The sequence below is a fragment of the Hydrogenobaculum sp. Y04AAS1 genome, from assembly GCF_000020785.1.
Classification (GTDB): Bacteria; Aquificota; Aquificia; order Aquificales; family Aquificaceae; genus Hydrogenobaculum.
Genome location: NC_011126.1, coordinates 564407 through 622077, shown reverse-complemented (window position 1 = coordinate 622077; position 57671 = coordinate 564407). Strand labels below are relative to the sequence as shown.

Genomic DNA, 57671 nt, shown 5'->3' with positions numbered 1-57671 from the left:
TGTAGCTATAATAACAATTTCTATTACAACTGCTTTTTATATTATGGGTGCTTTTATAATTATAAACACTTTTGATTACGATTTCACAAATAATAAAATAATTACAATAAGATATATTTTATCAGGTATACTATGGGCTTTGAGTTCTTTGATTAAGTTTAACGTTATCCCACTTGCAGTAATGTTTCTCTTGTTGTATCCGTTTTTAATAGGATATAGCTTTAAAAGCAAAAAATTATTTGTTAAAAGCTTTATAGGTTTAATTTCTTTTGTTGTAGCTTTTCTGCTTATCCTTAAACTTACTGGACAAGATCTAATAAATATACCATCTATGCTTGTAGGAGTGTATGAAATTATAAAAGGATACGCTCAAGCAATGTACTTGAACGGTAACCATGTTCAAACATTTGTAGCGATAATTACAATCTTATATTTTCTATATTTAATTTTAATCTCTTACAAGAAAAAACAAAAAGTCCTATTCTCCCAGCTTATTTTACTTTTTTTAATATTGTTTCTTTCTTTTAAAGAAGGGTTCATTAGACATGATCCTGGTTTAATAGGTGGCCATGCTTTATATTTTTTCACAGTTTCTTTGACTGTGATAGCTTTTACTATATTGATTTACTCAAAACTAGAATTTTCAAGCAATTTTCTCAATCTGATTTTTATTTTAATATTCTGTTTCAATATTATTGGTGGTGCAATCAATATTTTGCCGCCTTATAATTTTATACAGTTCTTAGAACTTATTTCTTCCAAACATGCAAGAACGCAATATCAGCAATTTACCGATAATGCAATACGTAGTCAGTCTCAGCTTCCACCATCAATTGTTCAAGCTGTGGCTAATAATCCAGTTACGATTATTGCATGGAACCTTATGATGGCACAGGGTTATCACTTTAAATTCATTCCCGAGGTCATTCCACAGACATATTCTGCATATACCCCATATCTTGATGAGCAGAACGCTAAACAGATTTTAAATAACAATAATTTACAAAATATAATTTATTCATTTCAGGACATAGATGGTAGATATCCACTATTCTCTGAACCATATACTTTTGATGCAATTTTATCATGCTATAAACTAAAAATCCCAGGGAACCCGTATAGTCTGTTTACAAGAAAAAACTCGTGCAATAATTTAAATTTGTTTCCGATATCAACTATAAGAGCTGAGTTTAATCAATGGGTTAAAGTACCTCAAAACGCTGAGTTTATGGATATTGAATTTAAAAATACTCTTTTATCACATATTATAGATACTCTATACAAACCCCTTTGCCATATATATATATATTCAAGCTTCGAACAATGCGGTAGCTGGACCTCTTCGCGTAGTCCCTATGGTTTATAGAGATCATTTGTTTATAAAATATCTTATTACAAATCAAAATGATTTAAATAATCTAATGAACGGAGAAACAAATAATTTACTAAAAATAAAAGCTTTAAAGATTGTAGTAAAAGGCATAAACTTAGAATATGATAAACATTATCATGTAAAATTTTATGTCTCTTCTGATTGAAAATTGCATGCTTTTATAATTTTACTTACTAACACAGATATATTCTTCACGATGTAGTGAACTTATACAATTTGACTATCAATCTTGGTTTATAATATATCTTCATGAAAGCTATAAAACTACATTCAAGAACAAACATAGATTATAAAGAAGAGTTTATCGAAATACCAGATTATCCGGTATTGGTGCCTGATTTTCTTGCAAAGGTTTTATTTGAGATTGTAGAAGAAAAAGAGCTTTTGTCTATAAGAAAAAGCTATCTTAAGCATCTTAATCTGTCTTACTTGGATAAAAAGCCCAAAAAGGTTTTGGTGCTTGCTGATTTGGATGCTTTTAGCAGTGTATGTTTAATGCCAATACTAAAAGCTATAGAAAAAGAATCTCAGGTGGATGTTTATCCGTTTTCAAACAAAGATATATATGTGGGTTTTGGTATAAATACTTTAAAAGATATACCTTCTTTAGATGATATACTCTCTTACGATGTTTTTTATGTGCTTTTTGAAGAAGACTTGACCTCTTATGAGTTTGATACTTCAAATAGGATATCTTATTTTGAACGGTTTTTTGATGTGGAGGCTATCACTTTAGAGCCATTTTTAGAGCATAAACCAAGTGTTTTTAGCACTTTTATAAACTCTCAAGGTTTTTACAAAGCCAATATAAAAAATACTTCGAATATAGAAAAATCTATCACCATACCTCAAAATATATTTACCAAATCCAGTTTAAATAAAATCTTTGATGCTCTTAAAAGCTCAAAAGTTATCATTACCACGCATCCAGCAGTGGCTTATATATGCCATGTAAACAAAACCCCTTGTGTTTTTATGGTGGGTGGGTTTGATAAAAAAGTTTTTGGTGAAATCTCTTATGTGAAGTGTATGGAGATACCCTTTGTAGGGGCTTTGTGTTCAAGTCCTTGCATGAGGATATCAGAAGGGGTTTGTGTTGAAGCAAAAGTTAGAGGTTCTAATCTAAACCCTTGCATGGATATAGAATCTATACCAGATCAAATTATACAAGATGCCATAGAAAAATCAAACAAAGAACTTGTAAAAGAAGACACTTGTAAATACTGCCTTGAAAAAGCACCTATGTACCTTTTGGATGTATTAAATGCTGATGAATATAGAGAGTGTAGTGCTTGTAAAAGCATCATCTTTTCTAAAAAAGAACCTTTTTTTGTAGAAAAAGGTTTATCGGATTGGGGTATATTGGGGTTTTTTAGCTTTTACAAAGATCCTATTGCTCTTAGTATGCTTGATAAAATGCACAATATTGATATTGCTTATATACTAAAAGCCTCAAAACTAAAGGGGAGTGTCCTTGTTTACAGGGCTTTTAACGGAGAGATATCCCATCTTTTAAACTATCTTGGTTATGAGACTGTAAATGTTGAAGAAGATGAAGAACTGAAGAAAATAGGTTTTGTGCTCTTTGGAACAAAATATTACGATGGGGCTATAGAAGATGTACTTAGTGATATAGATATTGTGCTTATACCAGATATAAGAACTATCGATACAGGATTGCTAAAAATCTTCAAAGACAAACACATACTAATAGGAGCTCCAAACAAAGAAAGCATCCTAAATACGCTTGGAAGATACAAATCATCTTTTAAATCTTCTCTTACACCAAAAGCTTTTATAAACTTGTTCAAACACCTTGGAAAGGATTTGTTTTTATATAGTTCCAATGAGCTTTCTCAAAATAGCGAGTACTTTGGGGAGTTTTTCTCAAATATACTTACTTTATCAACCGGCATAAGCTTATCTCTTTTTGAGCATGAGAATTTTTATAAGCTAAAAGCCAAATACGGTACATACATATATGGAAGCTCTTTTCCCATACACCAAAACTCCCAAAGGTCAATAGACTACTCAAAGTGGAATATGTATGAAAAATCTGTGTTTAAGTTTCATATGACAAATAGGCTTTCAGAAAATGAGCCTTACATAGAGATCTACGCCAAAGGTCCAAAAGGCAAGGTGCTTATCACAGATCACTGGGAGCTTATATCAAACTATCCGGAGCTTTTTGCATCAAAAGGCTATACGGTGGGGGTTTTAAGAAAAGATATACCTCTAAACCTTGATAGGCTTAAAAATGAAGTAAAGGCTTTTAATCCAGATTTTATGTTTTTTGGATTTTACGGCGATCTATTTTTCATGAGAAATGAAACCTCTTGGGATTATAGGACAAGAGATTTTTGGTTTAAAAACTTTGATGTTCCGATAATAGCTTTAAAAGTGGATCATCCTTTTTTGGGACGTGCTCATCTAACAAGAGAAGGGCTTGAGATACTAAGAAAATACAAGCATAAGTTTGCCATAATCCATCACGATAAATTTTTAACAGAGTGCTTTAGAACCCTTGGTATAAAAGCCTATTGGTGGAACTCAAACGGCTTTATTATGAGCAATCTAAACTTATCCACCCAGGATGATGATATACCAAAAGAAGAAAAAATATTTGATGTTATTTTCCCCGGAAGTCTTCATAAACCAAACGAAGATTTTTACAAAAAATACGCTTCTTATATAGAGTGTTATAAAAAGGATGTATCTGATATAAGAAAATGTCTTGATATACCTTGTATAGAAGACGGATTTTTTAACCAAGAATTTTTTGATATATCAACGAGTGTTATGTCTTATGTAAGGGCTTATGCTACAAACGCATTGAAAGATTATTACAAGGATAGATTTTTCACAACAGATATTGTAAAAATACCCTATTCAAGGCTAAAATATCTAATATCTTCTTCAAAGATCACATTTTATATACACTCCCAAGGTTTTAGTGCTGTACATGATATGATATACGAACCACCAATATATCATAGCTTGCCTATTGTGGATTACAAAGAAGAAGCGATGATACTATTCAAAGAGCATTACAAAGAAATCACTTATACAAATATCGAAGATGCCATTAAAAAGATAGATTATTATCTTTCCCATGAAGAAGAAAGAGAATCTTTGATAAAAGAACTAAGAAATATAGTATTAAACTACTACAGACAAGATTTTAGAATAGATATGATAGAGTATGTTTTAACTCAGTTAAAAGTTTAAATGTTGTGATATAATATAATTAGTCGCGGGGATGTGGCGAAATGGCAGACGCAGCGGACTTAAAATCCGCAGGGAGCAATCCCGTGAGGGTTCAAGTCCCTCCATCCCCATATAAATATAAAATATCTTCTTGATATAGCTTTTAATATATAATAAATAGAATGAGATGGAGTAGATATTTTTTATACACCACAAAAGAAGAACCCTCTGAAACAGAGGCAGCTTCTCATAGATTTCTTACAAAAGCAGGTTTTATAAAGCAAGTGGCTTCTGGTATATACGAGCTTACACCCATAGCCTTTAGAGTGCTTAAGAAAATAGAAAATATAGTAAGAGATGAGATGGATAAAGCTGGGGCTCAGGAGCTACTACTTACTATATTAAATCCAGCGGAGCTTTGGAAAGAAACCGGAAGATGGGATTATTACGGCAACGAACTTTTTAAGCTAAAAGATAGATCCGATAGAGATTACTGTCTTGGTCCTACCCATGAAGAGGAGATTACAGATTTGGTAAGAAAAACCGTAAGATCTTACAAACAACTTCCTTTAAACCTATATCAGATACATACAAAGTTTAGAGATGAGAAAAGACCTCGTTATGGGCTTATAAGAGGAAGAGAATTTATTATGAAAGATGCATATTCTTTTGATACAGACGAAGAAAGTGCCAAGAACTCTTACGATATCATGGTAAAAGCATACAAAAACATCTTTAAAAGACTAAATTTAAATATATTGATGGTAAAAGCTGATGTTGGTCAAATAGGTGGAAAAAGCTCTCATGAGTTTGTGGCTATTACAAAATATGGCGAAGCGCTGATAGCTTATTGTGAAAACTGTGGCTATGCGGCCAACACCGAGATAGTGGAATTAAAAAAACCAAACGTAGAAAAAGAACCACCGTTAGTTTTAGAAGAGGTATATACTCCAAACATTAAAACCATCGAAGAACTCTCTTCATTTTTAAATGTAGCTAAAAGCAAAATTATAAAATCTGTGCTTTATATAAAAGAAGATAAACCTATTATGGTGCTTATAAGAGGGGATAAGAAGATAGATGAGAAAAAACTTGAAAGACTTTTTGGTACAGATGAGTTTAGATTAGCAGAAGATGATGAGGTTTTGAGGCTTTTAAATACCGAAAAAGGTTTTATAGGTCCTTTTGTGGAAGGTAAAGATATAGAGATAATAGTGGATAACTCTTTATACAACGCTTCAAATATGGTAGTGGCCTTCAACAAGCCTCATTATCATTATAAAAATGCAAATATTGATTTTGAAAACTTTGTAGATGTAGCCCAAGTAGAAGAAAATGACCCTTGCCCAGAATGTGGCAGTCCTTTGAAGGTGGCTCAAGGATTGGAGCTTGGACATACATTTTTACTTGGTACCAGATACTCTTTGCCTATGAAGGCGTTTTTTACAGATAAAGACGGTGTAGAAAAACCTGTTGTAATGGGATGTTATGGTATAGGTATATCAAGGCTTATAGCAGCTTTGGTAGAACAGTATCACGATGAAAAGGGTATAAAGTGGCCGTTGCCTGTGGCTCCATTTCAAGTGCTTATTAGTTGTGTAAATACTTCAGACGATATTCAATATAGCACATCAGAGCATCTTTATAAAAGCCTAACACAAGAGGGTATAGAAGTGCTTTTTGACGATAGGGATGTATCACCTGGAGTTAAGTTTAACGATGCAGATTTAATAGGTATACCTTATAGGATAGTAGTGGGTAAAAAGGCAAAAGATGGTCTTGTGGAAGTGGTAGATAGGCATACTTTAAAAGCCGTTGATGTTCCAATAGATAAGGTATTAGATTACATAAAGGATATTTTGAATGTAAATGGCAGGTGATATATATGCTGTAGGACTTAACTATAAAACAGCTGCCGTAGAACTTAGGGAAAAATTAAGTTGCGACACTTCAGAGCTAGATTCTATTTTACACATATTAAAGGCTTCTACCAACGTTAAAGAGTTTATGCTTTTGTCTACTTGCAATAGACTTGAGCTATATGCTTATGCTTCCAACGAAAAATTTGTTTTAGATGCTTTTAGAAGATACGCCGAAATAAAAAACCAGTCTGTTGATAACTCTCATCTTTTCTTAAAAGCTGGAAAAGAGGCTGTAGCTCATATATTTAAAGTTGCCTCTGGTCTTGATTCTATGGTTATAGGAGAGCCTCAAATAGTAGCGCAGTTCAAAGAGGCGTTTTTTAAGGCAAAAGCTTCAGGAACCACTGGCAAAGTTATGAATAGGCTATGCCAAAACGCTCTACATGCTTCTAAAAGGGTAAGATACGAAACCGGTATAAGCAAAAGTGCGGTATCTGTTAGTTATGCTGCGGTAGAGCTGGCAAAACGTATTTTTGGTGAGCTTAAAAACCACAAGGTACTTTTGATAGGTGCTGGAGAGATGGGGGAGCTTGCAGCTATATACCTTCAACGCTCTGGAGCTAGCATATATATATCAAATAGGACTTATGAAAGGGCGGTAAGTTTGGCAGAGAAGATCAAGGCTAATGTAATAAGATTTGATGAGATAGAACAGTTTTTATACGAGTTTGATGTAGTTTTAGTTTCTACCGGTGCCCAAGGATATGTTATTACAAAAGACGTTGTATCAAAGGCTATGAAAAAAAGGTACTATAAGCCTATATTTTTAATAGATATATCTGTGCCAAGAAATATAGAACCATCTTGTGCTGATTTGGATAGCGTTTTTTTATACAATGTAGATGATTTAAAAGAAGTAGTAGAAAACAACTTATCAAATAGGATTCAAGAGGCTAAAAAAGGTGAATTTATAATATTGGACGAAGCTGATAAATTTTATAAATGGCTTGAAAATCTTGAGTTAGAGCCTATAATTATAAATATGTTAGATTATACTAAAAATGGCTCAAAAGATTGTAAAAAAATAGTGTATAGAGCAATAAAACTAATTAGGGAAAACAAAGAGTATACACCTTTAGTTTTTGAGCTTTTAGGTATAAAATTTAAGGCAAAGGAGATAGATTATGGATTTGTTGAACGATAAGGCGTTTCCAGTATCCATCACAGAATTGATGGAGTTAGAGTCGGAAAGCTCTATAAAAGCCTATATTATGATAAAAGCGGAGCCAAAAGAGATACCTTCTATTATGATAGCACTTTCTACTTTTGACGGCATAAGAACGGCAGACGTGGTAACAGGCCCTTACGACATAATCGTATTTGCAGAGCTTAAAAATCAGGATGAGCTTGGAAGACTTGTGATTACAAAGATTCATACGTTAGAGGGAGTGAAAGAAGCCATTACCTGTGTAGTGGTTAGAATATAACATTGAATGGAAATACATTCTTTTGATGTAAAAGACATAGACGAAGTAGCAAAACTATATCTTAAAAGTTACAAAAATTTAGAAGAATATTCATATACTCACGAAGAGGACGTAAAAGTCTATATAAACTGGCTTTTAAGAAGAGACGTAGCTGGGCTTTTCGTAGTAAAAGACGGTGATAAAATTGTGGGTTTTATGGCTATAGATGGTAATTGGTATAGTAAAAAATACAACAAGGTGGTGGGAGCAATACACGAAATATTTGTAGACTCAGATTATTTTAATAAAGGTGTAGGATCAATGTTGATGGAAAAGGCTATAGAGTATTTTAAGCAAAGAAATCTAGACCTTATAGAGCTTTGGGTAGGAGATAAAAACGAAAAAGCTATGAAGTTCTACGAAAAATTTGGTTTTAGAAAAGACGGCCAATACAACTTTTGGGTAAGGATGGTAAAAGATATTTGATAGTATTTGTAGTACCATATTTAAAAGCTACTACGTCCGTGGCTTTGTTTCATGCATTAGCAAAAAAACAAATAGAATGTATTGTTATAACAGAACCATCTGATACTTGTGTTAGTCTTGGATATTTTGACAACGCGAATCGTTTTTTAGATTTTAATTGCTGCAAAACCCACAACATACCAATCATAAGAAGATATACCGGTGGGGGAACTGTGCTTCTTCATCCAGGCCAAGTTTTTTATCAATTTATTTTTTCTAAAAGCAACAAAACAATCCCTTTTAAAATGGAGGATGTTTACAAGTATTTTTCAAATATCATAATAGAAGTTTATAAGTCTTTGGGTATAAACGCTTTTTATAGAGCTATAGCAGATATAGTTGTAAACGATAAAAAAATATCTGGTCAAGGGGCTGGGGATATTGAAAATATGCTTGTGTTTGTAGGAAACATACTTATGGATTTTGATTTTGATACGATGGCAAATATAATATCCTATGTAAAAGATAAACATCGTTTTAAAACAATTTTAAAAGAGCATATTACCACGATTAAAGATGAAAATATAAATATTGCTAAAGAAGATGTTGTAAATGTTTTTATAGATGTTTTGAGATCCAAGTTTTCAAATTTAGAAATACTTTCTTTGCCTCAAGATATCTTGGATTTTGCGAAAAGCTTAGAAATAGAGCTTACATCTTACGATGTTATAACAGAAGATACCGGTAAAGAACATAAGGTATTTAAAATAAAAGAAAATTATTTTATAGACCCAAACACTCTTGAAAGAGTTATATTATGATATGTAATCATATCAGTAATTTAATATTTATTTTTTAATATGAAGATTTTATATAGAAAAAATTAAATTTATAAGTATATTAGAATAAACACCTTGAAGGAGGTAATGGTATGAAAACTATGGTAGAATTTACATTGACAGATAGAGCTATAAAGGCCATTAAGAAACTGGCCGCTAAAAAACAGCTTACAAACCCGGTTTTTAGAGTAAGCCTTATAGAAGAAGGATGCGCAGGGTATAAATATTATACCGAATTTGATAACGCTGTAAAAGACAGCGATATAGTAATAGATTACGGCGATTTTAAGCTTGCTATAGACAAATACTCTTACGATTATCTAAAGGGCACGGAACTAGACTATATAGAAAATCTTATGAAAACCAACAATTTTATATTCAACAACCCAAACATAAAGCAGTCCTGTAAATGTGGTTCTTCTTTTAATTTTAGATAATCCTTGATTTTCCAAATAAATTTTGCTATAATAAATATTCTCATGGGGTGTAGCTCAACTGGCAGAGCATCGGATTTTGGATCCGAGGGTTCCTGGTTCGAATCCAGGCACCCCAGTTTTTGAAACTCTCTTTAGGAGGATGTAGCTCAACTGGCAGAGCGAGGGATTGTGGATCCCTATGTCGCGGGTTCGACCCCCGTCATCCTCCCTTTAGGTTTTTATGAATAATACTATTGTAGCTCCGGCAACTCCTGTTTTAAAATCGGCTATTTCTATATTGAGGTTATCTGGCTTCAACTGCATAGATATAGCTAATAGATTTTTGCACATTGAAAATCCAAAGCCAAGGTATGCCTATCGTACATCTTTTTATGTAAACAATAAAGAACTTGACGATGTTATAGCTATATACTACAAGGCTCCTCGTTCTTATACCGGAGAGGATATGCTTGAAATCTTCTTTCACGGAAATCCTATTATTATAGAAAAAGCTATAGAAACGCTTGTAGATTACGGGTGCTCCTTTGCTTCACCTGGAGAGTTTACAAAAAGAGCATTTTTAAATGGCAAAATGACCTTGGATGAAGCTTCAAGTGTTGAGCTTTTAATAAGTGCCAATACTGAAAAGGCTTTAGAAAATGCTTTAAACATGTTAAAAGGTAAATTCTCTTCTTTTATTGAAGGACTAAGAAAAGAGTTTATAAGGATCATTGCTAACATAGAAGCAGATATAGAGTTTGGTTATGAGGATATACAACCCCTTGATGTAAATGAGATAAAAAAAGAAATCAATGATCTAATTTGTAGGTTGGAAGAGTTTCATAAAAAGCTAAAAGAACAATCTTATTTATACGATGGTATAAAAGTAGCTATAGTAGGTAAACCAAACGTTGGTAAGTCTTCATTGTTTAATACGCTTTTACAAAAAAGAAGGGCTATAGTGTCTGATATACCTGGGACTACGAGAGATTATATAGAGGATAGGCTTGAAATAAATGGTTTCCCTGTCAAACTTGTTGATACAGCTGGTATTAGGAAAACTGACAATCCAATAGAAAGAGAAGGTATAAACATAGCGATTGAACATATGAAAGAAGCTCATGTTGTGCTGTTTGTGGTGGATGGTTCTAAAGATCTTGAAGAAGAAGATTACTTTATTTATGATATTGTTAAAAACCTAAATACTCTGGTTGCTTTAAATAAAAGTGATTTGGGGATAAATAGCAAAACTCTTGATTTTTTCAAAAATAATGCTATAATTATTTCTATAAGAAACCAAGAAAATGTTGAATACTTGAAAAATAAAGTTTTACATATGTTGGATTTAGCCGATGATGGTATTTATGTTTCAAAAAGGAATAAGTTTTTGGTAGCTAAAGCTTTAGAGTCATTGAAAGAAGCTGTTTTGCAAAATAAAACAGAAGTTATGATGCTTTATATAAGGGAGGCTCTAGATTATCTTGAGGAAATTCTTGGACTTATTAAAGATGAAGACGTTTTGGATGAGATATTTTCTACATTTTGTATTGGAAAATGATATTTCAATAGGCCATAAGCGGGAGCTGGATGGCCATAAACCCGCTATAAAAATACCAGCGTTTAATTAGGTGGGATTGATTATGGAACAAGACATTACAACCAAAGAAACTAACAAAGAGCTATCGCTAGAGGAACTTAAAAAAATGACAATATCCGAGTTACAAAAACTCGGTAAAGAGTTTGATTTGAAAAGGATCACCGGTATAAGAAAAGAAGAGCTCATAGAGAATATTCTTGAAGCTTACGGTAAAACAAAGGGTTTAAGGTTTGTAAGAGGAGTACTAGAAGTTTTGCAAGATGGATATGGATTTTTAAGAAGCTCAAACAATAACTACATGCCAAACCCAGATGATATATATGTATCTCCGTCTCAGATAAAAAAACTATATTTAAGGACTGGTGATACTATAATAGGCTTTTCAAGACCACCAAAAGACAATGAAAAATATTACGCTCTTATAAAGATAGAGTCTGTAAACGGATTGCCTATAGGTTCTTTGGAGCTAAGAAGTAGATCGTCTTTTGATAAGTTGGTGCCGTACCATCCTACGGAGCGCCTTAATATAGAATACAATCCATCAGACTATGCCACAAGGGTGCTTAGTTTGGTTAGTCCTATAGGTAAAGGTCAAAGAGGGCTTATTGTAGCACCGCCAAAAGCTGGTAAAACCGTTATTCTTCAACGTTTGTCAAAGGCTATTCTTACCAACCACCCAGAAGTATACTTAATTATTTTACTGATAGATGAAAGACCGGAAGAAGTTACTGAGATGAGGCGTATAGTGATGTCAAATGCAGACAATGCCGATCATGAACCAGAGGTTATAGCCTCTACCTTTGACGAGCCACCAGAAAGACATATGCAGGTGGCTGAGCTTGTTATAGAAAAAGCCAAAAGACTTGTGGAGCTTGGAAACGACGTGGTAATACTTCTTGATTCTATGACAAGGTTTGCAAGAGCTTCCAATGCCGTAACACCACCAACAGGCAGGGTGCTTTCAGGTGGTATAGAAGCTACAGCTTTACAAAGACCCAAGAAATTCTTTGGAGCCGCTAGAAATATAGAAGATGGTGGAAGTCTAACCATCATAGCTACAGCGCTAATAGAAACTGGTTCTCGTATGGATGATGTTATATATGAAGAGTTTAAAGGTACAGGTAATATGGAAGTGCACCTTGATAGAAGGCTGACAGAGAAACGTATATTCCCAGCTATAAATATAAGCAAATCCGGCACAAGAAAAGAAGAGCTACTTTTATCGGATTGGGAGTTGCAGCGTATCTGGGTTCTTAGAAAATTCTTCTCTTCTATGGATGACGTAGAAGCGATGGAGTTTTTACTTGATAAGCTCAAAAAGTTTAAAACGAATCAAGAATTTTTAAAAGCGATGAACGCTTGAAGGATGATAGATGAAGATTAGAGAAGATATTAGGAATGTAGCAATTATTGCTCACGTAGACCATGGTAAAACCACATTGGTGGATGCACTTCTAAAACAAAGTGGCACTTTTAGACAAAATGAGGAGGTGCAAGAGCGTATTTTAGATAGCAATGCGCTTGAGAGAGAAAGAGGTATTACGATTTTAGCAAAAAACACCTCTGTGAACTATAAAGATATAAAGATAAATATAGTGGACACTCCTGGGCACGCCGATTTTGGTGGTGAAGTAGAGCGCATCCTAAATATGGTAGATGGTGTTATATTGCTTGTGGATGCTGCAGAAGGACCTCTTCCTCAAACTAGGTTTGTGTTGAGAAAAGCTCTTGAAGCAAAGCTAACACCGATAGTGGTAATAAATAAAATAGACAGGCAGGATGCAAGACCGCAAGAGGTTTTAAACGAAATATACGATCTTTTCATAGACCTTGATGCTACGGAAGATCAGCTTGATTTTCCAGTTTTATACGCCATAGCCAAAAAAGGTATAGCTAAACTTTCTTTAGAAGAAGAATCATCTTCTTTAGAGCCTTTGTTTGAAGCCATTATAAATACTATTCCAGCTCCAAAATACGATGAAAATCAAGTTTTACAGCTTTTAGTGGCATCTTTAGATTACGATAATTTCTTAGGAAGATTGGCCATAGGGCGTATACAAAACGGTTCACTAAGACAAAATCAACAAGTATCCATAGTCTCACCAGAAGAAGGTGTTGTTAGGAGCGGTTTTGTAAAAGCCATATATACGATAGAAGGTCTGAAGAGAATGGAAACAAAAGAGGTCTTTGCTGGTGATATAGTGGCTGTAGCTGGTTTTGATGATATCAACATAGGTCAAACTATTTCAGATGTGGAAAATCCTGTACCCTTACCTTCTATAAAAGTTGAAGAACCCACTATATTCATGACATTTTCTGTAAACGATTCTCCTTTTGCGGGAAGATCTGGAAAATACGTTACATCAAGGCATCTAAGAGATAGACTTTACAAAGAAACTTTGATGAATGTGGCTATAAAGGTAAAAGATACAGATTCTACAGATTCTTTTTTGGTTATAGGAAGAGGTGAGCTTCAAATGGCTATTTTAGTAGAAACTATGAGAAGGGAAGGTTATGAATTCCAAGTGTCAAAACCAGATGTTGTAACGTTAGAAGAAAACGGTAAAACGTTAGAACCTATAGAAAGGGTTATTTTAGACATACCAGAAGAACATATAGGAATAGTATCTCAAAAGCTTGGTTCTAGAAAAGGGCGTATGGTGAATATGGTAAACCACGGTTTTGGTAGAGTGAGGTTAGAATTTATAGTGCCTTCTAGAGGTTTAATAGGATATAGATCTGAGTTTAAAACTGATACAAGAGGGGAAGGTCTTATAAATACGGTTTTAGAAGGCTATGAACCTTGGCAGGGTGATATTAAAAGCCGTATAAACGGGGCAATAGTAGCAGATAGAAAAGGTGTGGCTACTCCTTATGCTTTGCTTGGACTTGAAGATAGAGGGATATTTTTTATAGAGCCAGGCACAGAAGTTTACGAAGGTATGGTTATAGGAGAGCACAACAAAGATAACGATCTTTATGTAAATATAACCAAAGAAAAAAAACTAACCAACAACAGAGCTGCTGCTGCAGAAGAGTATGTAAGACTCACCCCTCCTAAAAAAATGAACTTTGAGCAAGCGATGGAGTGGATTACTCAAGATGAGCTTATAGAAGTTACACCAGATGCAATAAGGATAAGAAAGAAGAAAAAGTGATAAAAATAGCTATTACTGGAAATTTTGGTGTGGGCAAATCTTTTATATCGTCTTTATTTAAAAGCTTAGGGGTTTGTGTTTACGATGCGGATGCCATAATCCATGAACTTTACAAAAACGATGAAAAGTTAAAGCACGATGTTGTAAAGCTTTTGGGAGAAGGCATATTAAAGGATGGAAATATAGACAGAAAAAAAGTTGCAGATATTGTTTTTGATGATAAACAAAAGTTGTTGTCTTTAGAAAAGATAGTGCATAAAGCCCTTTATGAATATTTAGATAATTTAATAAAAAATTTAGATTGTGATATGTTTGCATTAGAGGCTTCTCTTGTTGTAGAAAATGGTACTTACAAAGATTACGATATTGTGATAGTGGTTTATGCTGACAAGGAAATCTCAAAAAAAAGGCTTATCGAAAAAGGTTATACGGAAGAACAGATAGAAAAAAGATTATCAAGGCAAATGCCAATAGAAGAAAAAATAAAATATGCAGATTTTGTTATCGACAATTCAGATAGTAAAGAGTTTACTATGAAACAGATAAAAGATATATACAACAAAATTAGGTATGCTAAAATATTAGGTATGAAAAAATGGAAAGAGCACTTAGATAAGCTTAAGAGGCTAGAGGAGTTTTTGAGTAGCAGCTTTGACCAGGTAGAAACGATAGTGGAACTTTGTATGCCTGGGAATGATTGCTGTCCCGACTGTGAAAGACCCTTGGTTTTGGTAAAATTTTGCTTAGAAGATAATAAATGTCACGAGAGAAGAATAGAGCTTTTTGATTATTATTTTGATCTTCCAGACCAAGAGTTGTTTGATCAAATCACTCATTACGTGGAAGATTTCATGATGGAAATAGAACAATCAGAATACGGCGGTGGTTGACCATGATAAAGCTTGCTGTAGTTGGAGTGGGAAATTGTGCTAGTGCTCTTATACAAGGCATATTTTACTACAAGAAAAATAATTTAAAAGACGTAAGCGGGCTTATGTACGATGATATTGGGGGATACAAGCCTTACGATATACAGGTTGTAGCTGCTTGGGATATAGACAAAAGGAAAGTTGGCAAGGATGTTTCGGAAGCCATTTACGAAAAACCAAATTGCACTGCAATTTTTGAGCCAAATGTGCCAAATCTAGGCTGTAAAGTTAGAATGGGCAAAGTCTTAGATGGTTTAGCAGAACACATGTCAAATTATCCGGAAGATCTTACTTTTATAAAAGCCGATGAAAAAGAAGACGATATGGATACAATAGTAAGTGTGTTAAAAGAAACCAAAGCAGATGTGTTAATAAACTATGTGCCTGTTGGTTCAGAACAAGCTGCTAGATTTTATGCTGAATGTGCTCTTAAAGCTGGTGTTGCTTTTATAAATGCTATGCCTACCTTTATAGTTTCTGATAACGAATGGGCCAAGCGTTTTAGAGATGCAGGTATACCGGCAGTAGGGGATGATATAAAATCTCAACTTGGAGCTACTATATTCCATAGAACAATAGTTCAACTTTTTAAAGATAGGGGTGTAAAGATAGATAAAACATATCAATTAAACGTCGGTGGTAATACAGACTTTTTAAATATGTTAGAAAGGAAAAGGCTTGATACCAAAAAAGAATCTAAAACAAAAGCTGTTAGCTCTATTATAGATTACGATTTAGGATATGGCAACATACATATAGGACCTTCTGATTGGGTACCTTGGTTAAAAGATAGGAAAGTTGCTTATATAAGAATGGAGGGTAGGCTTTTTGGGGATGTGCCCATGCATGTAGAAGCAAGGCTTGATGTAGAAGACTCACCAAATAGTGCTGGCTCTGCCGTAGACGCTATAAGATGCGCAAAACTTGCAAGAGATAGAGGTATAGCCGGTCCACTTCATTCTATTAGTGCTTATACTATGAAGCACCCACCTATACAATACCCAGACTATAAAGCTAAAGAACTTGTTAACAAATTTATAGCTGGAGAAATAGATAGCTAATTGACATTAGAGCTTTCGAAAAGGCTTTTAATAGAAGATGTAAACTTACCCAGGAATGCCGTTTGGTTTCATACCGCAAGCGTTGGTGAGTTCAACAGCGTTAAGTTTATAATAGAGCATATTAGCTCTAAATTTCCTGTATTTATAACATACTTTTCTCCAAGAGCTAAACGCTTCTTTTTAAATTTGAATTATCCTACGCTACCATTGCCTTTGGATTTGCCGATAATATGGAATAAATTTATAGCCAACGCAAAACCTTGCTGTCTTATCACTGTGGAAAAAGAGTTTTGGCCGTTTCTAATAAAATCAGATATACCAAAAATGCTTTTAAATGCAAGGGCTCCTAAAAATATGCTTGAAAGGTTTTTGATAAGATTTTTTGACAAAATTTTGCCAAAAGATGAAAATAGTTTTGAGCTTTTAAATACTATAAACAAAAATATACTTTTATGTGGTAATCTAAAACTCTGTATCGATGTAAAGTGTGAGCATATAAAAAAAGATAGCATAGTAATAGGAAGTACCCACGAAAAAGAAGAAGAGATTTTACTAGATGCCGTAAAGTGGATAATAAAATCTACAGATTACAACGTTATCTTGGCTCCAAGGCATGTAGATAGAGCTTCTGAAGTGTTAAAGTTTTTAAAACAAAATAGTATAGATGCCTATCTTAAAACTCAAAAAAAACACTCAAGGGTAGTGGTTTTGGATACGCTTGGTGAGTTGAAAGAATATTATAAAAGAGCCATCGTTAGTATAGTGGGCGGATCTTTTGTAAAAGGTTATGGTGGGCATAATATAGTGGAGCCAATTGGTTTTTGTTCTTATTCTCTTTACGGAGAGTATATAGATAAAATAAAAGATGTAGCTGCCATCTTAGGAAAAATGGATATTGGCTTTAGGGTGGATAAGAAAAATGTATTGGATGTTATAAAACTATGTTTGCAAAACCCGTTGAGCATAGACAAGCTAACAAAATTTATATATTATACAAATTCTATCAAAGCTTGCTATTTGAAAAACGTAGAAGCTTTTGTTTTACAACATCAAAATCCTAAAAACTAAATTAATCTATTTGAAGCTTTTCCTTTAGTTCCTTTGGTATGCCTACATTTTCTCTTAGTTGCCCGTTTCCAAAGATTATAAATTTTTCTATGGTAAGCTCTCTTAAAGCCATCGGTCCTCTTGCATGGATTTTGTCTGTAGAAATACCCATCTCAGCCCCTAAGCCAAACTCGTTGCCATCTGTAAACCTTGTAGAAGCGTTTACGTAAACTGCTGCCGAATCCACTTCTTGCAAAAACCTCATAGCTTTTGTATGGTTCTCGGTGATAATGGCATCAGAATGCTTAGAACCATATTTTTCTATAAACTGCATTGCCTCTTCCAAAGAATTTACCGTTTTAACAGCCAATATGAGATCTAAAAATTCTTCGTAGTAATCTTTTTCAGTTGCTTTTTTTATTTTGCTTTTAAAAGAATCAAAATCCTTATTTTGCAATATTTCATAGCTATCTTCATCGCATCTTAGTTCAACATCGCTTTCTAAAAGCACCATAGCCATTTTTGGCCAAAAATCTTGTAAGAGATCTTTATGTATAACAAGGTTTTCTATGGCGTTGCAAACTGATGGCCTTTGTACCTTTGCATTGTATACGATATTGTAAGCTTTTTTAAGATCTGCTTCGTTGTCTACATATATACTGCAAACACCTTTGTAATGTTTTATAACAGATATTTTGGCAGTTTCTGATACAGCCTTTATAAGACTTTCCCCTCCTCTTGGTATAGCTACGTCTACTAAACCCTCTAGCTGTAAAAGCTCTGTAACTATCTCTCTTTCCCTTTTATCTACAAAGCAAACGGCATCTTCTAAACCCTCTACATGCTCTCTTATAGCTTGTCTAAACAGATCTGAAAGTATTTTGTTTGTGTGAATAGCTTCTTTACCACCTCTTAGGATAACGGCATTGGAAGATTTAAAGCACAAACTAGCTGCTTCTATGGTAACGTTTGGCCTTGATTCGTATATTATAAAAATAACTCCAAGGGGAACTCTCATTCTACCTATTTTAAGGCCGTTATCTACCGTCCACATAGAGGTTATTTCGCCCACTGGATCTTTTAGCTTTGCCACATCCTCCAATATCTTTATCATACCGTTTATTTGTTTTTCTCCCACTTTAAGCCTATCTATCATTGCCTTTGAAAGATTTATGGACTTTGCAAACTCTATGTCTTTTTCGTTTTCTTTTTGGATTAGCTCTTTGTTTTCTTTTAAAAGCTGAGATACTCTTATAAGAATAGAATTTTTCACAGCCGGGTTTAAACTTGAAAGTTTGGGTAATACAGCTTTTGCTTTTGTTGCTATTTCTAAAGCGTACTCTTTCATAAAAAATATTATACTATTTTTCTTTTACAATATAAACTTTATCTTTTTCTCTTACTTTTTCGTTCACTTTTAAACCTATAGCTGTGCCTTTTTCTGCTTGATCTATGCGTTGATTTTCTATCTCCATTGATTCTACTTTCTGTCTTACAAGGCCTGTGGTTTCTCCTATTATATGTATGGTATCGCCTACTTTTAAAGGATGTGCTACTACTTTTACCTCTGCCACAGAAGCCTTGGGATAAAATTTTACAACATCCCCTACGTATATCTTTTCTTCTTTTGCTATAGATGAGTTTATACCAAAGGAAGCCTCACCAAAGTAAAAACCACCGTCCCATTCCCTATGGTATACTCTTTCTAACATATCTATAAGGTCTTGATAGCCTTTTTGGGTCCACTCGTTGTTTAATATACGTTCTCTGGCTTCTCTGTAAGCTTTTGTGGTCATATAAACATAATCTGGGTTTTTGTTTCTTCCTTCTATCTTCCAAGCGTCTGCCCACATAAGCTTATCCGCAAAGTTTATAGTAAGAAGATCTTTGGCTGACATAACATAGTCGCTACCAAGGTAATACTCTGTGCCGGAGTTTTTCGATATTACCTTTATGTCAAACTCGTGTCTACAGACTTGATAGCACTCTCCTCTGTTTCCGGATTTTTGAAAAACCTCATGGCTCAAAAAACATCTACCGGATACAGCCATACACATAGATCCATGTACGAAAACCTCTACTTCTAATCCGGTATTTTGTTTTAAGCTTTTAATGGAGTTTAAATCTAACTCCTTTGCCGGGACTATTCGTTTTACGCCAAGTTCTTTATAGAATTTACCAGATATGTGGTTTGATACCGATGCCATTGTGGAGATATGTGTTTCTAAACCTCTTTTTATACTTCCAAGTACTACCGAGAAATCCCAAGCTATAACCGCATCAACTTCTATTTCTTTTAAAAAATCAAGTACATCTTCCAAATAAGGTAAATCTTCATCAAACACTATAGAATTTAGCGTTATATATTGCCTTATACCATGGTCTTTGGTTATAAGTCTAATTTCTTTTATATCTTCTTTTGAAAAACCACCTTTTCCAGCTCTTTGATTTAGTTTTTCAAGTCCCATGTATACAGCATCAGCACCGGCTTTTATTGCGGACATCAATCCTTCAAAATGACCTACTGGAGATAGTATCTCTGGCTTTTTCATTGGAGTATTATAGCAAAAAATGGCGGGTTATTCTCCCGCCGTTATCAGAAATATTTGTTAGGTAGTTTCAAACACAAACTCTCCGTCTTTTATATCTACTTTTACAGTAGAGTTTTCTTTTATCTCATCTTTTATCATCTTGTTGGCTAAAGGTGTTTCTAACAGTTTTTGTACTGTACGTTTTAAAGGTCTTGCACCGAAAGCTGGCTCATACCCTCTTCTGGCAAGCTCTTTTTTGGCTTCTAAAGTGAGCTCTAATTTTATGCCTTTGTCCTTTAGACGTTTGTTTAGATCTTCTAACAACAAGTCTACTATTTGTATGAGTTGCTCCATGGTAAGAGGTTTGAATACGATTATATCGTCTATTCTATTTAGAAACTCAGGTCTAAAGAAATGCTTTAGCTCTCCTAACACCTTTTCTTTAGCTTTTTCAAACTCTTTCTTTATCTCTTCAGAATCCCCTTCCAAAGGCAACGTTAGAAGATATGTGCTACCTATATTAGAAGTCATAATAATAACGGTGTTTCTAAAATCTACAGTTCTCCCATGAGAATCAGTCAACCTTCCGTCATCAAGCACTTGCAAGAATAAGTCAAATACTCTTGGGTGGGCTTTTTCTATTTCGTCTAGAAGTATTACGCTGTAGGGTTTTCTTCTAACTGCTTCTGTCAATTTGCCCCCTTCTTCGTATCCTACGTATCCAGGAGGTGCACCTATAAGCTTTGATACAGTATGCTCTTCTTTAAATTCTGACATGTCAAGCCTTATAAGCGCGTCTTCTTCTCCAAATAAAAGTTCAGCCAAAGCTTTTGATAGCTCAGTTTTACCTACACCCGTGGGCCCTAAGAACAAGAAAGAAGCTATTGGGCGTTTTGGATCTTTCAAGCCTGCTCTTGCTCTTCTTATGGCTTCTGCTACAGCTACCACGGCGTCATCTTGTCCTATAACTCTCTTGTGTAGCTCTTCTTCTAAGTGTAGTAGCTTTTCCATTTCTTCTTCTTTTAATTTGTTAAGAGGTATACCAGTCCAGTCTGAGACCACCTGGGCTATATCGTCTGATGTTACACTTAAAGTTTTTGCTCTTTTGGACTCTAAAGCTTTTATCTCTTTTTCTGTGTTTACCATTTCTATCTTAAGCTCTGCCTCTTTCTCATAGTCTCCTTTTTCAGCAAATTTTATAATCTGTTGTTCTAATTCTTCTAGCTTTTTCTTTAGCTGGTTTATCTTCATATCTACCATATCTAGCTTGTTTATAATATCTTGTTTTTGCTTTTCTAGGTTAATCTTTTGAATCTTGAGCTCTGCTTCTTTTTCATAATCCCCAGACAAGTTTGCATTTATAATCTGCTCTTCTAAAGCTCTTAACTTTCTTTCTATTTCTTGAAGTTCTGGGGGTACGCTTACAGATGCTAGTTTTTTACGAGCACAAGCTTGATCTAGGGCATCTATTGCTTTATCTGGGAGTTTTCTAAAAGTTACATACCTGTGTGTGAGTTTTACAGCACCGTCTATTGCATCATCTTCTATTTTTACTTTGTGAAAGTCTTCTAGCTTTGGTCTTAAGCCGTTTAGTATCTCTATAGCTTCTTCTATAGTAGGTTCGTCTACATAAACTGGCTGAAATCTTCTTTCTAAGGCTAAGTCTTTTTCTATATATTTTCTATATTCATCAACGGTGGTAGCTCCTATTAGTCTTATTTCACCCCTGGCCAACGCTGGTTTTAGCATGTTGCCGGCATCCAGCGATCCTTCACCTTTTCCAGCTCCTATTACAGTGTGGATTTCATCTATAAAAAGTATTGCCTCTGGTTTTTCTTTTAGTTCTTCTAAAAGCTTTTTTACCCTTTCTTCAAATTCTCCTCTATACTTAGAGCCAGCTACCAATGAACCCATGTCTATACTTATGATGCTTTTATCTTGAAGTTCTGGGGGTACTTCTTTGTTTATTATCCTTTGGGCTAGACCCTCTACTATAGCCGTTTTACCAACGCCAGGGTCTCCTACTAAAACAGGATTGTTTTTGCTACGTCTTAACAATATTTCTATGGTTTGGTTTATTTCTTTCTCTCTCCCTATAACTGGATCTAATTTTCCGTCCCTTGCCTTTTGGGTAAGGTCTACACCATAGCGTTCTAGTATAGACTTCTCTTCTTCTTGAATTTCTTTTTCTGTGTCCATGCTTTTACCTCCTATAATTTGATCTAAAAGTTTTGCTGCTATAAAATCTTTTGCTTCCAAAAGCGCTGAAACAAGGTGAGCCGGTGATACTTCCGCTACACCATCTCTTACGGCTTTTTCTTGGGCTATTTCAAATACCTTTTCAAGGTTTTTAGCATATCCAAACTCTGGGGTTTTTCCAATAAATCTTTTTAATACCTTGTCTTGATATCTATCGAAAGATATTCCTATGTCTTTAAGTTGGTCTTTGTAGTGGCTTTCCTTTAGAGCGGTTTTTACCAAAGCATCTATTGATATTTTATTTTCTAAGAAATCTATTACAGCGCTCTTATCAAAAACCGTTGATAGGTTTTGTTCTACCCTTGAAAGTTCCTTTTTTAAGTGTTCTTCTTCAGCGTTTAACTGTCTTAGCTCTAACTCTAACTGTCTTGCACTCCAAGGATCATATCTTCTTGCTCTTTCTAACTCGGCTTCTATGCGTCTTTTTGCTTCTTTTATTTCAGATAACTCTGTTTGGATGTTTGATATATCAGATTTTAATTGAATTATTTTGCTTCTTAAGCCTATAAGGTGACTGGCTTCTGATTCTGCCGCTTTGTTAAGCTGATTGTCTATACTGTTTATGTGTTCTCTTAGTTTTTGATACAACTCTTTTGAGTCTATACCCTTCTTAGATATGTATTTTGACAAAGAAGAGTCTGGGTCTTTTAACAAAGCCAGCAGAAGGTGGTCTGTATCTACCTTCGTATCTCCTAAAGACCTTGCGATAGAAGAAGCTTGTTCTACATAGTCCTTTAATTTTTTACTCCACATGTTTTCACTATACATATTAACCTCCTAACTCATTATATTATTAATATAATATTTAGTGAATTTCTGTCAAGTTTTTTGATAATATCTTACTAAACTTATTTACTACAATTACCTCCAAATACACTATTCAGCTGACATCCACTTCCTATGTTAAAGCTGTTATTCTCTGAAGTATGTGAGTTGGCTGTTTGGTTTTGTAGGCTTTTTGTAGGATTTTTAAAAAACGACTCTATGCTATCTGAACCAACAAGCACTTTATAACCGTAAGGTTCTCTTACAAAAAGCACCGGTACTTCATCTATACCCATAGACATGATAAGTCCTTTGTGATGAGAAGCGTTTATCTTATCGTATTTTAGGTGTATGCTATTAAGAAACCCCTCTGTACGCTCACAGTGAGGACACCCTGGAAGATATAAGAGCGTGTATTGGTGTTTTATCTCTAAAGTAGGGTTGTTGACTAAAAAAACCGTTGCAAATACAAATAAAAAAGCGCTAAGTCCTTTCAAAAGTATATCTTTATTTTCTTTCACTCTTATTATAAAAAGAGTGAGTATTATCAAAAACGTTACTGTGCAAAATATGCAAAATGCATGAGCTACAAATATTTCAAAGCTTTGTAAATAGCCTTCTGACCCTAAAGCCCCTATCAATATGATATCTAATAATTTTTCTTTCTTTTTTTCCTTTAAAATCCCCAAAACTATAAAGAGTAAAAGTCCTATTGTTAGCATTACAAATTCTGGATATCTGTTGTAAGAAGCTGCTATTGTACATCCTGAGCTTGTGCATACGCTTTTACGGAAAACACCCATTACGAGTTCTAACGCCACCCATAAAGCACCCAAGGTTGATATTTTTGTAAATATGCTCATATTGATAATTATAACGTTAAGCGGTTGTTTTTGCTTTATAATAATGATATGGTTAGAACAAGGTTTGCTCCAAGCCCTACAGGATACATGCATCTTGGCAACGCAAGAACTGGTATATTTAGCTATCTTTTTGCAAGACACCACAATGGAACATTTGTGTTGAGAATTGAAGATACAGATAGGGAAAGGTCTACTAAAGAGTTTGAGGATTCTATAATAGAGGATTTGAAATGGCTAGGCATAGAATGGGATGAATTTTATAGGCAATCAGAAAGATTTGATATATATAAAGAATACGCCAAAAAGCTTATAGATTCAGGCCATGCGTATTATTGCTTTTGCAAAGAAGAAGACATAGAAAAGCAAAGAGAAGAAGCTTACGCTCAGGGAAAAGCATATAGGTATCCTGGTACCTGTAGGCATCTCTCGAAAGAAGATGTTGAGGATAGACTAAAAAGCGGCGAGTCTTACGTTATAAGGTTTAAAGTGCCAGATGGACAAATAGTTAGTTTTGAAGATATGATAAGGGGCAATATAAGTATAAATGTTGATGATTTTGGGGATTTTGTAATAGTAAGAAGCGATGGTAGTTCAGTTTATAACTTTGTAGCGGTTATAGATGACGCCCTTATGAAGATAACGCACGTTATAAGAGGAGAAGACCATATATCAAATACCCCAAAGCAGATACTAATATATGAGGCTCTTGGATTTAAACCTCCAGAATTTGCTCATTTACCAGTGATACTTGGTGAGGATAGGACAAAACTTTCAAAAAGGCACGGCGGGGTTTCGGTTAGATTTTACAAAGAAAATGGATACTGCCCTGAGGCTCTTTTTAACTATCTATGTCTTTTAGGATGGTCTAGTGAAAAAGTAGGTAAAGAAGTTATATCAAAGGAAGAAGCTGTAAAATATTTTGATATAAAAGATATAAATTTGTCTCCGGCTGTATTTAGCCATGATAAGTTATATTGGTTAAATGGTGTTTATATAAGAGAGATTTTGCCAGAGGATAGACTGTTGGAGGATTTGTTGTCTTTCTTAGAAAAAGCTTATGGAACAGTTGATATAGAGTATCTTAAAAAGATAGTAAAAGCCACTAGAAAAGAATACAACACATATTTAGAAGCTGTGGAAAAGCTAAGACCGTTTTTTAAAGAAAAAGAACTAGATGAAGTTGCAAAAGAAGAGCTTTCAAAAATAGATAGAAAAGTTTTTGAGCTTTTAAAACAAGAGATAGAATCTTTAGAGGAGATTACGCCAGAAAATCTTAAAGGAGTTGTAAAAAATATCCAGAAATCAACTAGCTTAAAACCAAAGGATGTATGGCATGCTCTTAGAATAGCTCTAACAGGCTCTTTGGAGGGTATAGCTATAGATGTAATAGCTTCTATTTTACCTAAGGAAGAAGTGTTGAAAAGGCTGTCCAGATACACATGAAGATATTTTATTTTTCAATATTAAAGGAAAAGATTGGTGCTTTTGAAGAGTTTGAATTTGATGGTACCGAAGAAGAGCTTAAGGCATATTTATGTAACAAATATCCACACTTATGCAACATTATAAAATCTTCTAGGTTTGCCAAAGAAAACGAATACGTGGAAGAGTTTAAAAACTCTGATACCGTATTTGCCATCCCTCCGGTCAGCGGTGGCTAAGGTTCTTGTCCTTAGATTTTCTTCCCTTGGAGATGTAATACTTACAAGCTCTATTCTTAAACCTCTTTACGATGCTGGTTTTGATGTATATCTTATGACTTATAAAGAGTTTGCTTCTATATTTGAAGATTCTTCTTTTGTAAATGTTTTATCTGTTGATAAATCAAATATGTTTGATGTGGCTAAAAGCCTAACACCGGATATAGTAATAGACCTTCATAAGAACATCAAGACTTTTATATTGAAAAATATCTTAAAGGCAAAATGGTTTTCTTACGATAAAAAATCTATTCCAAGAAGATTTTGCGTTTGGTTTAAGGCTTTTAAAAACAATATATTTTATATAACAGATGAATATGCTAACGCTGTAAAACCTATTATCGATATAAAAAACCCAAAACCTTATTTGGAAGTAATAGATGAGAGGCTTGAAAGGTTTGTGTCTTCAAAGCCTGTGATAAGTCTAGGAGTAGGGGCAAGATACGATAAGAAAAAATATAAGTATTTCAAAGAATTGTCAGAGTTGTTTTTAAATAGTGGTTTTGAAGTTAGGCTTTTAGGAGATAAAAACGATAATACCGATGCCAAAGGCGTTAGTTATATAGGAAAACTTTCTCTTATAGATACGTTAGCTTGTATAAAAAGCTCAAAACTTGTAATCGCAAACGATTCTTCTATAACTCACATGGCAAGGGCCGTCGGTGTTAGGGTAATTACGATATTTGGTGGTACACATCCGTGTTTTGGCTTTGCTCCAAAACCAGACGAGGGTATTACAATATCAAAAGATATGCCCTGTAAGCCTTGTGATTTACATGGAAAAGGAATTTGTAAGTATGGGGACTACCCTTGTCTTGACATAAAGCCTAAGTTTATATTTGACAAAGCGATGATGCTATTAGGCTAATATTTTTCATAGTAAAAGCATATGTATAGAATTACTTTATATAATGCTATGAAATATTTTGATTTAGTAGAGGCCAATAAAGTTTTAGAATCTATAAAACCCCTTATATATGATTTTATAGAAAAAAGGGATGAGATAGTAGATATTATAGAGCGTATATCCACCATAGAAGATGAGCTAGAAAAGCTATATATGGAAAGCATTTTAGAAGAGAAAAAGCAAGAGGTGAATGAACTCATATATGAAATATCTTCTAGCGGTGCCGTTGTTAAGGGTTTAAACCCGTTGCTTCTTGACTTTCTATCTAAAAAGGGAAATCAGGATATATGGCTCTGTTGGTTAGAAGGAGAAGAGGAGATAAGCCACTGGCACGGTATTGAAGAAGGATTTATGGGCCGCAAACCGGTGGAACTTTTAGAAGAGGACAAGAAGAATAGAGATATATAATTTTTCTAAAATTATACAAAGCTTTTATGTCTTATGCTATACTATTTTTATATGTTAGTAAGATATGATTAACTTTTTAGGATAGGAGGTTGCTATGGCGCTTTTAGAACTTTTAGGGGAGTATCCCTACACTACTAAATATACCAAAGTAAGGTTTGCCTTCAACGTTATATCTGCAATTACTCTTGTTATATTTCCGGTTTTTCATCTTATAAAGATGGACTTTGCCAACGGAAACTATTATCTTTGGGGGCATTATACCACAAATTGGACAAAACCAGCCATATGGGCTTTTTCGTTGTGGATTGCTCTTTATACTGTTACATTTGTAATAAACTATTTTTATGGAAGATTTTTTTGTAGTTTTATATGTACCGAAGGGTGGCTTATAAGAGGTGTAAAAGTTTTATACGATAGGCTTTATAGACATGGCAAAAAATTGCAGTTTAATATCATAGTTTTCGTTTTAAACGCTACACTAACCCTAATATTGTTAAATTGGATAGTGGATTTGTCTGTTTTGTTTAAGCCATACCATCCTGCGTTTTGGTGGGTATCGTTTCTTACATATGGCCTTATTGCTCTTAATTATCTTGCTATAGGATGGTTAAGGCAAAAGTGGTGTAGATATTTTTGTCCTATAGGTCTTTATTTGGAAGTTTTCAATCAAAAGATGAGATGGCGCATTACCTATGATAAAAATACATGTACAGAATGTTTGGAGTGCGTAAGAGCTTGTCCCATAGCTTTAGACCCAAGAAAATTGAAGGATGAGCTTGATACCACAAGCGGATTAAAAGCTTGCTATATGTGCGGAAAGTGTGTAGACGCTTGTATGACGGATTTTAGAAACCATGGAGAAGAAAAGCAAGCTCTACATATATCCAAGGTAGATGATGAAGGAAATGTAAAAGACTTATTTTAAATTTTAAGGAGAGGAAAAAATGGACAAAAAAATTATATATTTAGGAATGGTGGTTGGCGTAGTGGCCCTGTCTAGTTGCGAAAGAGTTTATCAAAAGAAAGATTTTCAAGATTATTCAAACTTTGTAGAATACTCTGAGAGCGTTGTTCCTTTTTATCTTGATATGATACAAAAGCCTATGTATTTTAACTTTCATCTTACAAACCCTCAAAAACGCAAAGAGTACGAACATTTGGCTTCTTTATACTGTAAGGCAAAAGGTGGTGATTTTATAAAGAACGGTCCATGGCTATATTGCAACTCTTCAAAAGACGAATACATGATACATGAGACAGATTACGGATTTGAGGTTTATGCAAAACCCACCAAGCAGATTGAAGAGATTATAAGTAAAGGCATAAACTTAATGAAGTCAGAAAGATATCAAAAAGCAAATGAAGTGTTAAAAAAAGCTTTTGAGTTTGCAAACGTAGTAGGTAAAAAGTATCTTATTGGAGAAGCAGCTTATTATATAGCTTACAACGACTTTTTATCATCTAGATACTACGACATAGACAAGGTATTTAAATATATAAGGATAGCTCAAGAAAATGGTATTGATGTATCTAGTTTTATAAGTGATATCAAAATATATACTCAGAAGATTCTTAATAGCGTGTTAAACAAGGCCAAGTCTGGTCAAAAACAACTCGCTTTAAGAGATTTGTCTAGAGCTTTTAAAATAGCAAAACTTCTAAACGACAACAACCTTTTATATACGACATATTATTATTCTGGCAATTTCTACCTTGAAACTGGAGATTACGACAAGGCTATAGAATATTTACAACAAGCCATAGCTCTTGGTCAGGATAAGCCAAATACGCTTGGGCTTTTATACAACCTTTTAGGGCAAGCCTATGAAAAGAAAGGTGATTTGCCAGATGCTGAAAAGTATTACGTAGAATCTTCTCAGATAGCTCTTAAAAACGGTGATACGGAAGGAGCCGCTATACCACTAAGGCATCTTGGCGATATATATTATCAAAAAGGCAATTACCAAAAAGCTTATCAGTATCACTTGCAAGCCCTTATGATAAGAGGGTATAAAACCAGAAAGGGTGGTGCCAGATATGGACTTGATTTGGACCTATACAACGTAGGCAACGACTTGTATAAAATGAATCAATGCAAAAATGCAGTGGCATATCTTGATGAAGCCGTACCTTATTTAGAAAAGTTTGGTATATACGATACGATGGCAAAAGCCCTTTATGAAGATATATCTTGTTATCAAAAGCTTGGAAACAATGAAAAAGCGAAAGAGCTTTTCAACCAATACAAAAGTATCTTAGCCCAACAGAATATGCTGCCAAAATTTAAGAGTCTTGGATTTTAAGTTTTTATAATTTTTACATAATTAAGTGATATAATACGTTAAGAGGGCTTTTATGATTTTTAGAATTATAGTTATAGGTGTTGTTGGTTTCGTCTTGCTTCTTATGTTTAGTATATTTATGTATAGTATTTTTTCTAGCAAAAAAGGGCAAAAGAGTAGAGAATAATGGGACACCACATGTATGTGCCGTTTGTCTTTAGGATATGGGACGTTATTTTCATGACCATTGTTATGATAATGATGATAATATCTTTTGGTCTTGTGCTTTATCTTTATGTTATGAGAGGAGATAGGAAAAATGGAAGAAGCAATAAGGGTAATGAATGAAGTGATGGCAAAAGCAGTTACGCCAGCAGATAGAGAATGGTTTGCTTTTTTAGCTTTTGGAGTGCTGGCTATCATGGTAGTATCTTTTGTGCTACCGATATGGAAAGGTGGCAACAAAAAAGGAGAAACTTAATATGGGTGGAATGTGGAAGTATATGGATTTTTTAGCTATCACCGCCCTTGTGGTAGTAGCTACTATGTCTTACATTATAGCTTATGTAGTTGATATCACAGAACAAGAAAGAGGAGAATCACCACTTAAAGAACAAGACGAAGACTAATACCTAATGCGCATTGGCTTTAGGATTTTAATATTGGATAAGAATAAAGTCAAAGTATGTGAAAACCTTGATATAGACAAAAACCTTGCAAGAGCTATAAAGTACATACATAAATCTCAATACATAGAGGCTTCCAAATGGTTACTTTTAGCCAATGACTCAAAAGAGAAATATTTACTTTTATCGCTTATAAACTATGCTCTAAAACAAGAAGATCAAGCTTTACATTATTTTGAAAACGTAAAAGATTTTCCCTATCTTTACAAAGAACATTTTGATATATATATACAAAAACCAGGGGAGCCTGTAGAATACGCTGAAGCTTTCATGAGGTCTCTTTTATTACCTTCATAGCCTCTTCTTTTGCTATTTTATCACATAAATTGTTTGTGTCATGATCATCTCCTTTGTTCTTTTGATGCCCTCTTAACCACACTACTTCTATATTTTGATTTTTTAAAAGCTCGTAAAGCTCTTTCCATAAATCTTCGTTTTTTATGCCTTTAAAATCCTTTTTAATCCAATTATTTAGCCATAGCTTTATGCCGTTTGCCACGTATTGGCTATCTGTATATATGGTTATTTTTTGGTCTTTTTTACTTAAAGCTTTTAAAGCCTCTATTACAGCTTTTAGTTCCATTCGGTTGTTGGTGGTGTTTGCCTCAGTACCCTTTATTATCTTTTCTTTTACTACTTTGCCATTTTTTATGGCTTTTAATATGGCACAGTAACCACCTGCTCCTGGGTTTCCCAAACAACTTCCGTCCGTGTATATCTTTATTTCCATTATTTTAAACCTAAAAGTTTGTGCATTTGTGGTATTATTCTAGTGTTGAATTTTTCTGCTAGCTTTATTGCTTTATCAAGAAACTTCACGTTTCCATTTTCCCACAGAGGCTGTAGTATCAACAACCCTTTTTCTATAAAGGGCTTCATGTACTCTCTTTCTAAAATGCCTTCATTCAAATGCTCATCTACCACTATCTTTAACTCTATGTTTTTATCAAAAGCCAAAAACTTCGGATGTATGATATAGTTTGATATGTATTTTGGCGATAACGTAATGTAAGTTCTTGCATAGGTTTTAAAGAGTGTTTCTATATCGTCTTTTAAGATTGTGGCGTTTGTTTCTATTTGTATTGTTTTATCTAGGCTTTTAAAATAAGAAAAAATATTTATAAAATCTTCGTTTAAAAGAGGTTCACCGCCCGTTAGTACTATTAAAGATGGATTATGGGCAGCTAGTATATCTTCTATTTCTTCTATCGCTTTGGTGTAGGATTTTGTGGTTTTGTCAAAATCTAAAGCATTTTTTTCATCACACCAAACGCATCTTAAATTGCACCCTTGAAATCTCACAAACAAAGCGGGAGTACCTATCAAAAATCCTTCTCCTTGTATAGAATAAAAAACCTCATTTATCATAAGAGACCACGCTGTTTTCTTTTTACTATATAAGCTATTATTTCGGCTACAGCTTTGTAGAACTCCGGTGGTATTTCTTCTTCTATATCTACCGCTTTGTAAAGTGCCCTTGCTAACTCTGGCTTTCTTACTACTGGAACATCGTTTAGTTCTGCTATTTCTATGATTTTTTTAGCCATATAATCTTGACCTTTTGCTACTACAATAGGTGCTCTATCTTGTTTTGGTATATATCTTAAAGCCACTGCAAAGTGTGTTGGGTTTGTGATTACTACGCTTGCTTTTGGGACTTCTTGCATCATTCTAGATCTTGATAGCTCCATCATTCTCCTTCTTATCTTTGCTTTTACCTCAATATTTCCTTCAAACTGTTTAAACTCATCTTTTACCTCCTGCTTTGACATTTTTATACGCTTTTCATAGTCAAATTTTTTGTAAGCGAAATCCAACCCCGCAAGCATCAGACCTATTATACCTATAGATATTAAAAGCTTAAAAATTAACCTTGCTATTTCACTAAGGCCCTTAGATGGTGACATGTAGGAAGAAAATACAAGGGTATGAAAACTAAAATATAATATAAAAAACGACGCTATTAAAAGAAGCATAACTTTTAAAGAGTTTTTAACTAGTTCAAAAAGTGCGTTGAGGCTAAAGAGGTTTTTGAGGCCATCTACAGGATTCAGTTTAGAAAAATTAGGCTCTAAAGGTTTAAATGTAAATATAAAACCAAACTGCAAAATATATCCAAATACAACTATCAAAACAGCTAATATAAAAAGAGGTGTAATGTCTGATAGCAGCTTTTTGAAAGATAAACCTAAAAACTTTGTAGCATCAGAAGGTGTAAACGAAGGGTCATCTATTCGTAAACTCCCATCCAATATTAAATCCGAAAATAGTATAAAGATTTTATAACCTATAAAAAACAATGCCCCTGTTGAAACTAGCATCAAAAGGGCAGATACAACTTCTTGGCTTTTTGCTACGTTACCTTCCGATTTCAGCTTGCCTCTTCGATATGGTGTAGCTTTTTCTGTTTTATTTTCCGAGGCCATGATAACCCCTTGTAAACTCTAGCATAAATTTAAAATAATGTTCAAATATTTGGTGCATAAGTATCCCTAATAGAGGGAAAATAAGCAACAAAAATATCATACCTATAAGTGTTTGAAGTGGCATGCCTACCATGAAAACGTTTATCTGAGGTATAAGCCTATTGATAGCTGCTAGAATTATATTCATCACAAGACCTATAGCTATCATAGGAAGAGCTAATTGAAAAGCAGTATAAAAGCTTTTATAAAAGATATTTAATATAAACTCAGGTCTCATGTTGTATAGATCAAAGACTCCAAGCGGTATACTCTTAAGGCTTTCCGATAGAATAAAGTAAATATATTCAAAACCAGATGATGCTGCGAAAAGCCCCATGAAAAAATAACTAAAGTATGTGCCCAAAATTGTAGAATTTCCCATAAGCGGATTTAAGATAGTGGCGTTTGACAATCCAAGAGAACTAGACACGAATTCTCCAAAAACAAAGAAAATATCTACTAAGAATCTTAGTATCAAGCTTATAATAAAACCCAAGCTAAATTCTTTCAAAGCCATCAGTGTTAATATTATAAAACTATCTGTATAGACTGGTTTTACAGGGTTGTAATAATAAAGCGATACACTAAAAGCTATCACAAAAAATATCTTAAAGCTGTTTGGCAAATCCCCAAAAATCGGTGCTAAAAATACTATAGAAGATATTCTAAGCGTTATAAGTAAGAACGTTATGAGATATGGTATAGATATACTTAACGTCATATTATCTTATATAGTTTGGTATATTGATGATGATTTCTTTTGTATAATCTACCATATGTTTCATCATCCAACTACCAAGCAAGAATATTACGAAAAACGCCGCAAGTATTTTGGGAATATAGCTAAGCGTCATTTCTTGGATTTGAGTGGCAGATTGAAGTATACTGATTAAAAGTCCTACTATGAATGTAGTTAAAAGTATAGGAGCGGACAAGAGCACTGTCATCTTCAGCATATTTTCGGTGATGGTAAGCACTTGATCTTGACTCAATGGTAACTCCTCACCAACGATAAGATAACTAATTCCCAACCGTTTACAAGTACAAAAAGCATAATCTTAAATGGTAAGGATATGACGGTTGGCGGTATCATGATGATGCCCATTGCAAGCAGTATGGCGGATACCACCATATCTATTATTAGAAACGGTAAGTAAAGCAAAAATATAATTTGAAAGGCTATTGATAGCTCACTAACCATAAAAGCTGGAATTACTACGCTTAAAGGTAGGTCGTTTATGTTTTTTATATTATCTTTGTTTGGTATGTTTGAAGCTAATAAAAACGTTCTTTCGGTGCTTACTTTTGTGTTTCTTACCATAAAATCTTTGATAGGTTCTATCGTATTTTGTATAAATTGTTTATCTGTAATTTTGTGCTGAAGATATGGCTGTAAAGCGTTCTGATTTATTTGATTTATTACAGGATACATGACATAGAACGTAAGGAAAAGCGCTAAAGACGTTATCACCTGGTTTGGAGGGACATTTGGGAGACCAATAGCTTGTCTTAACACTGATAAAACGGTGACTATTCTGATAAAAGATGTCGTCATTATTATTATGGATGGCGCTAAGCTCAGTACTGTTAATATCAGGATAAGCCTTATAGCTTCGGTGAAGTTACCGTTGTTAAACTTTACCTGTATGCCTGGTATGACATTGATAGGATTTTCGTTTTGAGCCATTGCTAAATGTATAAATATTAAAAGCAATAGGCCTATGTTAACTAACGTCTTTAGCCTCATAATCCATCTCATATATAAGTTTAGCATAATCTTTTGATACAAATACTAAGATTAGTTTGTTTTTAGCTTTTAGTATTATAAACTTAGAATGTTTGTCAATGGGTATTATTTTGTATATGCTAACTATATCGCTAGGGTTGTAGGTTGTTTGAATTATCTTTTTCCAATCAAAAGCTGTATATAAAAATGCTATAAGCGATAGGACCATGCCGAGAGCGCTCAACGTTTTTAGAAATAAAACTATTTCCACAAATCTACATAGATTGTACTATAAATTGTGTAAAGTAAATGTTTTGTACTCCACCTGTAACCAATATTGCATTTATTCTTTTAATAAGTTCTAGTCTTAGTTCTTCTTTTCCTTCGGGAGTCCTTATTTCATCGTAAGTTTTTGAGCTAAGCAAATTTATAATGGCATCTTTTATGATTGGTAATCGTTTTACAACTTCTTGTTGAACCTTTTCGTTTGATAGTTCTAATGTAATAGATACTTTTGCATAAGTATTTGCATTTTTATCGGCTAAGTTTACTAGAAAAGAACCTAGGTTATACATCACACCAAGCTTTTGTGATGCTACAACCATCTGTTTTGTTGATTCCCTTTTTTTATGTATTAGGAAAAAATAGGCGCCGGCACCTCCTCCTATTAAAAGAAGGATAACCGGTATCAATATAAATATAAGTTTCTTTTTGCCACCCGTTTTACCAATCTCTTCTTTTTTTACCTGTTCCTCTGCCATACTATACTATTTTAACCTGTAACCATGTTTAGAGTAGCCTGTAGTACGTTGTCGGAAGATGTTACAACTTTTGCGTTTGCTTGGTAAGATCTTTCCGCAGTCACAAGTTGTATATAAGCTTGCGCTATATCTACATTTGATTGCTCTAACATACCTGATTGTATAATGTCAGCACTTCCTGGTAACAGTATCGTTGGTGTATATATGGACGTATATAGATTGGAACCTTTCTCTATTAGCTCGTTAGGGTCTTGAAACTGAGCAAGGGCAACTCTATAAAGAGGTGTAGATTGGCCGTTGGAATAAACTCCAACAACTGTACCATCGCTTGATAGCACGTAGACATTGACAAGGTTTCCAAGGCTATAACCGTCTTGAGAAGCGGTAATGGTAAAATCAGATGCATCCTGAGTTATATATGAGTTGTCTATTATACCAGCGCTTGTGCTTGTTGTAGGTTTGGCTCCTATTAGTTGTCCGAAAGCTAATCCTCCTGTTGATTGAGAGCTAGCCGAGTTTAAGTTTCCTACTATGTTTCCATCTCCTAGTACAAGTGGATTTTGAGCGCCTATAAAATATTCGTAGCTTGAAGAAGTAGGATAAGTATATACGCCTATTGTTGAACTTGTTGTAATGTTGCCGGTGTTTGGATCAAAGTTTAACAACGCTGTGGCTGCATATATTGTGCTGCTTCCAGTATATATAGGTACTCCTATGCCACTAGATAGATTGTAAGGTACGAAACCGTTGGCGGCTCCAGAGCCTATAGTGTCCCATTCTTGTGTGCCACCAGCTGGTTTTGTTGGATTCACCACGTAGCTTATAGTAGTAGAAGATGTGGTAACATCCACTACCCAATCTGTTACCATAGAGCCAGATGAGTTTGTGCCAGATATCATATAGTATGGGGACACTGTAGTAGATATAATACTTGAGCTTGCTGTATTTGGTGGGGTTGTGATGTTATACCATGTCAAAGACCCACCGCTTATAGTTGTGCTTTGCCAAGTACCAGCTACATTTCTATATAAAACGTTACCAGAAGTATTGCTGTAATATGCTGCTTTTTCATTTTCTGCGTATATATAGTTCCATGTATTTGGTCCTGTTTTCTGGAAGTATGTGTCACCTTCTATAGCGTTTCCCAAAGTATCAAAGGTCGTTAATGTGTTTTGATAGTTAAAAGTAGCAGTATTTAGAGGATTAAAAGCTTGTGTTATGCTTGGGGCTGTGGAGTTTAGATTTGTGGGTTGTTGATAAGTTATTAAGTCCGTGGCTTTTGGTGGTTGCTGAGGTATTATATATATCGGTTGCAAAGAGGTGCCTACTACAGACCCGGATTGATCAACTTTATATCCTAAAAGCTTTAAACCATCGGGATTTACCATATAACCTTGTTGGCTTATGGTAAACTGTCCGTTCCTTGTATAAAAAACATTTCCAGCATTGGCTGGATCTTGTAAAATAAATAGTCCATTACCTTGTATGGCTAAATCGGTATTGTTGCCAGTTTGCTCAAAGTTGCCGAGTTGCCAATTTAGTTGTGTAGAATCAACTATAACACCAGCGCCGTATATTGTAGATTTCAACGTATCAGTGAGTGTGTTGATACCTACGTTTACATTGGCTACAACGTTTTCAAATATTGGATTTACCGCTTTATAGCCTATTGTGTCGGCATTCGACATATTGTTAGATATGATGCTTAGGTAGTTGTTAAAAGCATCAAGACCAGAAATCGCGTTGTAAAAACTTGGTAACATGTTTCACCTCCTTAAATTGTGCTGGATGTAGTGGATGTATTGGAGTTTGGTATGGCCCCAGCGTATATTATGTTTGACGCTAGTTCCGACAAACCGGACTGAAGAGTGAGCTCCAAATTTGTACCACTTAGATTAACAGATTGAACTATATCGGCTAAGCCAAGTCTTACATTTTGATTTGGAATGCCGTTTGATAGTATTTGAACACCATATTGGCCAGGTTGCAACCCAGATAGACTTAAAGGGTTTAAACCGGCTGTCAAGCTCATTGTAATTGTTTTTACAGGTGTATTGCCATTCATTATTTCAACACTTACATTAGACATGCTTGTGGGAGCGTCAAGATAATAACTGACATTTTTTGTAGTATCTATGCCGCTTGTGCTAAACACAAACTCTTTTCCTATCATGTTTATTGAATTTAGTGTAGTCATCTGCGACAAAAGTGCCTCTAAGGCCTGGGTTTGTTGCTGGGCTATACTGTAATAACCTATTTGCTGAAGTTGCACTGTGGCGTTTATCATAGATGTTACATCGTTGCCGCTTGAAGATGCTGGGTCTTGATACTTTAGTTCAGTGGTGTAAATTTCCATGTAAGCACTTGCACTAAGATTCATGAGACTTTGCTGAGTACCTGGCGGCACAACGTTTACTTTTGGAAGCCAAGATGGTGATGAGACGCTCTGTCCAGTGTTTAATCCACCTACCAAGTTTGAGCTATTTACCGTACTCATTATGTACCTCCTAACTTATTTTGCTTACAAGCTCTTTTAACTCTTGTAAGCTATTATTATAATTTATGCCAGTTTTTGGATTTTGCATAAAAAAATTATCTATATCGGATTTACGCTCTAAAACTTTATCTATGGTGGGGTTAGATCCTTTCCTATAAAGTCCTACTTTTATGATGTCTTCCATCGAATAATATTCAGATAGAATTTGTTTAAACTTAAGCACGTAGTCCCAGTGCTCATCTGAGACTATATTCGGCATTATACGGCTTATACTTTTAAGTGGATCTATAGCTGGATAGATGCCAGAATCTGCTATTTTGCGGGATAAAAGTATGTGTCCATCCAAAAAACTCATGGCGCTGTCGGCTATAGGATCTAGTGAAGTATCGTCACCTTCTACCAGTACACTAAATATTCCAGTGATACCATAGTCTCCAACGAGCCCACATCCTTCTATTATTTTAGACATCGTTAGAAATACAGATGGTGTATATCCTTTTAACGTTGGTGGTTCTCCTACCGAGAGCCCTATTTCTCTTTGGGCCATTGCAAGTCTTGTTAGAGAATCCATTACAAGCAAAACATTGTAACCTTTGCTAGCAAAAAATCTAGCATGTACCAAAGCGCTTATAGCTCCTTTTACTTTCATTATAGGTGTTTGGTCCGATGTAGATACGATAACTACCGATTTTTCAAAAGCCTCTCCTAGTATATCCTCTACATATTCTCTAACTTCTCTTCCACGCTCTCCTATAAGCGCTAGCACTACTACATCGGAATAACTATGCTTCATTATCATTCCAAGCGTGGTAGTTTTTCCAACACCTGCTCCAGCAAATACACCGATTCTTTGTCCTATACCAATGGTTGTTAACGCGTTTATGGTCCTTACACCAGAATCAAATATTTTTGATATTTTTTTTCTTTCCATAGGAGAGTGGTTTTCTAAGCTTAAAGGTAATTTTTTTAACGATTTTACGCTTTTAGTGTTGTCGCTATGTATTATGTTTCCAAAAGGATCTAACACTTTGCCTAAAAATTCTTCTGATACATATGTAGATACAGGTTCTTCGGTATATAGCACTTTAGTGCCTGGTTTTACGCTAACGTTACTGTCAAAACACATTATAATTGCATTTTCCTTGTCAAAGCCTATAATCTCACCTTTGAAATCACCGTCTATCGTTACTTCATCCCCGACACCAGAACTATAGTTGGAAGCTTCTATGTAAACCCCGCTTACTTTAGTTATTTTACCGTATATTTTGTAGGGCCTTTTCAACAACATCTTTTAATAAATCCTTGTTAAATCTTTCCAAAATAAAGTCCTCTGTTTCTATCTGAAATTCGCCGTTTTCTAGGTTTTCCTCTATAAATTTAATTTCTACATTGTTTAGATTTTTTATATATTTTTGAAAAGTTTCTATAAATGTTTTGTTGGCTTTTACCACAATGAAATGTTTAAATATATTACTATCCTCTAAAATTTTTTTTATTATAGAGTCTAAATCTATACTACATTTTGCGTATAAGCTACTTAGTATAGTTGATATCAATGTGCTTATCTCTTCTATGGTTAGTTGCTCCCTTTGAATTATGGTATTTTTGATAGTTTCTAAACTTTGTAAAACGGCATTTTTATAGGCTTCTTCCTTAGCTTCGTTTTCCTTTATTTGTTCTATGGTAGCTTTCAATTGTTCTTTTTCGGCTATTAAAGCATTTTTTTCTTGTTCAATGTTTTCTAGTTCTTTTTTAATAGTCTCGATTTCTTCTTCAGTCTTTTTGTGTTTTTCCAAAAGACGTTTAATCTCTTGATCTTTTAACGTTATTTGTTGTTCTAATTGCTCTACAGTTTTTCTGTATTGTAGTATTTTAGCTTGTGTTTCTTTTTTTATAAGCTCTAAAACTTTGTTAACAGATGTTTCTGACGTTTTGTTTGGTGAAGACTCTTTGTTTTGAATTTCAAACGTAATGTTTTGTATTGCTTCAAAGTGATCATTCATAAGAAGCACCACCAGTCAAATCTATCTTGCCTTCATCTGCCAACTTTTTGATAACGGCTATAATCTCTTTTTGAGCTTTTTCTACTTCAGAGACTCTTACCGGACCCATGGCTTCCATATCTTCCTTCATTATAGTAGCCGCTTTATTAGACATATTTGAGAAGAATTTTCCTTTTATTGCATCAGAAGCTCCTTTTAAGGCAACCATAAGTGTATTTTTATTTACTGCTTTTAATATCTCCACTATGTCTCTATTGCCTAATTTTTCTATGTCTTCAAATACAAACATTTTATCTTTTATGCGTTCTGCTAAATACTTATCCTCTTGTTCTATTTTGTTTAAAATCTTATCGGTGATTTTTTTATCAAGCAAGTTTAGTACTTCTGCAGCTAATACAAGCCCATTTGTTTTTTGAGAGAATCCGCTTAAACCTATTCCCCTTATCTCTTCGGCCAGGTTTTCTATAAGCTCTCCTAAAAACTCTGGAGATATATTTTCCAATGTTGCAAGTCTCTTTGTTACTTCCACAGCTATATTCTCTGGTAAATACTGCAACACATCGGCCGCTCTCATTGGACTTAATTGGGATAATACAACGGCTATAGTTTGAGGATGCTCTTTTGCCAACAAAGAAGCTAAAACTTTAATATCTACTTTTTCTAATTCTTGGAAACTCTTTATAATAGTAGAGCTACTTACAAATTCATATATCTTGGCAAATTTTTCTGGCGGTAAAACTCTTCTTGCAAACTCTAAGAGCTGCTCAGTATCTGGTGATACTATTGTTGTTTCTTGATAATCTTGTAAAAATTCTTTAGCTATCTCCTCTACATCCTGAAGAGTAATGCCTTGAATAGTATTCATATTTAAAAATATATCTTGGAGCTCCGATTCGTCTAATTCTTTCATTATTTCTACAGATACCTCTGGAGGTAAAGCCATCATAAGTACCGCAGCTTTTTGAGCTTTTGTCAATTTATCTATCGGCATAATTATTATAATAAATCATTTTTATTTATATAGCAACATATTAATCTGATTTAAAAAACAACCAAGCATTATCACCACCTTTGGGAAATTTTATAAGATGATACTTACCTTTTAATTTGTTGCCATTTAGTATAAAATCGTATTTTTTATCTGTTCGTTCTAAAAGCTCAAAGGTACCTTTATCCCAAATTTTTACTACACCAGCTCCATACTGGCCTTCTGGTATCACACCTTCAAAGTTCGCATATTCCAAAGGATGATCTTCTGTTTGTATGGCAAGTCTTTTGACACCGCTTTCTATAGGTGGTTCTTTTGGTATTGCCCAAGATTTTAATACACCATCTAAAGCCAACCTAAAATCCCAATGTAGATGAGAAGCATGATGTTCTTGTATTACAAATATAGATTCGTGGCTTTCTATTACACTCCATCGAGGTTCTGGTGTTTTTGAAAAATCCCTCTTTTTAGAATAATCGCTCATGATATTATACCAAGCATTTTTGTGATCGCTTTCTCCAAGCCAAACAGCACCGCATTTGATATTATAGAATGTCCTATGTTAAGCTCTTCTATAAGCCCTTTTAAATCCAATATAAGATGTATATTTTGATAAGTGATGCCGTGCCCTGCGTAAACATTCAAACCTAGTTCTCTTGCTAAGGTTGCAGCTTTTCTTAGCCTATTTTTTTCTTCTTCTAAAAGCCTAAAATCTCTCTTATGAAAACTCTCTGCAAATCTTCCAGTATGCAGTTCTATTGCATCTGCGCCCGTAAATTTCGATGCTTCTACTTGCCCAAGGTCTGGGTCTATAAAAAAAGACACCTCTATCTGATTTTCTTTAAAATCCTTTATATAGTTCTTTAAATAATCTGCGTTTGATAATATGTCTAGCCCTCCTTCGGTGGTTACTTCTTGTCTTTTTTCTGGTACAAGCGTAACTCTTTGAGGCTTTATTTCTAATGCGATAGTTTTTATTTCTTGCGTAGGTGCCATTTCAAGGTTCAGTGGAATTTCCACCGAAGTCCTCACCAGTCTTACATCTTCATCTTTTATGTGTCTTCTATCTTCTCTTAAATGCATTGTGATTTGGTGAGCGCCAGCTCTTTTTGCTATAAAAGCAGCTTCTAATACAGATGGTTCGAAGGTTTTTCTCGCTTCTCTGATGGTAGCAACATGATCTATATTTACGCCCAGTCTCATAACACTATTCCCACTCTATTGTGGCTGGTGGTTTTGAAGATATATCGTAAACCACTCTATTAATACCTTTTACTTCTTGTATTATTCTCCTCATCACATGCTCTAAAAATTCATAAGGAAGCTTCGATGGTTCTGCGGTCATTCCATCTTGACTGTCTACCGCTCTTAAAGCTAAAACCTTGCCGTATGTTCTATTGTCTCCCATTACACCCACAGATTTTATTGGTAAAAGCACAGCAGAAGCTTGCCATGTCTTATCGTATAAATTCCATTTTTTCAACTCTTCTATAAAAATGGCATCGGCTTCTCTTAGTATATTTAAATCTTCTTCTTTTACATCTCCTATTATTCTTATCGCGAGTCCTGGGCCAGGAAACGGATGTCTATATACCATGTCTTTTGGAAGATCAAGCTCTAAGCCTAAGGCTCTTACTTCGTCTTTGAAAAGCTCTCTTAACGGTTCCAAAAGTTTTAGATTCATTTTTTCTGGGAGCCCTCCAACGTTGTGATGAGACTTTATCTTGGCTGACCCATGAATGCCGGCGCTTTCAACAAGATCTGGATAAAGTGTGCCCTGAAGCAAAAACTCTGCGTTGTATTTTTTGGCTTCTTCTTCAAAAATCTCTATAAAAGTGTTTCCTATGATTTTTCTTTTTTGTTCTGGATCTTCAACATTTTTAAGCTTTTCTAAAAATAAATTGCTTCTATCAAGCGCCACTATATTAAGACCAAGTTTGGTAAGATTTGATATTACTTCCTTTGACTCGTTTTTTCTAAGAAGCCCATGATCTACAAAAATACACGTTAGTTTATCACCTATAGCTTTGTGGGTTAAAACAGCAGCTACGGCAGAATCTACACCACCAGAAATAGCGCATATTACCTTTTTATTCCCAACTGTCACTCTTATCTCTTCTATTTTATGCTCTTTGAAGCTTTTCATATTCCAGTTTTGGTGGCATTTTGCTATATCGAACAAGAAATTTGACAACATCTCTTTACCGTATTCGGTATGATAAACCTCCAAATGAAACTGTACACCGTATATTGGAAAATGATTATGTTTTATAACTGCATTTTCCGAGTTATCCGAAAAGCCTATAGACTCAAAATCCTTTGGCAATGTGGATACCTTATCCGCATGACTCATCCAAACTACGGTATGCTGTGGTATATTTTTGAAAAAAATGTTAGGTTTAAAGTCTAAGTATGCCTTACCGTACTCATGTTTATCTGATTTTTCCACTATTCCACCAAACTCATAGGCTATTAGCTGATGCCCGTAGCATATTCCCAATACGGGTATTCCAAGCTCATAAATCTTCTTGTCAAGCTTTGGTGCATTTTTCTCGTATACCGAGTATGGACCTCCAGAAAATATCAATGCGCATGGTTTTTTTGTAATTATCTCCTCAATGTCTATATCTGGTAAAACTATCTCGCTATAAACTCCTAATTCTCTTACTTTTCTAGCTATAAGCTGTACATATTGAGACCCAAAACTAACTATTAGTACGTGACCTTCCAATGTTTTACCCTTATAATATTTAGCTTATATCATGAGCCTTTCTAATTCTCTTTTCTTAAGTATCTCTATATAGCCTCTTTCCGTATGTATTATGCCTTCTTTTTTCCATTTACTCATAATACGTATGGCTGTTTCTACGGTAGTACCTGTCATTTCTGCTATATCTTGACGGGTTATAGGTATTTCTATTGATATTTTACCACCTTCTTTTTCTTCACCTACGGACTTTGCCAGATCTAATATCACTCTTGCTATGCGCTCTTCTACTCTGCCAGAAGCTATGGATTTTAATATATCGTAAGCGTATAAAAGATTATGGGTAGCGTCACAAGTTACTTTTACAGCAAAAGCTGGATACTTGATAGCTAAATTTATAAAGTCTTGGTTTGAAAGGTATAAAACAGATGATTCTGTCATAGATTGAGCTGTGTATGTAGTTTTTATTTTTGACTTTATATTTGACCCACCCCACTCAATCCATCCAAAGGTATCTTTTGGAAATACGAGCCTTACTATAATTGTACGGCCGTCCTGGGTTTCTTTTATGAGCTTAACTATACCATCCATCAATATAAAAAGTCCAGGTTCAGATTCCTCTTCAAAGAATATATATTCGTTTTTTCTATATTCTCTCATATTTAGAAGACTTGCTACTTCTTTTATTTCGTCGTTAGACATATTCTCAAACATGCTAACGCTTTTCAGAAACTTTATTTTCTGATCTATGGTGCTCTTAGGCTTTTCCATTGTTTCCATACATACCTCCAAAAATAATATAAATTAGTGATATAACCATATGATTATACCATCATATATTAAATTTATGCAAAGAAAATATTTTTTCAAGATATTCTTTTATGGTAATATCTCCCCCTCGTGGTTCATCGAGTATGCTGGTATATATTTGTGGTTCCATGATCTCGTCAAAATCTTCATAATCTATAGATTCTAAAAGCATTTTTGCTTCTTTTGTAACTTTTATAGATTTTACATCGATACCTTCTAAATGAAGCCATATTAAAGACCATGCTCTGGCAAGGCTTATTGGATTGTATCCACCGCCTCCAAGCAATATAAATTTTTTTGTGTATTGTTTTATAATATCTATTGCTTTTATATAAATGTTGTTTGATAGATTGAATTTCGATAGATAATCTTCTTTTACAGCATCAACACCCATTTGCACTACAAAAACATCCGGGGTAAATTTTTTTGTGGCTATTTCAATGGCTTTTTCTAAAGCATGCAAGAAATCGTTATCGTTAATCTCCTTTGGAAGAGGTATATTCATATTAAAACCAAAACCTTCACCTTCTCCTAGTTCATCTGCATATCCAACATGGAAAGGAAAAGCATACTCTGGAGATTGATGCAAGCTTATTAAAAACACATCGGCGCTGTTATAAAAAGCTTCTTGAACACCATCTGGATGATGAGCATCTAAATCTATATACATTATCTTCTTAAAACCATGTTTTTGTAGATGCAATATGCTTATAACTGGATCGTTTAAAAAACAAAAACCGTTTGCCCGTGATTTCATTGCGTGATGCATTCCACCTGCTGGATTAAATGCTACAATTTCATTCTCTGTTTTATAGTTTTTAATATAAAATTCTACGGCTTGGACGCTAGAGCCAGTTGCCAATAAAGATCCTTTCCACATGCCCGCTGATACAGGATTTTCTATAGTTCCTATGGCATATTTTTCTCTTATATAATTGGTTGCTTTCATCATTCTATCTGCTTCTATAAGAGCGTCTATATAATCTTTTGTGTGGAAAATAAGCAACTCTTCTATAGACGCATCCCTTCCTTCTAGATAATCAACATCAAAACCAAGTGCCTTAAGGTAATTTATCATAAGGGAAACCCTAGGCACCCTCAAGGGATGGTTTTTAGGATATCTTAGTTCTTTATACTTTTCACTAGCTATTAAAATATTCACACTGTAAAAAGCCTAAAAATAAAATGATTTATTTACCTAACCATTGGTCTAACTGTTTTTCACTACTTGGGGCTCCTGGGTGCATTTTACCATCCATGCCTATAATAGTGGGTGTGCCTTGCACTCCAAGTTTCATAGCTTCTTGCATAGAGTTTTTGATAAAAGCATCTCCTTCTGGACATTGAGATAGCGGTGCTTTTGCGTTGTAAGCAGCGTGTAGGCTGTTCCATCCTTTTTTGTTGCACCAAAGCCCTACAGCGGATTGGAAAGCCCCTGGATGTATTGGTAGCGGGAAAAGTATAACTCTTACTTCTACGCCATTTTTATCTGCCCATTTTTGTATGAGAGGTTCCGCCTCATGGCAGAATGGGCACTTAGGATCAGTGATTAGATATATGTATTTGTCTGCTGGTGGTGGATTTGTGCCGAAATAAGATTTCCCTTTGTAATAACTAAAAGCTACATACTGATTTAGTCCTGATTCTTCATTTTTGCTTACTTTTAAAAACTGGTTCATAGTTTCTTGTGTAAGATTTTGCTTTGTAATAGCGTTTAGAAGCTGACCAGCTATAAAATAGTTTCCTTTTGGATCCGTATATATTACATTTGGTGGTCCATCGTTTATTTTTATAACTACTTCACAAAGACCTTTTATTTGTTTTAAAGGTTTTTCTGCTACTACTTGGACTTTTGCTCCAGGCGGTGTAAAATGCTCTACGTTTGCAACTATAGTGTTGTTAGATGGGCATTTTGTAGTTTGAAGTTTACTACAAGCACCTAAACCGATGCCAAAGATAGCTACTGCAAGCAACAAACTTGGCTTAAAAAGTTTAGCTTTTTTAAATTCAATATTCATAATTACCTCCACGCAATATTATATTAGTATATCATGAAATTTATGTGATTATCTAAAAGTGTTTTATGAAGCTGTTTTTGTTGTTTCTAATAGATGTTCAGATACTTTTATATGTTTTATGGCTTCTTTTACAAATTCAATGTTTAATCTATGTCCACCCATGTAAGAATATATGTTTGCTGAAAATCTTACACCAGTTAAATATAAATCTCCTATTAAGTCTAGGACTTTATGGCTTACAGGCTCATGAGAGTGCCTTAGCCCCTCTTTATTTAACACACCTGTATCTGTAAGGACTATGTTATTTTCTAAAGAGCCACCTTTCCCAAGGCCTAACTTTCTAAGTTTTTCTATGTCTTCTATATGACAAAACGTTCTAGCGCTTATGAGCTTTCTATCTATGTGTGGTTTTTCCAATTCGGAGTTGTAATTATAAATTTGATGCTTCAGAAAATTTCCAAAAAATCCTTCAAATATAATAGATAAACTTTTTTGTGGTTTTGCCATTATATATTTGTCGCCATCTGAAACTCTTACAATATTTGAAAGATGGCCAAAATATTTAGGAGTATCTTGAGCCACTTTGTATTTTTCTAAAAGCTTAAAAAATTCACAAGCGCTACCATCCATAATAGGGGATTCTTCAGAATTTACAAACTCCACTATTATATTGTCTATATCTGCTAAATATAAGGCTGCCATTATATGTTCTATGGTTCTAAAAGTTGCTATGCCGTTTCCTATAGATGTTGAATTTGAAGTATCTACTACATTTTCTACATGAGCTTTTACTTTATAAGCATTCCTCATAAAGATTATGCCTGTATTTTCTTCTGCTGGGTGGAACTTTACCTTCGATATTGCACCTGAGTGTATGCCTATGCCCTCTATTGTAAAAGAATCAGATATGGTATTTTGCAAAAAGCATTCGTTTCTCATATAAAATTATATGAGCAAATTATGTGCCAATAGATGATATATATTTTGCTATAGATTCTACGCTTGGTTTCTGGGGGACGTAAGTCACTTGAAATCCTTCATTTTTTATAGCATCTGCCGTAGTGTTTCCTATAGCAAATATGTCTTTTTCGTTTAAAATATATTTGTAATTTTGCAAATTTTTTAAAAGCCCTAAAAAAGCTGAAGGACTAGCAAAAAATACTCCATTTACTGCCTTAAGAGTCTCTAGTACTTTTCTTAATTCGTAAATCTTATGCTTAGTTTTGTAGGCTTCTAATATGAAAATATCTTTGTTTTTTACCATATTTTTTATATCTTCTGGAAGCTCGAAGTCTGTCCTTATCCAAAGAGTTTTACAGTTTACTATAGGTAGTATTTCTTTTATTGAATCTCTAGCAATTAAGTTTTTTGTGTTGTAAAATCCCAAGAAATACTCTTTAGTTTTTTCTCCTACAATATATACATTAATTTTTGCATTTTTGCAAATATGTAAATTTTTAAAAAATATTTCTACAGCTTTTCTGCTGCTAAAGATTATACAATCAAAGTCAAAGTCTTTTAACTCAAACTCTTTGGGTATTGTTTCTATCATAGGTAAGCTGATAGTATTTATATTGTAAGAAGAGAATATTTTTTTAGATTCTAAGTTTTTCTCTTCTTCTCTTGTGAGAAGCAGCTTATACATTGTAGATATCTTTTGATAGCTTGGAGAGAATACCATTTATAAAAGAAGGCGTTTTTTTATTACCGTAGTTGCTTGCAATTTCTATATAATCTATTATGGCTTGTATGTTTTTTTTAGGTTTTATGTAAAGAAGTTCTGTAAAAGCAGTTCTTAAAATAGCCTTTTCTATGCTACCTAAATCATCAAGATTCCAGTTTTCAAGATAAGAGGCTATTTTCTTGTCTATATTTTCTATATTCTCTCCAAACTTTTTCGTTATTAGTAGCGTGTATTTTTGGCTATCTTTTTTAAGTGGCGGTTTGCTCATGTTTATAATTTCTTGAGATATAATAGATATTTCTCCTCCACTTATATCCCAAGCGTAAAGGCTTCTAAATGCTATTTCTCGTGCTCTTGCTCTTATGTCTTTCATTATAAGCTCCAATAAAGAAAGCCATTTTTTAAGAAAACATCTTTGTTGTATAAGTTTTTTATGTCTATCAAAATTTTTGGGCTTTTAGTAATATTTTCGTAAAATCTTATATCGTATTCCCCAAAAGCGTTGTGTTTTACCGCTACAATTACAGCATCGTAAGGTGCCTCTTCGTAAGGGTCTTGTAAAAGTTCTATACCATATTCTTTAAAAACTTCATCCCTGTATACGTACGGGTCGTATATGTATGTATTTATACCAAAATCTTTAAGTTCGTTGTATATATCTACTACTTTTGAGTTTCTTATGTCTGGAATGTTTTCTTTAAAAGAGAGCCCAAATATGATTATTTTTGAGGATTCTATCTGTTTTTTTGCTTTTATTAAAAGCTTTAAAACGTTTTGCACTACAAAGTTTGGCATGTCGTCGTTTACTCTTCTACCAGAAAGAATTACCTCTGGATGGTGGCCTAACTCTTGAGCCTTGAATGTTAGATAGTAAGGGTCTACGCTGATACAGTGTCCTCCTACTAAACCTGGTTCAAATTTGAGAAAGTTCCATTTGGTAGCAGCGGCTTCTAACACATCCTTTGTATCTATACCCATTTTATGAAAGATCATCGATAGTTCGTTCATAAGTGCAATGTTTATATCTCGTTGAGTATTTTCTATAACTTTAGCGGCTTCTGCAACTTTTATAGATTTTGCTTTAAATATTCCAGCTTTTACAACCTTAGAGTATATTCCACTTATTATGTTAAGGCTATATTCGCTGTCTCCAGAAACTACTTTTACTATATTTTCAAACCTATGTATTTTATCACCAGGATTTATGCGTTCTGGTGAATAGCCCACAAAGAAATCTTTTTTCCATTTAAGCCCTGATTCTTTTTCTAAAATAGGTACACATTCTTCTTCCGTTAGACCAGGATATACTGTAGATTCATACACCACTATACTGTCTTTTTGTAAATTTCTACCAACTATAACAGATGCACTAAATATAGGTTTTAGGTCTGGTACTTTGTGTTTATCTATAGGCGTTGGTACTGTGATGATAATAAATTTACATTTTTTTATATACTCTTCGTTGTCCGTAAAAAGTATGTTGCTATTTAGAAGTTCTTCAGAAGTGGTTTCCTTTGTTCTGTCTATACCTAATTTTAGTTCGTTTATCCTTATTTGGTTTATATCAAAACCTATTACGTTAAAGTGTTTTGCAAACGTTACAGCCAATGGAAGCCCTACATATCCAAGCCCTACTACGCATATTGACTCTTGTTTGTTTATAAAATCTTCTATGTTTATCATGCTTTTTTGATTATTGCAAAATGTTTTTTACCTACTTGTACTCTTAGCTCATTTTCAACAACTATTTCTTTGTTTGGATCTGTTATCTTTTCTCCGTTTATTCTCAATCCTCCACCAGATATTATCCTTCTTGCTTCGTTGTTTGATGTTGCAAAACCTATCTTTACTATAAGTTCGTAAGCTTTTAAAGAATCTTTATCAGAAAAGCTAAATACTGGTGCGTCCTTCGGAAACTCTTTTTGAGAAAAAGTAGATTCAAAAAATTCCTTTGCTTCTTTGGCCTTTTCCTCTGAATGAAATCTTGATACAATGATGTATGCAAGCTGCTTTTTAGCTTCCATAGGATGCATCGCTTTTATCTTTTCTATCTCATCTGGGGTCTTATCGGTGAGTAAAGTATAATAGTCGTACATAAGTTCATCAGATATACTCATAATTTTTCCAAACATATCCTTAGGATCATCCTTTAGTGCTATATAGTTTCCATAGCTTTTTGACATCTTCTTTACACCGTCTATTCCCACTAAAAGCGGCATAGTAATACAAACTTGTTTTTCTAAGCCGTAATCCTTTTGAAGTTCCCTTCCTACAAGCAAATTAAACTTTTGATCAGACCCTCCTATTTCTATATCTGCTTTTAGTATTACAGAGTCGTATCCTTGAAAAAGTGGATATAAAAACTCATGAATGTGTATAGGAGAGCCTTCTTTATAGCGCTTTTGAAAATCATCACGCTCTAACATTCTTGCTACTGTATATTTTGAAGCAAGGTTGACTATATCTTTTGTTGTCATAGTGGATAGCCACTCGCTGTTGTATAAAATTTTTGTTTTATCTTTATCTAAAATCTTAAAAACTTGCTCTTGATATGTTTTTGCATTTTCTAAAACTTCTTCTTTAGAAAGAGGGGGTCTTGTTTCGTTTCTGCCGGTTGGGTCTCCTATCATTGCTGTAAAATCACCTATTAAAAATATTATTTCATGCCCTAAATTTTGAAAGTCTCTTAATTTTTGAAGCAAAACCGTGTGCCCTAAATGCAAATCTTTTGCTGTAGGGTCAAAACCTGCTTTTACTACAAGCGGCTTCCCCTTTTTTAACTTTTCTATAAGCTCTTCTTTCTCTATAATTTCTACAGTCCCTTTTTGTATAATCTCCAATTGTTTCTGTATATCCATGGTTATATATTATACCTGTTTTTGGCTTTTAATATGCTATAATATGTTATTAGCCCTGGTAGCTCAATTGGATAGAGCATGGGACTACGGATCCCAAGGTTGCGGGTTCGACTCCTGCCCAGGGCGTATAATATCTTAGAAAAACGATCCAAGCACAAAAGATATTTTTTCTCTTGCGGTATCTCCTGGAACCGGCTTTGTTTTAAAAGCAAGGTCGAGTCTCACTGGCGCATAAGAGGTTATAAATCTTATACCTACACCATAGCTTCCAAGCCATTTGCTTGGTCTTAGACCAGACCAAGAATCTGCACCTCTACCAGTATCGTAAAAGGCATCTACGTAAAAAATATTTTTGTATAAAGGATAATCTGCTTCAAAGTTTAGTACAATTTCCCTTGTAGCACCTATTGGTTCATCTGCTGAGTCAAGAGGACCAGCGTAACCATAGCTATAACCTCTTATCGTATAGTCACCACCTACAAAGAACTCATCGTCTAAAGGTACAACCGAATTGGAATATGCTTGAGCCCAACCAATAGTCTCTCTTGCCGAGAATATTGTACCAGTATAGAATATATGGTCTTTTATAAAGTTTGCGTTTGAAAGCACTATTTTTTGGAATTTTTCACTACCACCAAGCACCGGTAAAGCGATTGTGTATGTTAAAGATTGAATAGATCCCTTTGAAGGGAATAAATAGTAGTTTGTGGTGTTGTGAGAAACCGAAAATATTAACTTTCTTGCTTGCCAAGTGCCTGCTTGTGATTGGATTACCGGCGGAGTCGAAGATGATATATCAGAATATGTTACTTTTTGTATGCTCGAGCCTAAGCTTGCATACCAATATTCACCAAACTCTTTTGTAAAGGTTAAGTCAAAGCCAACTCTTTGAACGGTGTAGTCTATATAGTAGATCTTTGTATCGTATAGTGATCCAGTTACATCTATTGGTTTGTTAAACAACCATTTATGGGTATAACTTATTGAATCGTTTTCGTAGTTTGCACCGTAAGATAAGGATATGCCGGCTATATCGCCAGTACCTAGGAAATTACCTTTTCTAATGGACGCAAATCCGGCTAGACCAGTTACCTGGTTGTAGCCAAGACCCACTGAGAACTGGCCTGTATACCTTTCTTGGATTTTTGTATATATATCGTCAAAATTATCTGGTTTTGGTACAGGCACTATTTGTACGTTGTCATAGTAGCCTAAGTTCATTATACGGTCCTTTGATCTACTTAGTTCGTGTCTTGTGATAAGGTCGTACTCTTGGACCCTCATTTCTCTTCTTATAACATAGTCTCTCGTTTCATAATTTCCTCGTATATGGATTTTACCAGCGTATACTGGACCACCTTCATAAACATGAAAAAATAAGTTAACAGTTTTATTTTTAAAATTTGTTTCCTTTTTTACGCTGGTGTATTCGTTGATGAAACCTGTCTTGCCATATTTGTCAAATATTCTTTTTTCTATAAGCTTTATTATAGATTTTTTATAATATCTCTTGCTATCTCTGTGTTGTATTATCTTATCCAATAGCTCACTTTCAGAATACATTTTGTTTCCTTTGAAAACTATTTTGCCTATTTTATATCTCGAACCTTCGTGTATTTTTATTGTTATATTTACCCAGTGTCCATGCTTTTTAATAATAGGTTTGTCTATTTGAACTTCAAAAAAACCTTCATTTTCATAAAATTTTTTCAGTCTTTTTATATCATCCATGAGTATATGTTTGTTGAAGGGGGGGTGCCATCTAAAAGCTAATAGACTAAAGGGTTGCGTTTTCATATGATCTAAAAGTCTACCGTCGCTAAAAGTCTTGTTACCTATAAAATGAATATCATCTACATAGGTAGGCTTTGTTTCCTTTATGTAAAATACTAATCTTGATGCCCCTTTAACGGGTATTATCTTATAGGTTACACCCACATGAGAGTATCCGGCTTCTTCATAGGCTTTTTTGATACGGTTTATAAGCTCGTGGATTTGTTCTTCGCTTAGGACTTTTCCTAATTGGAATTGTTTTATAATTTCTATCTTTTCATTTATGCTGGAAGACGGCGTTAAACCTCTAGTGGCTTGATTTAAACCAAATTTTCCTACCTCTGTTTCTATGCCAAGCTTTTTGGCAAGATCCTTGGAGCTTAGTCTTTTGTTGCCTTTAAATTCTATACGATATATAATTGGCAAATCTTGTACAATATATATAAGTTTTACATGATCGTCCTTTTTTATTTCTTTTACTGCTATATTTTTGAAATATCCAGTTTCATATAATCTTTTTATGTCTTCGTCCAGCATGGTTTGCGAAAATTGCATGCCTGGATGAAGTTTCATGAATCCCTTAACAAGACCCGACTGTATATACTTATTTCCAACAACTTCTATTTTTGATATAGTTTGGGAAAAACCAAGCGATACTAACAGCAATATAAATAAAAATACTTTCTTCATCAGTACTTTCTCTCCTCCAGTTTATAAATGCTTGTATCTACCTCTTTGTAGCTTAAGCTAAGCTCACCATTTTTATATTGTACCAGCGAATGTTTTAAAAAATTCTCATCGTCTCTTTCTTTGTAATCTTCTCTCCAATGCCCACCTCTTGATTCTCTTCTGTTTAAAGCGCATAAAGCTACCGCTCTTGATAATTCAAGCATATTTCTTAACTCTAAAAGCTCAATAAGATTTGTATTAAATATTCTCGATTTGTCTGAGACTGGTATATAATGCCACATATCCAATAGTTTTGTGAGTTCTTTATAAGCTTCTTTCAAAGAGCTTTCTGTCCTAAATATACCCATGTTAAACCATGTTATTTCCCCCATTTTATTTCTTACCTCATACAATTTAACATTTCCTTCTCTTTGCATCAAAGAGTTTACATAAGCTTCAGCTTTTGTTGTAGGGTTTCTATTTGAAAAATCGAAATCTTTTGCATATTCACGTGCATATTCACCAGCATATTTGCCAAACACCACAAGCTCAGTAAGGGAATTACCTCCTAACCTGTTTGCACCATGTACTGATACGCAAGCACACTCTCCTATAGCTAAAAGTCCTTTTACGCTGGTTTGGGAGCTTTTAAAATCAACAACATCTATACCACCCATGCAATAATGAGCTGTGGGTCTTATAGGTATAGGAGCTTTTACAGGGTCTACGCCTTCAAAATCGATGGCTAATTGCCTTACCTGAGGTAATCGTTCATTTATTTTTTCTTCTCCCAAATGTCTTAAATCTAAATACACATACGCAGATGTTCCTTCTCCTACACCAAGCCCGCTCTTTATTTCAAGCTCTATCGATCTTGATACTATATCTCTCGGAGCTAGTTCCATTTTATTTGGAGAATATTTCTCCATAAACCTTTCGCCTTTAACATTTAAAAGGTATCCACCTTCTCCTCTTGAAGCTTCTGAAAGCAGTATACCAGTTTTGGCAAGACCCGTTGGGTGAAATTGGATAAACTCTATATCTTTTAAAGCTATACCTTTTCTAAGCGCTATAGCTTGCAGATCTCCTGTGTTGCCTGAGGCATTTGTGCTTCTATGCCAATATATTCTTGCAAAGCCACCACCTGCTAATATTAAAACCTTCGTCTTTATATACAATACACTTGAATCTTTTATGTTTAAAAGCTCAACACCCTCTATTTTTTCATTTTCTATATCTAAATCGAGCAAAAAATACTCGTTGAAAAAGTCTATATTTTCTTTTGACATTGCCTGTTCAAATAGTGTATGTAGAAGTACGTGACCTGTTCTATCTGCGGAATAAACAGTTCTTGGAAAAGATGCTCCCCCAAAAGGTCTTTGTGCTATTTTACCGTCGATTGTCCTTGAAAATGGAACACCCATTCTATCTAACTCGTATATCATGTCTGGGGCATTCTTGCACATAAACAAGACAGCTTGCTGGTCTGCTAAAAAATCGGCACCTTTTGTGGTATCAAAAGCATGTTTTTCTGGTGAATCGTTTGGATCAGCTACTCCTATGCTGGCGTTCATACCACCTTGAGCAGCACCGGTATGAGATCTTGTTGGAAAAACTTTAGAAACAATTGCTATTTTTATGTTTTTATCTTTAGAAGCTTCTATGGCAGCCATTAATCCAGCACCGCCACCGCCTATTATAACTATATCGTACTTTAGCATATAAATATTATATATGAAAAACCAAAAATTTACTGAGATTGGTTATTGGGATTTTGAGCATTTGGGATGATACCCCATTTTCTTTCTATTTGCTCCCATTTGTTGTTTGGATTTTCATATTGTGCGAGCGTAGTAAGCTCACTTCCTTTTATATTCAATATGGTTATTTCAACCCTTCTGTTCATAGCTTTATTTTGCGGTGTTGTATTTGGCACCAATGGGTGATACTTGCCATACCCAGCTATCTTTATCTTTGATGGATCAAAACCTTTAAATATGAAGTACTTAGCAACGGAAGCCGCTCTATCGGTAGATAGTTCCCAGTTTGAGGGAAATGTAAGTGTATGTATGGGAGTGTTGTCGGTAAAACCATCTATTTCTATGGGATTTGGCAAGCTTGAAATTATTTTGTATATAGAATCTAGCAATGAGTAATACTTAGGATCTATATCAGCGCTCCCGCTTTTAAATAGTACAGTGTCTTGAAGTATAAGTTTAATACCCTGAGGTACAAGTTTAACTTTGAACTTACCTTCTAGGCCTTGTTTTTTTAACATTTGCTCTATTCTCTTCAATTGCATGTTTATATATTGACCCTTTTGGGTTAATTGAATCTTTGGAAGTGCTGGTTGTGGTAATATTTGTGACGGTAATGTTTGCTCAAATGGGAGTATTCTCATGCCCATAGCTTTTGCAAAAGCCTCTGCATATATTGGTATAGCTTTAGACCCTCTCATTATTGCATATAAAGAAATGAAAAGAGCTAAAAGAAGTGTTAAAAAATCAGCGTATGGTATAGCCCATCTTTCAGAGGCTTCTTCCGGACATTTATGTTTTTTAGCCATATTTGTCACGCATAAGCATTAAGCTTTTCTTCTATAAGTCTTGGGTTTTCACCTTTTGCTATAAGCCTGATACCCTCTATTGTCATATAACCAGCCATAACTATCATTTCAAGTTTTGTCTTTGATTTTCTACCCCATGGTCCAAAAATAAGATAAGAGCTAGCAATACCATAAATGGTAGCCACAAAGGCTGTTGATATACCTTCAGCTAATTTATTTGGATCGTTGAGTTCTGTTAAGGCGTGCATCAATCCAAAAACAGCCCCGGTTAGACCCATAGTAGGTGAAGTTTCTGAGCAAGTTTTCCAATATTCTACTCCTATTTTTAACTCTTCCTCTTCTTTTGTAAGTTCTGCTTCTAATATAGAAACTATTGACTCTTCCTCCATGCCAAGCACCATAAGCTCAACACCTCGTTTTATAAGAGGGTCTTTTATTTCGTCTATACTGGACTCAAGACTCAATATACCCTCTTTACGAGCCTTGCTAGCTATTTCTAATATCTCTTCTTTTGTTTTTTCTGGGTTTACTATGCTTCCACTAAAGACCATTTTTAGAGCTTTTATTATATAGCCTATTTTGCCGGCTGGTACGGAACCAAGCACCCCTAAAAGAGTAGATGGTATTACTATTAAAAAAGCAGGAGGTTGTATTAAAATTGCAAGATGAGTCCCATCTAAAAAAGCTCCTAACAAAAGTGAACCAAAAGCCAAAAAACCTATAATAGAGAATATGTCCATACACTACACCTAAATATCGGATAATTTATCCAATATTTTAAATATATCATATTTTTTTATTCTAAAAGCTACTTTGTTACATATTATCTTTGCATGTGAATCGAATATTTTTTCCATCACTATGAGACCATTTTCTTTTAAGGTCTTCCCCGTTTGAGTTATATCAACTATATAATCGCTTAGTCCTATTATGGGAGCTATTTCTACTGAACCGTTTAATTTTATAATGTTTATAGAAACGTCTTTACCTTCAAAGAAGCTCCTGGCTATATTTACATACTTTGTAGCAACTTTTGTAAAATGAAGTATTTTGTAGTCTCCAAGTTTTTCTGGCTTTCCGGCCACTACCATACTACATTTACCTATGTTTTTCAAATCTAAAATTTCATATATCTCTTTTGGTTCTTCTTTTAACACATCTAATCCCACCACTCCTATATCTGCCGCTCCTTGCTCTACATATGTCGCTACATCCGATGGTTTTACTATTAAAAATCTGAAGTAATCTATATCAACTATCAGCTTTCTGCTTTCTTCAATTTTGCTAGGTATCAGGCTTTTACTAAGAAATAATTCCGATACTTCTTCTAGCAGTCTTCCTTTTGGTATTGCTATTTTAAGCATCAAATTCTGGTTTTAGCCTTATGAGCACTTCACCGGGATTTATAACCTCTCCTATTTCTACCAGAATTTCCTCTACTTGTCCGTCTATGGTGCTTTTTATCTCATTTTCCATCTTCATGGCTTCTACTATTAAAAGCGTATCACCTTCTTTTACCTTATCGCCTATACTTACCTTTATATCCACAACCTTACCTGAAATGTTTGAAGATATATCACCTATGTCTTGAGCTTTTGGTCTTTTTGGTTTTACAGATGTCCCTTCTGGTATATCAACGCTGCTGGACTTTTGTTGGGAAACTGTTATTTCTCTAATCGGCTCAATGGTAACCTCTTCTAATTGATCGTTTATTCTTATGAAGAAGAGCTTTCTATCTTTTGACATCCCTTCTCTGCCAACTATTTTTATGTTAAACTGCTCACCGTGTACGGCTACGTTAAATTCCACGGGTACATTTTCGTTGCAATCGCTATAAGTATACTCTATTTCTTTCTGCACCAAACCTTTTTCAAACTTTTCTCGCCATTCAAAAAACTCTTTAGCTACTACTGGTAATATAGCATAAGAAAGTACGTCTTCTTCGTTTCTTGCACCTGCGTCGTAGGCTTCTTTTCTTATTTCATCTAACTCGTTTTGAAGAAGATCGGCTGGTCTTATATCAAAATAGACTTTATCTTTTTCGTCTTTTAATATCAATTCCATAATTTCCGGTTTGATAGGGGCTGGTGGTTTTCCATATAAACCTTTCACATAGTCTTTTATTTCTTTAGTGACAACCTTATATCTTTCTTTATTTACTATATTTAGAAAAGCTTGAGACCCCACCATTTGGCTTGTGGGCGTCACAAGAGGAGGATACCCTAAGTCTTCCCTAACTCTAGCTACCTCTTTCAACACTTCTTCCAATTTATCTTCTAAATTTTGTTCTTTAAGCTGGCTTATA

Annotated in this window: 58 protein-coding genes and 4 tRNA genes (2 of these 62 running past the window's edge); 28 read left to right on the top strand and 34 right to left on the bottom strand. The window is 34.4% G+C overall.

What is annotated here, in order from left to right; translation table 11 throughout:
- The 18 genes from HY04AAS1_RS03460 to HY04AAS1_RS03375 all read left to right on the top strand — a co-directional run.
- Window positions 1-1366, top strand: the 3' portion of a protein-coding gene (locus HY04AAS1_RS03460; protein ID WP_012513732.1) for a hypothetical protein. 389 nt of this gene lie to the left of the window's left edge; only the last 1366 of its 1755 coding nucleotides appear in the window; the start codon falls outside the window, past its left edge; the stop codon is at window positions 1364-1366.
- Window positions 1356-1538, top strand: a complete 183-nt coding sequence (locus tag HY04AAS1_RS03455) for a hypothetical protein (RefSeq protein WP_012513731.1) — start codon at window positions 1356-1358, stop codon at window positions 1536-1538. The genes HY04AAS1_RS03460 and HY04AAS1_RS03455 overlap by 11 nt, the downstream gene beginning before the upstream one ends.
- A 104-nt stretch (window positions 1539-1642) precedes the next feature.
- Window positions 1643-4621 (top strand): glycosyltransferase, encoded by a 2979-nt coding sequence (locus HY04AAS1_RS03450; protein WP_012513730.1) that lies wholly within the window; start codon window positions 1643-1645, stop codon window positions 4619-4621.
- A gap of 27 nt (window positions 4622-4648) precedes the next feature.
- Window positions 4649-4731, top strand: a tRNA-Leu gene (locus HY04AAS1_RS03445).
- Window positions 4732-4782: 51 nt separating this feature from the next.
- Complete coding sequence (locus tag HY04AAS1_RS03440) at window positions 4783-6480, top strand: proline--tRNA ligase (protein WP_012513729.1); 1698 nt, start codon at window positions 4783-4785, stop codon at window positions 6478-6480.
- Window positions 6470-7666 (top strand): glutamyl-tRNA reductase, encoded by a 1197-nt coding sequence (gene hemA, locus HY04AAS1_RS03435; protein WP_012513728.1) that lies wholly within the window; start codon window positions 6470-6472, stop codon window positions 7664-7666. The genes HY04AAS1_RS03440 and hemA overlap by 11 nt, the downstream gene beginning before the upstream one ends.
- Window positions 7647-7949, top strand: a complete 303-nt coding sequence (locus HY04AAS1_RS03430) for an Lrp/AsnC ligand binding domain-containing protein (protein ID WP_041308015.1) — start codon at window positions 7647-7649, stop codon at window positions 7947-7949. The genes hemA and HY04AAS1_RS03430 overlap by 20 nt, the downstream gene beginning before the upstream one ends.
- Before the next feature lie 6 nt (window positions 7950-7955).
- A complete protein-coding gene (locus tag HY04AAS1_RS03425) occupies window positions 7956-8414 on the top strand; it encodes a GNAT family N-acetyltransferase (RefSeq protein ID WP_012513726.1) in 459 nt (152 codons plus the stop codon).
- Window positions 8411-9214, top strand: coding sequence for a biotin/lipoate A/B protein ligase family protein (locus tag HY04AAS1_RS03420; protein ID WP_337954089.1), 804 nt, complete (start codon window positions 8411-8413; stop codon window positions 9212-9214). Before HY04AAS1_RS03425 ends, HY04AAS1_RS03420 begins: the two co-directional genes overlap by 4 nt.
- A 110-nt stretch (window positions 9215-9324) precedes the next feature.
- Window positions 9325-9669: an iron-sulfur cluster assembly accessory protein gene (locus HY04AAS1_RS03415; RefSeq protein WP_012513724.1), complete on the top strand. Its 345-nt coding sequence runs from the start codon at window positions 9325-9327 to the stop codon at window positions 9667-9669.
- Between the two features lie 43 nt (window positions 9670-9712).
- A tRNA-Gln gene (locus HY04AAS1_RS03410) sits at window positions 9713-9785 on the top strand.
- Window positions 9786-9804: 19 nt separating this feature from the next.
- A tRNA-His gene (locus HY04AAS1_RS03405) sits at window positions 9805-9877 on the top strand.
- A 12-nt stretch (window positions 9878-9889) separates the two neighbouring features.
- Window positions 9890-11206, top strand: a complete 1317-nt coding sequence (gene mnmE, locus HY04AAS1_RS03400) for a tRNA uridine-5-carboxymethylaminomethyl(34) synthesis GTPase MnmE (RefSeq protein WP_012513723.1) — start codon at window positions 9890-9892, stop codon at window positions 11204-11206.
- Between the two features lie 82 nt (window positions 11207-11288).
- Window positions 11289-12608, top strand: a complete 1320-nt coding sequence (gene rho / locus HY04AAS1_RS03395) for a transcription termination factor Rho (protein ID WP_012513722.1) — start codon at window positions 11289-11291, stop codon at window positions 12606-12608.
- Window positions 12609-12618: 10 nt separating this feature from the next.
- Entirely contained in the window at window positions 12619-14403 is a 1785-nt protein-coding gene (gene typA, locus HY04AAS1_RS03390) for a translational GTPase TypA (RefSeq protein WP_012513721.1), read from the top strand.
- The gene (gene coaE / locus HY04AAS1_RS03385; protein ID WP_012513720.1) at window positions 14400-15293 is read left to right on the top strand and encodes a dephospho-CoA kinase; all 894 of its coding nucleotides are present in this window, start codon (window positions 14400-14402) and stop codon (window positions 15291-15293) included. The genes typA and coaE overlap by 4 nt, the downstream gene beginning before the upstream one ends.
- A gap of 2 nt (window positions 15294-15295) precedes the next feature.
- On the top strand, window positions 15296-16393 hold the full coding sequence (locus HY04AAS1_RS03380) for an inositol-3-phosphate synthase (RefSeq protein WP_012513719.1): 1098 nt from the start codon (window positions 15296-15298) through the stop codon (window positions 16391-16393).
- Complete coding sequence (locus HY04AAS1_RS03375) at window positions 16394-17461, top strand: glycosyltransferase N-terminal domain-containing protein (RefSeq protein ID WP_012513718.1); 1068 nt, start codon at window positions 16394-16396, stop codon at window positions 17459-17461.
- Window position 17462: 1 nt separating this feature from the next.
- On the opposite strand, the gene HY04AAS1_RS03370 is transcribed toward HY04AAS1_RS03375, so the two are convergent.
- The 4 genes from HY04AAS1_RS03370 to HY04AAS1_RS03355 form a co-directional block, all read right to left on the bottom strand.
- The gene (locus HY04AAS1_RS03370) at window positions 17463-18788 is read right to left on the bottom strand and encodes a glutamate-5-semialdehyde dehydrogenase (protein ID WP_012513717.1); all 1326 of its coding nucleotides are present in this window, start codon (window positions 18786-18788) and stop codon (window positions 17463-17465) included.
- 13 nt (window positions 18789-18801) lie between these two features.
- The gene (locus tag HY04AAS1_RS03365; protein ID WP_012513716.1) at window positions 18802-19992 is read right to left on the bottom strand and encodes a peptidase U32 family protein; all 1191 of its coding nucleotides are present in this window, start codon (window positions 19990-19992) and stop codon (window positions 18802-18804) included.
- A 57-nt stretch (window positions 19993-20049) separates the two neighbouring features.
- Window positions 20050-22998 carry an AAA family ATPase gene (locus HY04AAS1_RS03360; RefSeq protein WP_012513715.1) on the bottom strand — a complete coding sequence of 983 codons (2949 nt, stop codon included), beginning with the start codon at window positions 22996-22998 and terminating at the stop codon, window positions 20050-20052.
- An 80-nt stretch (window positions 22999-23078) separates the two neighbouring features.
- Window positions 23079-23858 carry a glutaredoxin domain-containing protein gene (locus tag HY04AAS1_RS03355; protein WP_012513714.1) on the bottom strand — a complete coding sequence of 260 codons (780 nt, stop codon included), beginning with the start codon at window positions 23856-23858 and terminating at the stop codon, window positions 23079-23081.
- Window positions 23859-23906: 48 nt separating this feature from the next.
- On the opposite strand from HY04AAS1_RS03355, the gene gltX reads away from it, so the two are divergent.
- The 9 genes from gltX to HY04AAS1_RS03320 all read left to right on the top strand — a co-directional run bounded on the left by gltX (window position 23907) and on the right by HY04AAS1_RS03320 (window position 30138).
- A complete protein-coding gene (gltX, locus tag HY04AAS1_RS03350; protein WP_012513713.1) occupies window positions 23907-25301 on the top strand; it encodes a glutamate--tRNA ligase in 1395 nt (464 codons plus the stop codon).
- Window positions 25298-25519: a MoaD/ThiS family protein gene (locus HY04AAS1_RS03345; protein ID WP_012513712.1), complete on the top strand. Its 222-nt coding sequence runs from the start codon at window positions 25298-25300 to the stop codon at window positions 25517-25519. The genes gltX and HY04AAS1_RS03345 overlap by 4 nt, the downstream gene beginning before the upstream one ends.
- The gene (locus tag HY04AAS1_RS03340) at window positions 25512-26426 is read left to right on the top strand and encodes a glycosyltransferase family 9 protein (protein WP_012513711.1); all 915 of its coding nucleotides are present in this window, start codon (window positions 25512-25514) and stop codon (window positions 26424-26426) included. Before HY04AAS1_RS03345 ends, HY04AAS1_RS03340 begins: the two co-directional genes overlap by 8 nt.
- Window positions 26427-26474: 48 nt before the next feature.
- Window positions 26475-26873, top strand: coding sequence for a DUF2203 domain-containing protein (locus tag HY04AAS1_RS03335; protein ID WP_012513710.1), 399 nt, complete (start codon window positions 26475-26477; stop codon window positions 26871-26873).
- A gap of 94 nt (window positions 26874-26967) precedes the next feature.
- Window positions 26968-27798: a 4Fe-4S dicluster domain-containing protein gene (locus HY04AAS1_RS03330; RefSeq protein WP_012513709.1), complete on the top strand. Its 831-nt coding sequence runs from the start codon at window positions 26968-26970 to the stop codon at window positions 27796-27798.
- Between the two features lie 19 nt (window positions 27799-27817).
- Window positions 27818-29176 (top strand): tetratricopeptide repeat protein, encoded by a 1359-nt coding sequence (locus HY04AAS1_RS03325; RefSeq protein WP_012513708.1) that lies wholly within the window; start codon window positions 27818-27820, stop codon window positions 29174-29176.
- A gap of 298 nt (window positions 29177-29474) precedes the next feature.
- Window positions 29475-29636 carry a hypothetical protein gene (locus tag HY04AAS1_RS08490; RefSeq protein ID WP_015419269.1) on the top strand — a complete coding sequence of 54 codons (162 nt, stop codon included), beginning with the start codon at window positions 29475-29477 and terminating at the stop codon, window positions 29634-29636.
- Between the two features lies 1 nt (window position 29637).
- The gene (locus HY04AAS1_RS08485; protein ID WP_012513705.1) at window positions 29638-29784 is read left to right on the top strand and encodes a hypothetical protein; all 147 of its coding nucleotides are present in this window, start codon (window positions 29638-29640) and stop codon (window positions 29782-29784) included.
- Between the two features lie 33 nt (window positions 29785-29817).
- Window positions 29818-30138 (top strand): hypothetical protein, encoded by a 321-nt coding sequence (locus HY04AAS1_RS03320; protein WP_337954088.1) that lies wholly within the window; start codon window positions 29818-29820, stop codon window positions 30136-30138.
- On the opposite strand, the gene rnhA is transcribed toward HY04AAS1_RS03320, so the two are convergent.
- The 24 genes from rnhA to tyrS all read right to left on the bottom strand — a co-directional run bounded on the left by rnhA (window position 30110) and on the right by tyrS (window position 50358).
- Entirely contained in the window at window positions 30110-30574 is a 465-nt protein-coding gene (gene rnhA / locus HY04AAS1_RS03315; RefSeq protein ID WP_343122199.1) for a ribonuclease HI, read from the bottom strand. The two genes, HY04AAS1_RS03320 and rnhA, sit on opposite strands and share 29 nt — an antisense overlap.
- Window positions 30571-31209, bottom strand: a complete 639-nt coding sequence (locus tag HY04AAS1_RS03310) for a 7-carboxy-7-deazaguanine synthase QueE (RefSeq protein WP_012513702.1) — start codon at window positions 31207-31209, stop codon at window positions 30571-30573. Before HY04AAS1_RS03310 ends, rnhA begins: the two co-directional genes overlap by 4 nt.
- Window positions 31206-32267 (bottom strand): flagellar biosynthesis protein FlhB, encoded by a 1062-nt coding sequence (flhB, locus tag HY04AAS1_RS03305; protein ID WP_012513701.1) that lies wholly within the window; start codon window positions 32265-32267, stop codon window positions 31206-31208. The genes HY04AAS1_RS03310 and flhB overlap by 4 nt, the downstream gene beginning before the upstream one ends.
- The gene (locus HY04AAS1_RS03300; protein ID WP_012513700.1) at window positions 32251-33027 is read right to left on the bottom strand and encodes a flagellar biosynthetic protein FliR; all 777 of its coding nucleotides are present in this window, start codon (window positions 33025-33027) and stop codon (window positions 32251-32253) included. Before HY04AAS1_RS03300 ends, flhB begins: the two co-directional genes overlap by 17 nt.
- 1 nt (window position 33028) lies before the next feature.
- A complete protein-coding gene (gene fliQ / locus HY04AAS1_RS03295) occupies window positions 33029-33298 on the bottom strand; it encodes a flagellar biosynthesis protein FliQ (protein WP_012513699.1) in 270 nt (89 codons plus the stop codon).
- Window positions 33295-34053, bottom strand: coding sequence for a flagellar type III secretion system pore protein FliP (gene fliP, locus HY04AAS1_RS03290; protein ID WP_012513698.1), 759 nt, complete (start codon window positions 34051-34053; stop codon window positions 33295-33297). Before fliP ends, fliQ begins: the two co-directional genes overlap by 4 nt.
- Window positions 34031-34303, bottom strand: coding sequence for a hypothetical protein (locus HY04AAS1_RS03285; protein WP_012513697.1), 273 nt, complete (start codon window positions 34301-34303; stop codon window positions 34031-34033). The genes fliP and HY04AAS1_RS03285 overlap by 23 nt, the downstream gene beginning before the upstream one ends.
- Window positions 34304-34307: 4 nt before the next feature.
- Window positions 34308-34793, bottom strand: a complete 486-nt coding sequence (locus tag HY04AAS1_RS03280; protein ID WP_012513696.1) for a flagellar basal body-associated protein FliL — start codon at window positions 34791-34793, stop codon at window positions 34308-34310.
- 11 nt (window positions 34794-34804) lie between these two features.
- Window positions 34805-36556 carry a flagellar hook-basal body complex protein gene (locus tag HY04AAS1_RS03275; RefSeq protein ID WP_012513695.1) on the bottom strand — a complete coding sequence of 584 codons (1752 nt, stop codon included), beginning with the start codon at window positions 36554-36556 and terminating at the stop codon, window positions 34805-34807.
- Between the two features lie 11 nt (window positions 36557-36567).
- Window positions 36568-37290: a flagellar hook assembly protein gene (locus HY04AAS1_RS03270; protein ID WP_012513694.1), complete on the bottom strand. Its 723-nt coding sequence runs from the start codon at window positions 37288-37290 to the stop codon at window positions 36568-36570.
- 10 nt (window positions 37291-37300) lie between these two features.
- Window positions 37301-38578 (bottom strand): FliI/YscN family ATPase, encoded by a 1278-nt coding sequence (locus HY04AAS1_RS03265; protein ID WP_012513693.1) that lies wholly within the window; start codon window positions 38576-38578, stop codon window positions 37301-37303.
- Window positions 38544-39293: a hypothetical protein gene (locus HY04AAS1_RS03260; protein WP_012513692.1), complete on the bottom strand. Its 750-nt coding sequence runs from the start codon at window positions 39291-39293 to the stop codon at window positions 38544-38546. Before HY04AAS1_RS03260 ends, HY04AAS1_RS03265 begins: the two co-directional genes overlap by 35 nt.
- Window positions 39286-40284: a flagellar motor switch protein FliG gene (gene fliG / locus HY04AAS1_RS03255; protein WP_012513691.1), complete on the bottom strand. Its 999-nt coding sequence runs from the start codon at window positions 40282-40284 to the stop codon at window positions 39286-39288. Before fliG ends, HY04AAS1_RS03260 begins: the two co-directional genes overlap by 8 nt.
- A 40-nt stretch (window positions 40285-40324) precedes the next feature.
- Complete coding sequence (locus HY04AAS1_RS03250; protein ID WP_012513690.1) at window positions 40325-40765, bottom strand: DNA polymerase ligase N-terminal domain-containing protein; 441 nt, start codon at window positions 40763-40765, stop codon at window positions 40325-40327.
- Window positions 40762-41484, bottom strand: a complete 723-nt coding sequence (locus HY04AAS1_RS03245; RefSeq protein WP_012513689.1) for a pyridoxine 5'-phosphate synthase — start codon at window positions 41482-41484, stop codon at window positions 40762-40764. Before HY04AAS1_RS03245 ends, HY04AAS1_RS03250 begins: the two co-directional genes overlap by 4 nt.
- Before the next feature lie 4 nt (window positions 41485-41488).
- Complete coding sequence (gene guaA, locus HY04AAS1_RS03240; RefSeq protein ID WP_012513688.1) at window positions 41489-43012, bottom strand: glutamine-hydrolyzing GMP synthase; 1524 nt, start codon at window positions 43010-43012, stop codon at window positions 41489-41491.
- Between the two features lie 24 nt (window positions 43013-43036).
- Complete coding sequence (locus HY04AAS1_RS03235; RefSeq protein ID WP_012513687.1) at window positions 43037-43768, bottom strand: Crp/Fnr family transcriptional regulator; 732 nt, start codon at window positions 43766-43768, stop codon at window positions 43037-43039.
- Between the two features lie 52 nt (window positions 43769-43820).
- Window positions 43821-44960 (bottom strand): acetoin utilization protein AcuC, encoded by a 1140-nt coding sequence (locus tag HY04AAS1_RS03230; RefSeq protein WP_012513686.1) that lies wholly within the window; start codon window positions 44958-44960, stop codon window positions 43821-43823.
- 28 nt (window positions 44961-44988) lie between these two features.
- Window positions 44989-45816: a DsbC family protein gene (locus HY04AAS1_RS03225; RefSeq protein ID WP_012513685.1), complete on the bottom strand. Its 828-nt coding sequence runs from the start codon at window positions 45814-45816 to the stop codon at window positions 44989-44991.
- Between the two features lie 63 nt (window positions 45817-45879).
- Window positions 45880-46755, bottom strand: coding sequence for a UDP-3-O-acyl-N-acetylglucosamine deacetylase (gene lpxC / locus HY04AAS1_RS03220; protein WP_012513684.1), 876 nt, complete (start codon window positions 46753-46755; stop codon window positions 45880-45882).
- A gap of 19 nt (window positions 46756-46774) precedes the next feature.
- Window positions 46775-47461 (bottom strand): uroporphyrinogen-III synthase, encoded by a 687-nt coding sequence (locus HY04AAS1_RS03215; protein ID WP_012513683.1) that lies wholly within the window; start codon window positions 47459-47461, stop codon window positions 46775-46777.
- The gene (gene nusB, locus HY04AAS1_RS03210) at window positions 47454-47873 is read right to left on the bottom strand and encodes a transcription antitermination factor NusB (RefSeq protein WP_012513682.1); all 420 of its coding nucleotides are present in this window, start codon (window positions 47871-47873) and stop codon (window positions 47454-47456) included. The genes HY04AAS1_RS03215 and nusB overlap by 8 nt, the downstream gene beginning before the upstream one ends.
- Window positions 47873-49183 (bottom strand): nucleotide sugar dehydrogenase, encoded by a 1311-nt coding sequence (locus HY04AAS1_RS03205; protein WP_012513681.1) that lies wholly within the window; start codon window positions 49181-49183, stop codon window positions 47873-47875. Before HY04AAS1_RS03205 ends, nusB begins: the two co-directional genes overlap by 1 nt.
- Window positions 49180-50358 (bottom strand): tyrosine--tRNA ligase, encoded by a 1179-nt coding sequence (gene tyrS / locus HY04AAS1_RS03200; RefSeq protein ID WP_012513680.1) that lies wholly within the window; start codon window positions 50356-50358, stop codon window positions 49180-49182. The genes HY04AAS1_RS03205 and tyrS overlap by 4 nt, the downstream gene beginning before the upstream one ends.
- A 52-nt stretch (window positions 50359-50410) precedes the next feature.
- Between tyrS and HY04AAS1_RS03195 the strand changes: the two genes are divergently transcribed.
- Window positions 50411-50484: transfer RNA gene (locus HY04AAS1_RS03195), tRNA-Arg, on the top strand.
- A 9-nt stretch (window positions 50485-50493) separates the two neighbouring features.
- On the opposite strand, the gene bamA is transcribed toward HY04AAS1_RS03195, so the two are convergent.
- The 6 genes in view from bamA to oadA are tightly spaced (at most 29 nt apart) and all read right to left on the bottom strand, a layout consistent with a single transcriptional unit that may run on beyond the window.
- Window positions 50494-52821, bottom strand: coding sequence for an outer membrane protein assembly factor BamA (gene bamA / locus HY04AAS1_RS03190; RefSeq protein ID WP_012513679.1), 2328 nt, complete (start codon window positions 52819-52821; stop codon window positions 50494-50496).
- Window positions 52821-54521, bottom strand: a complete 1701-nt coding sequence (locus tag HY04AAS1_RS03185; protein ID WP_012513678.1) for an FAD-dependent oxidoreductase — start codon at window positions 54519-54521, stop codon at window positions 52821-52823. The genes bamA and HY04AAS1_RS03185 overlap by 1 nt, the downstream gene beginning before the upstream one ends.
- 29 nt (window positions 54522-54550) lie before the next feature.
- A complete protein-coding gene (locus HY04AAS1_RS03180) occupies window positions 54551-55366 on the bottom strand; it encodes a flagellar motor protein MotB (protein WP_012513677.1) in 816 nt (271 codons plus the stop codon).
- 5 nt (window positions 55367-55371) lie between these two features.
- Complete coding sequence (locus HY04AAS1_RS03175; RefSeq protein WP_012513676.1) at window positions 55372-56106, bottom strand: MotA/TolQ/ExbB proton channel family protein; 735 nt, start codon at window positions 56104-56106, stop codon at window positions 55372-55374.
- A gap of 9 nt (window positions 56107-56115) precedes the next feature.
- Window positions 56116-56730, bottom strand: a complete 615-nt coding sequence (hisG, locus tag HY04AAS1_RS03170) for an ATP phosphoribosyltransferase (protein ID WP_012513675.1) — start codon at window positions 56728-56730, stop codon at window positions 56116-56118.
- Window positions 56723-57671 carry the 3' portion of a sodium-extruding oxaloacetate decarboxylase subunit alpha gene (gene oadA, locus HY04AAS1_RS03165; RefSeq protein WP_012513674.1) on the bottom strand. The gene runs 911 nt beyond the window's last position, so 949 of the gene's 1860 nt are visible here — the last part of the coding sequence; its start codon lies beyond the right edge, outside the window — the gene reads right to left on this strand; its stop codon occupies window positions 56723-56725. Before oadA ends, hisG begins: the two co-directional genes overlap by 8 nt.

Coding starts and splice junctions, on each gene's coding strand:
- HY04AAS1_RS03310 (WP_012513702.1), bottom strand. CDS start 31,209: ATGATAAATGAGGTTTTTTATTCTATACAAGGAGAAGGATTTTTGATA.
- HY04AAS1_RS03380 (WP_012513719.1), top strand. CDS start 15,296: ATGATAAAGCTTGCTGTAGTTGGAGTGGGAAATTGTGCTAGTGCTCTT.
- hisG (WP_012513675.1), bottom strand. CDS start 56,730: ATGCTTAAAATAGCAATACCAAAAGGAAGACTGCTAGAAGAAGTATCG.
- bamA (WP_012513679.1), bottom strand. CDS start 52,821: ATGAAGAAAGTATTTTTATTTATATTGCTGTTAGTATCGCTTGGTTTT.
- HY04AAS1_RS03215 (WP_012513683.1), bottom strand. CDS start 47,461: ATGTATAAGCTGCTTCTCACAAGAGAAGAAGAGAAAAACTTAGAATCT.
- HY04AAS1_RS03370 (WP_012513717.1), bottom strand. CDS start 18,788: ATGAAAGAGTACGCTTTAGAAATAGCAACAAAAGCAAAAGCTGTATTA.
- HY04AAS1_RS03345 (WP_012513712.1), top strand. CDS start 25,298: ATGAAGATATTTTATTTTTCAATATTAAAGGAAAAGATTGGTGCTTTT.
- HY04AAS1_RS03270 (WP_012513694.1), bottom strand. CDS start 37,290: ATGAGTACGGTAAATAGCTCAAACTTGGTAGGTGGATTAAACACTGGA.
- HY04AAS1_RS03335 (WP_012513710.1), top strand. CDS start 26,475: ATGAAATATTTTGATTTAGTAGAGGCCAATAAAGTTTTAGAATCTATA.
- HY04AAS1_RS03265 (WP_012513693.1), bottom strand. CDS start 38,578: ATGTTGTTGAAAAGGCCCTACAAAATATACGGTAAAATAACTAAAGTA.
- fliG (WP_012513691.1), bottom strand. CDS start 40,284: ATGCCGATAGATAAATTGACAAAAGCTCAAAAAGCTGCGGTACTTATG.
- HY04AAS1_RS03430 (WP_041308015.1), top strand. CDS start 7,647: ATGGATTTGTTGAACGATAAGGCGTTTCCAGTATCCATCACAGAATTG.
- gltX (WP_012513713.1), top strand. CDS start 23,907: ATGGTTAGAACAAGGTTTGCTCCAAGCCCTACAGGATACATGCATCTT.
- HY04AAS1_RS03235 (WP_012513687.1), bottom strand. CDS start 43,768: ATGGAAACAATGGAAAAGCCTAAGAGCACCATAGATCAGAAAATAAAG.
- HY04AAS1_RS03225 (WP_012513685.1), bottom strand. CDS start 45,816: ATGAATATTGAATTTAAAAAAGCTAAACTTTTTAAGCCAAGTTTGTTG.
- nusB (WP_012513682.1), bottom strand. CDS start 47,873: ATGAAAGACATAAGAGCAAGAGCACGAGAAATAGCATTTAGAAGCCTT.
- fliP (WP_012513698.1), bottom strand. CDS start 34,053: ATGAGGCTAAAGACGTTAGTTAACATAGGCCTATTGCTTTTAATATTT.
- mnmE (WP_012513723.1), top strand. CDS start 9,890: ATGAATAATACTATTGTAGCTCCGGCAACTCCTGTTTTAAAATCGGCT.
- HY04AAS1_RS03330 (WP_012513709.1), top strand. CDS start 26,968: ATGGCGCTTTTAGAACTTTTAGGGGAGTATCCCTACACTACTAAATAT.
- HY04AAS1_RS03280 (WP_012513696.1), bottom strand. CDS start 34,793: ATGGCAGAGGAACAGGTAAAAAAAGAAGAGATTGGTAAAACGGGTGGC.
- flhB (WP_012513701.1), bottom strand. CDS start 32,267: ATGGCCTCGGAAAATAAAACAGAAAAAGCTACACCATATCGAAGAGGC.
- HY04AAS1_RS03450 (WP_012513730.1), top strand. CDS start 1,643: ATGAAAGCTATAAAACTACATTCAAGAACAAACATAGATTATAAAGAA.
- HY04AAS1_RS03260 (WP_012513692.1), bottom strand. CDS start 39,293: ATGAATGATCACTTTGAAGCAATACAAAACATTACGTTTGAAATTCAA.
- typA (WP_012513721.1), top strand. CDS start 12,619: ATGAAGATTAGAGAAGATATTAGGAATGTAGCAATTATTGCTCACGTA.
- rho (WP_012513722.1), top strand. CDS start 11,289: ATGGAACAAGACATTACAACCAAAGAAACTAACAAAGAGCTATCGCTA.
- HY04AAS1_RS08485 (WP_012513705.1), top strand. CDS start 29,638: ATGGGTGGAATGTGGAAGTATATGGATTTTTTAGCTATCACCGCCCTT.
- HY04AAS1_RS03355 (WP_012513714.1), bottom strand. CDS start 23,858: ATGAGCATATTTACAAAAATATCAACCTTGGGTGCTTTATGGGTGGCG.
- HY04AAS1_RS08490 (WP_015419269.1), top strand. CDS start 29,475: ATGGAAGAAGCAATAAGGGTAATGAATGAAGTGATGGCAAAAGCAGTT.
- HY04AAS1_RS03455 (WP_012513731.1), top strand. CDS start 1,356: ATGGTTTATAGAGATCATTTGTTTATAAAATATCTTATTACAAATCAA.
- HY04AAS1_RS03205 (WP_012513681.1), bottom strand. CDS start 49,183: ATGATAAACATAGAAGATTTTATAAACAAACAAGAGTCAATATGCGTA.
- hemA (WP_012513728.1), top strand. CDS start 6,470: ATGGCAGGTGATATATATGCTGTAGGACTTAACTATAAAACAGCTGCC.
- HY04AAS1_RS03185 (WP_012513678.1), bottom strand. CDS start 54,521: ATGCTAAAGTACGATATAGTTATAATAGGCGGTGGCGGTGCTGGATTA.
- HY04AAS1_RS03245 (WP_012513689.1), bottom strand. CDS start 41,484: ATGAGACTGGGCGTAAATATAGATCATGTTGCTACCATCAGAGAAGCG.
- HY04AAS1_RS03180 (WP_012513677.1), bottom strand. CDS start 55,366: ATGGCTAAAAAACATAAATGTCCGGAAGAAGCCTCTGAAAGATGGGCT.
- HY04AAS1_RS03175 (WP_012513676.1), bottom strand. CDS start 56,106: ATGGACATATTCTCTATTATAGGTTTTTTGGCTTTTGGTTCACTTTTG.
- HY04AAS1_RS03440 (WP_012513729.1), top strand. CDS start 4,783: ATGAGATGGAGTAGATATTTTTTATACACCACAAAAGAAGAACCCTCT.
- HY04AAS1_RS03415 (WP_012513724.1), top strand. CDS start 9,325: ATGAAAACTATGGTAGAATTTACATTGACAGATAGAGCTATAAAGGCC.
- HY04AAS1_RS03425 (WP_012513726.1), top strand. CDS start 7,956: ATGGAAATACATTCTTTTGATGTAAAAGACATAGACGAAGTAGCAAAA.
- HY04AAS1_RS03275 (WP_012513695.1), bottom strand. CDS start 36,556: ATGTTACCAAGTTTTTACAACGCGATTTCTGGTCTTGATGCTTTTAAC.
- lpxC (WP_012513684.1), bottom strand. CDS start 46,755: ATGAGAAACGAATGCTTTTTGCAAAATACCATATCTGATTCTTTTACA.
- HY04AAS1_RS03360 (WP_012513715.1), bottom strand. CDS start 22,998: ATGTATAGTGAAAACATGTGGAGTAAAAAATTAAAGGACTATGTAGAA.
- HY04AAS1_RS03300 (WP_012513700.1), bottom strand. CDS start 33,027: ATGACGTTAAGTATATCTATACCATATCTCATAACGTTCTTACTTATA.
- HY04AAS1_RS03250 (WP_012513690.1), bottom strand. CDS start 40,765: ATGAGCGATTATTCTAAAAAGAGGGATTTTTCAAAAACACCAGAACCT.
- tyrS (WP_012513680.1), bottom strand. CDS start 50,358: ATGGATATACAGAAACAATTGGAGATTATACAAAAAGGGACTGTAGAA.
- HY04AAS1_RS03365 (WP_012513716.1), bottom strand. CDS start 19,992: ATGAAAAAGCCAGAGATACTATCTCCAGTAGGTCATTTTGAAGGATTG.
- HY04AAS1_RS03325 (WP_012513708.1), top strand. CDS start 27,818: ATGGACAAAAAAATTATATATTTAGGAATGGTGGTTGGCGTAGTGGCC.